Below are 56,450 nucleotides of genomic sequence, written 5' to 3'. Positions count from 1 at the left end.
GGCGGCGTCCTCGACGCCCGGGGCCTCGCGGTCGAGCTGCTCGTCGGTCAGCTCGGCGTCCGAGGCGGTGCGGGGGTCCTCCCCGCGGCCCGGCTTCTCGCTCACTGCGCCTCGCTCGCGTCGTGGTTGGTGGCCGCTGCTGTCGGGCCGTCTGGTGTGGTGCTCGCCGGCCGGCGGCCGCGTCCGGGGAGCCGGTGCGCGGTCGTGCCGGGTCGTGCTGCCCGCCGGGACGGGCCGGCGGCACGGGCAGGGGTGACAGGACTTGAACCTGCAGCCTGCGGTTTTGGAGACCGCTGCTCTGCCAATTGAGCTACACCCCTAGTGCCCGGGGCCGGTGACCCCGGGCTGCCCCGGGACGGTCGGGCCTCGCCGTCGGCGCGCCGGTCCCGGGAGGATCCGGGGCACGCCGGTGGCGGGGTCGAACGCCCCAGGGTTGCCAGTGTACGGGACCGCGGGACCGGTCCGTGACCGCGCTCCGGAGGACCCCCCGCGCAGGGGTCACCGGGGTGGTGCCGTCCGCGGCGGTCCCGCACGTCGCGCTGCGGAGGACCGGGAACTGACGGGCCCCGGCGGCGTGGCGCCTGACACGATGGACCCATGACCGCCGTCTCCCCGTCGGAGTCCGCCCTCTCCCCCGCCGAGCGCCGCGTCTCCCGGCGCATCGGGTCCATCGCCGAGTCCGCCACGCTCGCGGTGGACGCGAAGGCCAAGGCGCTCAAGGCGGCGGGCAAGCCGGTCATCGGCTTCGGCGCCGGTGAGCCGGACTTCCCGACGCCGGACTACGTCGTCGAGGCGGCGATCGCCGCGGCCCGCCAGCCGGCGATGCACCGCTACACCCCGGCCGGCGGCCTGCCCGCGCTCAAGGAGGCGATCGTCGCCAAGACGGCGCGCGACTCGGGCCTGACCGTCACGCCGGCGCAGGTGCTGGTGACCAACGGCGGCAAGCAGGCCGTGTACGAGGCGTTCGCCACGATGCTCGACCCCGGCGACGAGGTCCTCGTGCCCGCGCCGTACTGGACCACCTACCCGGAGGCGATCCGGCTGGCCGGCGGCGTGCCGGTGCCCGTGGTCGCCGACGAGGACAGCGGCTACCTCGTCTCCGTCGAGCAGCTCGAGGCCGCGCGCACCGAGCGCACCAAGGTGCTGCTGTTCGTCTCGCCGTCCAACCCGACCGGCGCGGTCTACCCGCCCGACCAGGTCGAGGCCATCGGCCGCTGGGCCCTGGAGGCCGGGCTGTGGGTGCTCACCGACGAGATCTACGAGCACCTGACCTACGGCGGGGTCACCGCCCCGTCGATGCCGGTCGTGGTCCCCGGGCTCGCCGACCGCTGCGTCGTCGTCAACGGGGTGGCCAAGACCTACGCGATGACCGGCTGGCGGGTCGGCTGGATCGTCGGCCCCGCCGACGTCGTCAAGGCCGCGACCAACCTGCAGTCGCACGCCACCTCGAACGTCGCCAACGTGTCCCAGGCGGCGGCGGTGGCCGCGCTGACCGGTGACCTGTCGGCGGTGGACGCGATGCGGACGGCGTTCGACCGGCGCCGGAAGACCATCGTGTCGATGCTGCGGGAGATCCCCGGCATCACCTGCCCGGAGCCGCAGGGCGCCTTCTACGTGTACCCGTCGGTGAAGGGCCTGCTCGGCCGGCCGATCAACGGGCGCACCGCGTCGAGCAGCGCGGAGTTCGCCGAGATCGTGCTGGAGGAGGCCGAGGTCGCCGTCGTCCCCGGGGAGGCCTTCGGCACGCCGGGCTACGTGCGGATGTCCTACGCGCTCGGCGACGACGACCTGGCCGAGGGCGTCGGCCGGCTGCAGCGCCTGCTCGGCTGACTCAGTCCGGCAGGTCGTCCTCGTCGAGGGCACCGGCCGCCACCAGCACCTCGGTGGCGGCCGGGAGGTCGGCCAGCGCCTGCGCCAGGTCGGCGGGCGTGGCGATCGTCCACGCGTTGAGCTGGACGTAGCAGCGCAGCGCCGCGTCGAACTCCGCGGCGCCGGCGGCCTCGCGGGCGGCCAGCAGCGCGGCGCCGCCCTTGGCGTAGACGACGTCGAAGTAGCTGCCGCTGTCGGAGAACTCGTCCATCGCCGCGCCCACGTCGCCCGGGGCGGCCAGGGTCGCGTCGAGCCGCTCCCGGGACACGTCGCCGTCGCTCTCGGCGTAGGTGGCGAAGGCCTCGTCGAGCCACGGGTCGCGGAACTGCGAGTCGCCGACCATCCCGTAGAACCACATGTGCGCGACCTCGTGCTCGAGCACGACCCGGCTGGCGCCGGCGAGCAGGATCGAGCTCGGGTACTCGATGCCGCCGCCCTGGTCCGGCAGCAGCGGCACCGTGAGGGTGTCGTACGGGAAGGGGCCGAACCGGTCGGCGAGGGCGGTCACGTCCTCGCTGGCCCAGTCGGCGAGCTCGCCCGGGCCGGTCCGCGAGTCCGGCAGCACCCCGGTGGTGATCTCGACGCCGCCCGGCGAGGTGAGGGTGGCGGTCCGGAACTCCCCGGCGGCGACGCTGACGTCGCGGGCGACCGGCTCGTGCGAGGTCCAGGTGCGCCGGCCGTCCTCGGGCGCGGAGGGCTCGTCCTGGTCGCCGGTCATCAGGACGACGAGGTCCTCGGGCGCCGAGACGCTGATCGTGGTGTCGGCGACCGGGCTGGTGGCGGTCTCGCCGATGATGCCGACGAACGGGTCGCGCGCCCAGCCCACGCCGGGCTCCCAGGCCAGCAGCGGGAACCCGCTGGCCCACCAGGACACGTCCTCGGCCGTGCCGAGCCGCTCGAAGCCGCTGCCGCCGAGGGAGACGGTGAAGTCCAGCTCCACCTCGGTGGACTCGCCGGCCGGGAGCTCGCCGTCGAGCTGGAGCACGTAGAGCCCGCCCGGCCCCTCGGCGCCGGCGTCCTCGTAGCCGGCCTGGTCGACGTCGTCGCCGCGGACGTCGTCGACGGTGATCCTGTTGCCGAGCTCGGCCGCGCCGGGGCTGTTGGGCACCAGCCGGAACACCATCTCGTCGGTGGCGCGGTCCGGGGTGAAGACGACGTTCTCGGTGCCGGTGACGGTGCGCCCGTCGTCGGAGAGCCGGAACTCCAGGTCGACGACGGGGCGGTCGGGGTCGGGCTCGGCGCGCTCGGCCGGGCAGCTCGGGGCGTCGTCGCCACCGGTGTCCCCCTCCTGGCCCGGGGACGACGGCGCCGCCGTCGGGGTGTCCTCCGCGGCGAGCGTCTCGGTGAAGGAGGTGCCGCAGCCGGCCAGCAGGAGCAGGGCCGCGGCCGCGGCCGGCACTGCCCGCCGGGGGGTCATGCCAGTGCGACGGTGGCGCGGGCGAGGGACAGCACCTTCTCGCCGCCGCTGGTGACCGTGAGGTCCACGCGCACCCGGCCGCCGTCGAGGACGGCGCCCACCTTCCCGCGGACGGTGACCTCGGCGCCGGTGTCGTCGTCGGGCACGACCACCGGGCGGCCGAAGCGGACCTGGTACTCGACGACGGCGCCGGGGTCGCCGGCCCAGTCGGTCACCGCGCGGGCGGCCAGCCCCATCGTGAGCATCCCGTGGGCGATGACGCCGGGCAGGCCGACGCCGGTGGCGACCCGGTCGCTCCAGTGGATCGGGTTGAGGTCACCGGAGGCGCCGGCGTAGCGGACGAGGTCCGCGCGGGTGACCCGGTGCGTCTGCTCGGGCAGTTCGGTGCCGACGGCGACGTCGGCGGCCCGCAGCCGGGCGCTCACGCCGTCCCCCGCGCCACGAGCATCGAGGTGGCGGTGCAGACGGCCTCGCCGTCCTCGGTGGCGACGTCGACGCGGGTGGTGAGCAGGTCGTTGCCGGCCACGCTGCGCACGGCCTCGATGGTCGTGGTGCTCACCAGCCGGTCCCCGGCGCGGATCGGCCGGTGGTGGGTGAAGCGCTGCTCGCCGTGCACCACCCGGCTGTAGTCGAGGGCCACGTCGGGGTCGGCGAGCACGACGTCGGCGGCGCCCAGGGTGACCACGATGGCGAAGGTGGGCGGCGCGACGACGTCGGGGTGCCCGAGCGCGCGGGCGGCGTCGGGGTCGGTGTGCACCGGGTCGGCCGCGCCGACGGCGGCGGCGAACTCGGCGATCTTGGCGCGACCGACCTCGTAGACGGCGGAGGGCGGGTAGCCGCGCCCGACCAGTCCTGCGTCCAGCGCCACTCCCGCCCTCCCTCGCTCCTCGCGGACCGGCGTCAGCGGGTCTCGCGGTGGACCGTGTGCTTCTTGTCCCGCGGGCAGTACTTCTTCAGCTCGAGCCGGTCGGGGTCGTTCCGCCGGTTCTTGCGGGTGATGTAGTTGCGGCTCTTGCACTCCTGGCAGGCCAGGGTGATCTTCGGACGGACGTCGGTGGCTGCCACGGGGCACTCCTCGCCTTGTGCGGACCGGCCCGGAGGCCGGGGACCGTGGCGGCGGGTGCCGACACGGCGACGGACCCCGGGGTACGGGGTCCGTCTGGGGTAGCGGTGACCGGATTTGAACCGGTGACACAGCGATTATGAGCCGCTTGCTCTGCCAGGCTGAGCTACACCGCCGGGAAGACCGCGCGGCCCGGTCTCGCGACAGGACCGGTGGGTCGGAGCCCCTTTACGGAATCGAACCGTAGACCTTCTCCTTACCATGGAGACGCTCTGCCGACTGAGCTAAAGGGGCGTGCTCACTGAGCCGGAGGGAACTCTACCCCACCGTCTCCGGCGGTCTCGCACCCCCTCCGGGGTGTGCCAGACGACTGTAACAGTCAGGCGCGGACGAACAGCCGGCGGTGCTGGGCGCCGGGCGCGGCGGACCGGACACCGGTGCGCGCGAGCAGCCACTTCTCCAGCATCTCGTCGGCCAGCGGCCGGCTGACCAGGAAGCCCTGGAGCTTGTCGCAGCCCATCTCGGTGAGCAGCTTGCGGGTCAGCTCGTCCTCGACGCCCTCGGCCACCACGCGCAGGCCAAGGTTGTGCGCGAGCTCGATGATCGAGCGGGCGATGAACGACTCGCCCTGGCTGGTGGACATCCCCAGCACGAAGGACTTGTCGATCTTCACCTCGTCGATCGGGAGCTGCCGCAGCTGCGACAGGGACGAGTAGCCGGTCCCGAAGTCGTCCATCGACAGCCGCAGGCCCAGGGCGTGCAGGTCGGTGAGGACGGTGCCCGAGCGGACCGAGTCGTCGACGACGCTGCCCTCGGTCAGCTCGAGGATGAGCAGCTCCCCCGGGACGCCGTGGCGGCGCAGCGCGCGCTGCACCCGCTCGACCAGGTCCGGCTCGGCCAGGCAGCGCGCGGAGAGGTTCACCGCGACCGACAGCGCGATGTCCTGGTCCAGCCACCGCCGGCAGCGGGCCAGCGCGAGGTCCAGCACGTGGTCGGTGAGCGGGCCGATGCGGCCGATCTGCTCGGCGAGGTGGATGAAGTCGTCCGGCGGGATCGCGCCGAACCGCGGGTGCGCCCAGCGCACGAGGGTCTCCACCGAGACGATGTCGGAGGTCCGGGCGTCGATGATCGGCTGGAAGACGACGCTGATCTGCCCGTCGGCCATGGCCTGCTCGAGCTCGGTGCCCAGCTGCAGGCGGCGCAGGCTCTGCTGGTCCAGCACCTGGTGGTAGCTGGCGACGCCGCCGCTCTCGGAGGCGGCCGCCAGCAGCGCGACGTCGGCCCGCTGCATGAGCGTGCCGGAGTCCGTGCCGTGGACCGGCGCGGCCGCCACGCCGATGGTCAGCGTGACCTCCAGGTCCAGGCCGGCGACCCGCGCCCGGGTGGAGGTGGCCTCGCGCAGCCGCCGGGCGGCCCGCTCGGTCGCCGGCAGGGACAGCCCCGGCAGGAGGACGGCGAACTGCTCGCCCTCCATCCGCGCGACGAGCGCGGCCGGCGGGGCGTGCTCGCGCAGCAGGCCGGCGGTGACCAGCAGCAGCTCGTCGGCCGCGGCGTGGCCGAGGGTGTCGACGATCTCGGTGTGGTTGTCCAGCGCGGCGAGCACCAGCCCGGCCCGCGCACCGACCGGGTCGGCGCCGAGCATCTGGTCGATCTCGGCGGCCAGCCGCTGCCGGTTGGGCAGCCCGGTCAGCCGGTCGTGGTCGGCGTCGTAGCGGATCTGGGTGAGCAGCTGCTGCTGGCGGATCGCCGCGTTGACGTGGGTCAGCATCGAGTCCAGCGCGGAGCGGTCGCTGCCGGAGAAGGAGACGACGTCGCTGCGCCGGTCGCACACCTCGAGGTAGCCGGGCTCGCCGGCCGCGGTCGCCACGGGGGCGCCGAGGACCTCCTGGGCGCCGCGGCGGGTCAGGGCGGCGGACTCGGCCGGCGTCGCGCGGCCGGCGGTCACCAGGACCGGCTCGGTGGACCCGGGCGTCAGCACCCGCTGGCGCAGGACGTCCTCGGGGTCGGCCGGCCCGTCGTACCAGGTGACGCCGCCGTCGCCGGCCACGACCAGCCGCGGCGGCTCGTCGAGGTAGGGCGGCAGCCACAGCGCGACCTTGTCCGCGTTGAGCAGCTCCTTGACCGCGACCGCGATCTCGAGCGGCCCGTCCTCGTCGGGCGACACGGACTCGATCCGCCGGGCGAAGTCGTAGATCTGCTCCAGCCCCTGCCCCGCCCGGGAGACCTGGGCGAACCGCCGGAACAGCAGGATGACGGCCACCGCCGCGGGGGCGATGAGGAAGGCCGCCCAGCCGGTCCGGGCGTTGAGGAGGGCGGCCACCAGCCCGACGGAGACGGCGAAGGGAGCGACGACCCCGATCGGGAGCAACAGCTCCTTCCACAGCCGCCACGTGGGGTTGCCACCGCTGAGTCGGATGGCCGCCACGACGAGGGGAGCGCCCACGAGGTCGGCGACCAGGACGGCGACCAGGAGGCTCACCCAGCTGAGCGGGTCCTCCAGCGCCCCGAACGGCAGCACCTGCAGCACGGTGACGGCCGCAGCCACCTCGATGACGGCGACCGCGAGGTTGTAGACCATCTTCGCCCAGGCGTAGCGCTGGTAGGCCATGCTCGCGCCGAGCCCGACCACCCGGGCCACCGCTGCCCAGACGCCGCCGAACTCGACGAGCGCGATCGTCAGGGCGAGCTCGCTCACCGACCACGCCACCGTCTGGCGCCGGAACTCCACGTGCAGGGAGACCATGTCGGTGGCGAAGAAGGCCGCCACGACGACGAGGAAGGGCGCCAGCCGGAACTCGGCCGGCGCGGCGGGGAAGACCAGCAGGCCGGCGACCGTCGCGAGGACGACGCCGGCGGCGGCGATCACACCCAGGGGCAGCAGCGCGCCGACACGACGGGGCGTGGCACGCGCGCGACTCGCCAAGGTCATCCGGATCTGTGAGGAGGGAAGAGGCGGCGCCGAGGCTAACAGCGCAGGCCGCCCCCCAGAACCGATCCGACCCCAAGGAGGGAGGGCGGACGCCCCACCCGTGACCCCGTCCCGATCGGGACGGGGTCAGCCGCGGATCAGGCCCACTTGGCTCCGCGAGCCCACTTCGCACCCCGGGCCCACTTGGCGCCCCGCGCCCACTTGGCCCCGCGAGCCCACTTCGCACCACGCTCGTTCATGACGCCTCCTCAGGCATGGAAAAGACAGCTGGCAGTTGCGGCTGTCACCCAGGCGCGGGGGCAGAGCGTCGTTCGAGTACGGACCGCGCCCGGAACCATCGTTGCCCTCACTCGGGCGAGGCAAGCACGGAGCATCACGAACGGGTGACGGGCCGTAGTGTCACTACGGACAGTGGTTGTTGATCAGCAACTCGTCACCGGCACGGGTGACAGGTGGTGCCCGTGTGATCGACCGGGTCCGTGGACGGCGGTCCGCCGGAGCCGCGCCGCACCTACGCTGCCGCCGTGCGGGGAGGCGGGAGGCCGGTCGGCGGCGAGGAGGAGCGCGGCTCCGCGATGCCGTTCGTCCTCGTCTGCTGGCTGGTGGCCGCCTTCATGGCGCTGGGTGCGGTCGCCGCGTCCGACGCCTTCCTCGAGCACCAGGACGTGCAGGCGGTGTGCGACGGCGCGGCACTGGCCGCCGCCAACCGGACCGACGAGGGGCGGGTCTACGCCACGGGCGTGGGCACGGCGCTGCCCCTGACCGGCGAGACGGCGCGGGCCGCCGTCGCCGACCACCTGGCCGACGGCGGGACCGCCCTGGACGCCTGGTCGGCGGAGACCGACGGCACCGAGGTCACGGTCCGCTGCACGCGGTCGGTGCAGATCGCCTTCGGCTGGCTGTTCCTGGGCGGACGGCCGCTGGAGGTCACCGCGGTGGCCGGCGCGCAGGCGCCGACGCTGCCCTGAGCCGGGGACGCGGGCCCGGAACGCGGGAGCGGCCCCCGACCTGCCGGTCGGGGGCCGCTCTGCGAGGGGTGGCGGGTGAAGGATTCGAACCTTCGTAGGCTAAGCCGACGGATTTACAGTCCGCTCCCATTGGCCACTCGGGCAACCCGCCGTGGACCCACGGGGAGAGCGTACAAGACGGGCCGGCGACGGCCCGACGAGGTCCCGTCGCGGGTCCTCCGCGCGGGGTGAGGAGCAGACATGGCCGACTCGTCCTTCGACGTCGTGAGCAAGGTCGACCACCAGGAGATCGACAACGCCATCAACCAGGCGGGCAAGGAGCTCGCCCAGCGCTTCGACTTCCGCGGGACCAACGCGAGCATCGCCTGGGCCGGGGAGAACGGCGTCCTCCTCCAGGCCGACACCGAGGAGCGGGTCAACGCCGCCCTCGACGTGTTCAAGGACAAGCTCGTCAAGCGCGGCATCTCGCTCAAGGCCCTCGACGCCGACGAGCCGCAGTCCTCGGGCAAGGCCTACAAGCTGTCGGCGCGGATCAAGCAGGGCATCGAGTCCGACGTCGCGAAGAAGATCGCGAAGATCATCCGCGACGAGGGCCCCAAGGGCGTCCAGGCCCAGATCCAGGGCGACCAGCTCCGCGTCAGCGGCAAGAAGCGGGACGACCTGCAGGAGGTGCAGCGCCTGCTGCGCGCGCAGGACCTCGACGTCGCCCTCCAGTTCGACAACTACCGCTGACCGGCCGACCCGCGGACCGCGACCGCCCCGATCGGGCGGTCGCGGTCCGCGGGCGCACGAACACCCCGGAGGGGCCGGTTACCGTGGACGCGATGGTCCTCCACGGGAGCCGGCGGACCGGTGGGGAGCCCGGGGACGGTGCAGTGCGCCGCGACGGCTCCGCCGCCGCCGGCCACGACGCACACGACGCGGGCTCCCTGCCGCCCGCGGGCTCACGGCACGACGCGCTCGTCTACGACACGGCCGACGACGTCGCCGCCGCGGCCGCGCCGTGGTTGCTCGAGGGCCTGGAGGCCGGGGACGCGGCCGTGATCGCGACCGGGCCGGGGACCGCCGGTCCGCTGTGGGAGGCCGTCGGCCGGGACCCGCGGGTGGTCGTCGTCGAGCGGCACCGGCTCTACCGGTCCCGCACCCCCACGGCGATCACGGCCTTCCGCCGGTTCGCCGAGCAGCACGCCGCGTCCGGCCGGCTGGTCCGGTGCGTGGGCGAGGTCGACTTCGGCGCCACCCCTGCCGACTGGCGGGAGTGGCAGGCCTACGAGTCGGTCATCAACGACGCGTTCGCCCCGCTCCCGCTGTGGGGGCTGTGCGTGTTCAGCTCCGCCCTCCCCGACCCGCTGCTGACCTCCGCGCTGCACACCCACCCCGGGGTCGTCACCCCCGACGGCCGGGCGGCCAACCCCGACTACGTCGACCCGGCCGCCTACCTGCGGGCCCTGCCGGTGCCCGACGAGCCGCTGGAGGCCACGGCCCCGGCGCTGGCCGACGACGACATCACCGACTACGCCGGGCTGCGGCACGCCGTCCGCGCCCACCTGGACTCCGTCGACGGGCCGGCCGACGTGCTCGAGGACTTCCTCATGGCGGTCGACGAGATGACCTCCAACGCGGTCCGGCACGGCTCCCCGCCCGCCGGGCTGCGGCTGTGGACGGCGCCCGGGCGGCTGGTGGCCACGGTCCGCGACTCCGGCCGCGGCCTGGACGACCCGTTCGCCGGCTACGGGCCCGCGCACGGGGAGGACCTGTCCCACGGCGGGATGGGCCTGTGGCTGGCCCGCCAGCTGTGCGACCACGTGGCGATCCGCCGCGACGACGCCGGCACCAGCGTCCGCCTGTCGACGTCCTGGACCTGACGCCGGGTCAGCCGCGGCCGGACTCCCCCGCCATCCGCTCCAGCCGGGCGATCCGCTGGGCCATCGGCGGGTGGGTGGAGAACAGCGCCGCCAGGCCCGCGGCGCGGACAGGTGCCGCGATCATGAGGTGGCTCTGCGCGACCAGCCGGTCGTCGGCGGGCAGCGGCCGGGCCGAGGCGCCGGCGGAGATGCGGCGCAGGGCGCTGGCCAGGGCCAGCGGGTCACCGCTGAGGCGGGCGCCGTCGGCGTCGGCCTCGTACTCGCGGCCGCGGGTGACCGCCAGCCGCACCAGCCCGGCGGCCAGCGGGCCGAGCAGCACCAGCAGCAGGGTCCCGAGGACGCCGCCGTCGCGGTCGTCGTCGGAGCGGCCGCCGAACAGCGTGGCGAACGTGGCCAGGTGCGCCAGGTAGGTGACGACGCTGGCCAGGGCTCCGGCGACGCAGCCGACCAGCACGTCGCGGTTGCGGACGTGCGAGAGCTCGTGGGCGAGCACCGCCCGCAGTTCCCGGCGGTCGAGCAGCTCGAGGATGCCCTGGGTGCAGCAGACGGCGGCCCGCCGCGGCGTGCGCCCGGTGGCGAAGGCGTTGGGCTGGTCGGTGGGGCTCACGTAGAGGCGCGGCATCGGCTGGCGGGCCTGGGTGGCCAGCTCCCGCACCATCGCGTACAGGCCCGGCGCCTGCGTCTCGGTGACCGGGAAGGCCCGCATCGCGCGCAGGGCCAGCCGGTCGGAGGACCACCAGGCCCAGCCGTTCACCCCGAGCGCGACGACGAGCGCCACGAGCAGACCGCCCCGCCCGCCCACCAGCGCCCCGGCGGCGAGGGCGAGACCGGCCACCAGGCCCAGGAGGAGCGCGGTCCGCACCCCGTTGTCCCATCGCCGCACGCCCCGGTGAACGGAACGGCCGCGACCGCCGTTCCCGGCCCCGGGTTGCGACCCCCGTCACGGACGGGAGTGGAGCGGAACACCCGTCCGTCGGGGAGGGTTGGTGTCGAGAGCGCCGCCCGCGACGGCGGGTCCCGTGAGCCGCTTCACAGGACCGGCGCGCGAACCCGGCCCGTAACCTGAGCCGTCGGAGGTAACCCTGATGACCGTCACCGGATCGCCCCTCACGCCCGGCAGCTCGGCCCCCGGCGGGCTCGTCAAGAGCGTCGTCGAACTCGACCGCGTCGTCATCCGGCTGGCCGGGGACTCCGGCGACGGCATGCAGCTGACGGGCAACCGGTTCACCAGCGAGACGGCGTCCTTCGGCAACGACCTGTCGACGCTGCCCAACTTCCCCGCCGAGATCCGCGCGCCGACGGGGACCCTGCCCGGCGTCAGCTCCTTCCAGCTGCACTTCGCCGACCACGACATCATGACGCCGGGCGACGCCCCGGACGTGCTGGTCGCCATGAACCCCGCGGCGCTCAAGGCCAACCTCTCCGACCTGCCCGGCGGCGGGCTGGTGATCGCCGACAGCGACGAGTTCACCCCGCGCAACCTGGCGAAGGTCGGCTACGCGACCAACCCCCTCGAGGACGGCTCGCTCGACGGCTGGCAGGTCGTCGCCGTGCCGCTGACCTCGATGACCCTCGAGGCGCTCAAGGACTCCGGGCTCGGCAAGAAGGAGGCCGAGCGGAGCAAGAACATGTTCACCCTCGGCCTGCTGAGCTGGATGTACCACCGGCCCACCGAGGGCACCGTGCGCTTCCTCGAGCGGCAGTTCCGCCGCAAGCCGGAGATCGCCGCGGCGAACATCGCGGCCTTCCGCGCCGGCTACAACTACGGCGAGACGACCGAGGCCTTCGCCGTCTCCTACGAGATCAAGCCGGCCCCCATGGCGCCGGGCCGCTACCGCAACATCTCCGGCAACCAGGCGCTGGCCCTCGGGCTGGTCGCCGCCGGCCAGCGGTCGGGCCTGCCGGTGTTCCTCGGCGCCTACCCGATCACCCCGGCGTCGGACATCCTCCACGAGCTGTCCCGGCACAAGGCGTTCGGCGTGCGCACCTTCCAGGCCGAGGACGAGATCGCCGGCATCGGCGCGGCGCTGGGCGCCTCGTTCGGTGGCGCGCTGGGCATCACGACGACGTCGGGCCCCGGCGTCTCGCTGAAGTCCGAGACCATCGGCCTGGCCGTCATGACCGAGCTGCCGCTGGTGATCGTGGACGTGCAGCGCGGCGGGCCCTCGACCGGCCTGCCCACCAAGACCGAGCAGTCGGACCTGCTGCAGGCGATGTTCGGCCGCAACGGCGAGGCGCCGCTGCCGGTGATCGCGCCGCGCTCCCCGGCCGACTGCTTCGACGCCGCGCTCGAGGCGTCGCGGATCGCGCTGAAGTACCGGACGCCGGTCATGCTGCTGTCCGACGGCTACCTGGCCAACGGCGCCGAGCCGTGGGCGATCCCGGCGGCCGACGAGCTGCCCGACCTGCGGGTGGAGTTCGCCACCGAGCCCAACGGCGCCACCGCCGACGGGACGCCGGAGTTCCTGCCCTACCTGCGCGACCCCGAGACCCTGGCCCGGCCGTGGGCGATCCCGGGCACCGCGGGCATGCAGCACCGCATCGGCGGGCTGGAGAAGGCCGACAGGACCGGCAACATCTCCTACGACCCGGCCAACCACGACCTCATGACCCGACTGCGGCAGGCCAAGGTCGACGGCATCGCCGCCGACATCCCGCCCACCGACGTCGACGACCCCGACGGCGACGCGCGGGTCGCCGTCATCGGCTGGGGCTCCACCTACGGACCGATCGGCGCCGCCTGCCGGCGGATCCGGCGCTCGGGCCGCAAGGTCGCCCAGATCCACCTGCGGCACGTCAGCCCGATGCCGGCCGACCTCGGCGAGGTGCTGAGCCGGTACGACCGGGTCGTCTGCCCCGAGATGAACATGGGGCAGCTCGCACTGCTGCTCCGCGCGAAGTACCTCGTCGACGTCCAGAGCCACACCCAGGTGCGCGGGCTGCCCTTCCGGGCCGCCGAGCTGGCCGGGGTCGTCCAGGACGTCATCGACTCCACCACTCCGACGGCCAGCACCGGAGGCCAGCAGTGACCACCTCCCCGCACGTCCACGACCTCGGCATGCCGGGCACCCCGATCGACGCGCGCATCCAGCAGGCGATCGCCGACTCCGTGACCACCCAGGGCGAGAAGCAGACCGCCCTCAAGGCCAAGGACATGAAGACCGACCAGGAGGTGCGCTGGTGCCCGGGGTGCGGTGACTACGTCATCCTCAACGCGGTCCAGAGCTTCCTGCCCTCGCTCGGCATCGCCCGCGAGGACATGGTCATCGTCTCGGGCATCGGCTGCTCGTCGCGGTTCCCGTACTACATGAACACCTACGGGATGCACTCGATCCACGGCCGCGCCCCGGCCATCGCCACCGGCCTGGCCGCCTCGCGGCCGGACCTGTCGGTGTGGGTCGTGACCGGTGACGGCGACGCGCTGTCGATCGGCGGCAACCACCTGATCCACGCGCTGCGCCGCAACGTGAACATGACGATCCTGCTGTTCAACAACCGGATCTACGGGCTGACCAAGGGTCAGTACTCCCCCACGTCCGAGGTCGGCAAGGTCACCAAGTCCACCCCGATGGGCTCGCTGGACCACCCGTTCAACCCGGTCTCGCTGGCCATCGGCGCCGACGCCACGTTCGTCGGGCGGGCGATGGACTCCGACCGCAAGGGCCTCACCGAGGTGCTGCGGCAGGCGGCCGAGCACGAGGGCACCGCGCTGGTGGAGATCTACCAGAACTGCAACATCTTCAACGACGGCGCCTTCGACCTGCTCAAGGACCCGGCCACCGGCCCGATGTGGACGATCCCGCTGGTCCACGGCGAGCCGCTGGTGTTCGGCCCGGACGGCGCCTCGTGCGTGGTCCGCGACGAGTTCGGGGGCCTGCGGATCGCCGAGACCAACCAGGTCGACGCGAGCGAGATCGTCGTCCACGACGCGACCCGCCAGGACCCCTCCTACGCGTTCGCGCTGTCGCGGCTGTCCAGCCAGGACCTGCGGTACACGCCGATGGGCGTCTTCCGGTCGGTGCGCAAGCCCACCTACGACCGGATGATGCTCGACCAGCTCGAGGAGGCCCGCACCGGTGGCGGCGGCGACCTCGACGCGCTGCTGGCCGGCAACGACACCTGGACCGTGTCCGCGTAGTCGTCAGCTCCCGACCGGCCCGTCCTCCTCGCGGAGGGCGGGCCGGTCGTGTCCTCCGACGACCTCGGCCAGCGCGGGGAGCGCCCGGGTGAGCCCGGCGCGGGACGGGGCGGCGAAGCCCAGGACCAGGCCGGCGGCCGGGCCGTGCGGCCCCGGTCCGGTCAGGTGCCGGGCCAGCCCGTCGACGGCGAGCCCGCGGACGGCCGCGGCGGCGACCACCGCCTCCTCGGCCGCACGATCCGGGAGCGGGACGAACACGTGCGCGCCCGCCGGGTCCCCGGTGACGGCCACGCCTCCGGCGGCCAGCTCCCGCAGCACGAGGGCCCGCCGCTCGGACAGCTCCCGGCGCAGCCGCCGCAGGTGCCGGGCCAGGTCGCCCGAGGACGCCAGCGCCGCGAGCACCCGCTGGCCGGCGCGGGCGGGCCGGGTGCCGGTCGCCGTCCGGGCGGCCACGAGCTCCGCCCGCAGGGCCGGCGGCGCCACCAGCCAGCCGGTGCCCAGGGTCGGGCTGACGATCTTGCTGCTGGTGCCGAGGTGCACCACGACGTCGGGGGCCAGGGCGGCCAGCAGCGGCAGCGGGGCGACGTCGTAGCGCAGCTCGCCGTCGTAGTCGTCCTCCAGCACCCACCAGCCCTCGGCCCGCGCGCGGGCGACCAGCGCCACGCGGCGGCCCGCCGACATCCGCCGGCCCAGGGGCCACTGGTGGGCCGGCGTGCAGTAGACCGCGGCCAGCCCGTCCGGGACGGCGTCGACGACCAGGCCGTCGCCGTCGACCGGGCAGGGCACCACCTCGACGCCGGCCGCGCGCAGCGCCCCGGCCGCCCGCTGGTAGCCGGGGTCCTCCACGCCGACCCGGCTGCCCGGCGGCAGCAGCCGGGCGACCTCGGTGACGGCGGCGGAGGTCCCCCCGGTGGCGAGCACGTCGGCGGGGTCCACCGGCAGGCCGCGGTGCCGCAGCAGGTGCCCGGTGACCGCGGCCTGGAAGGCGGGATCGGCCGCGGGCTCGGGCGCGGCGTCGGGGGGCTCGTCCCCGGCGGCCCGCCAGGCCCGGCGCCAGGCGGCGCGGTCGAGCACCTCCAGGCACGGCGACCCGGCCCGGAGGTCGACCGCCGCGGGGGGCGTGTGGGCCGGGCCGGGCCGGGGCGGCGGCGCCGGCCGTCCGGCGGGGGCGGCGCCGACGACGAAGGTCCCCGCGCCCTGCCGCCCGGCGGCCCAGCCCTCGGCGACGAGCTGGTCGTAGGCGGCGGCGGTCACGGTGCGGCTGACCCGCAGCGCCGCGGCCAGCTCGCGGGTGGACGGCAGCCGGTCGCCGGGGCGCAGCACGCCGCCGGCGGCCGCGGTGCGCAGGGCGTCGGCGAGCTGCACCGCGAGCGGGCGGCCGGCGCTGCGGTCGAGGACGACCGGGGGCATGTCCACGGGTGACCTCCGCTCCGATTGGCCTGGTCGACCGGCAGCCTACTGGCCCTTCCGGCAGGCCACTCCGCCACGCAGGCTGGAGCCGTGACCACTTCGACGCCCCTGTCCCCGACCCCGCGCAGCACCCTCCGGCGGCTGTCCGACCGCGCCCGTACCGACCGCGCCGACCTCTACGCCGTCCTCGACGCCGGCCTGGTCGGGCACCTCGGCGTCGTCCTCGGCGACGCCCCGGTCGTGCTGCCGACCGGCTACGGGCGCGACGGCGACACGCTGTACCTGCACGGGTCCACGGGAGCGGCGACGCTGCGGGCGGCCGCGGCGGGGGCGCCGGCCTGCTTCACGGTCACCCACCTCGACGGGATCGTGTACGCACGCTCGGCCATGCACCACTCGATGAACTACCGCTGCGCCGTCGTGCACGGGACCGCCCGGCCGGTCACCGACCCCGAGGAGCGGCTGCGCGCCTTCGCGGTGCTGACCGAGCACCTGGCGCCCGGGTCGTGGACGGCCACCCGGCAGCCGTCCCGGAAGGAGGCCGCGGCGACGGCGGTGCTCGCGCTGGACCTGACCGAGGCCAGCGTCAAGGTCCGCACCGGGCCGCCGGTCGACGACGAGGAGGACCTGGGCCTGCCGGTGTGGGCCGGCGTGCTGCCGCTGCGCACCGTCGTCGGGGAGCCCGAGCCCTGCCCGCTGCTGCCCGACGGGACCCCGGTACCCGAGCGCGTCCTCCGCCGGCGGGTCTGACGCCGTGACACCGTCGGCCCGCCGGCCGACACCGCGGCCAGGTGCCCGGGAGGACCTCGGTGCCCCCACGCCCCGCACGCTCGGCGCGGGCCCCTGCACCGGGGCCGATCGCGGCGCTGAGCCGTTCCCGCTACGCGGGTGTCACACGCAGGAGGACGTCCTCGCCGCCGCCGTTGTCGGTGGTGACGTACAGCGCGCCGTCGACGCCGAGCCGGGGCGTCCGGATGCGGCCGAAGCGGTCCTCGAGTCCCGGCATCCGGAACTGCTCGGTCAGCCGTCCCTGGTCGTCGATCCGCAGCGCGAGCACGCCGGTGTCCTTCTGCACCCCCACGAGCAGCAGCCCGTCGTAGCCGCCCCACTGGATCCCGCTGAGGAAGTCGGCGCCGCTGGTGGCGATCGTCGGGTCCCCGGACGACCAGACCGCCGGGACGGCGCCGGGCAGCCCGGGATCGGTCATCGGGACGCTCTCGTCGTAGGAGCCGTCGGCGCCGTCGGGGTCCCAGCCGTAGTTGCCGCCGGGCACCGACCGGTTCACCTCGTCGTCGCGGTCGGGCCCCTGCTCGACGGTGTAGACCTCCCCGGTCCCCGGCTGGACGGCGATGCCCTGCACGTTGCGGTGCCCGTAGCTCAGCAGCAACCGGGTGACCGGGTCCGGGTCGTCGGCGAACGGGTTGCCCGGCGCGGGCCCGCCGGTGGCGGGGTCGACCCGCAGCACCTTGCCGGCGAGCGTCGAGCGGTCCTGGGGGTTGCTGCCGACGGCGTTGTCGCCGGTGCCCACGAGCAGCGCGCCGTCGGGCGCGAAGCGGACGCGGCAGCCGCCGTGCCGTCCGGTGCGCTCGTTGACCGGGATGTCGTCGACCAGCGGGTCGGCGACGCGGGTGGCGCGGGTCCAGCCGGCGTCGACGGTCCAGGCGATCACCTGGATCTCCGCGCCGCCGTCCGCCTGCACGCCCTGGCAGGTGTAGAGCCGGCGGTTGCCGGCGAAGGCCGGGTCGAGGGTCAGTCCCATGAGGCCGGTCTCGCCGTCGGCGAAGAGGTCGGAGAAGTCGGCCTCGAGCGCCCGGGCGGTGCCGTCGGGCAGCACCGCGGTGAGGCCGCCGCCGCGCTCGTCGACCAGCAGGGTGCCGTCGGGCGCCTGGGCGACGTCCCACGGGTGGTCGAGCCCGTCGAGGACGGTCTCGACCCGCAGCTCGGGCAGGCCGCCCGGCGCGGTCACCCCGCCGTCGGGGGCCGCGGTGGCCGCCTCGTCCTCCTGCGCACCGGGCAGGTCGCCGGTCGCGTCGGCCCCGTCGGCTCCCCCGGCCCCCGAGCAGCCGGTCAGCACCAGGACGGCGGCCAGGACCGTGGCCCTCGCGCAGCGGCCCGCCGCGAGCGTGCGGGCGGTGGGGGGCACGGGGGTCCTCCGTCAGCTGGTCCGGGTGACCACGTAGTCGCACAGCGCCGACAGCGCGTCCCGCACCTCACCGGCCGGGACGGCGGACAGCGAGGACCGGGCGCGGTCGGCGTAGTCCCGCAGCACCGCGCCGGCGCGGTCGAGCGCCGCGGACCCCCGCAGCAGCGCCAGCGCCTCGGCGTGCTCGGCGTCGTCGGACAGCGGGCGGGAGACCAGCTCGCGCAGCCGCGCGTCGGCGGGGTCGTCCCCGGCCAGCGCGATCAGCGCGGGCAGCGTGGCGACGCCCTCCCGCAGGTCGGTGCCGGGCGCCTTCCCCGACGCGCCGTCCTGGCTGACGATGTCGAGCAGGTCGTCGGAGATCTGGAACGCGACGCCGACCTCCTCGCCGAAGCGGGTCAGCGCCCCCACCAGGTCGGCGTCGACCCCGGCGAAGCGGGCGCCGAAGCGGGCCGAGGTGGCGACCAGGGAGCCGGTCTTGTCGGCCAGCACCTCGAGGTAGTGCTGCACGCGGTCCTCGCCGGGGCGGGCGCCCACGGTCTCCCGGATCTGGCCGGTGACCAGCCGCTCGAACGTGCGCGCCTGGATGCGGACCGCCTCGGGGCCGAGGTCGGCGAGCAGGTCCGAGGCGCGGGCGAACAAGAAGTCGCCGGTGAGGATCGCGACGCTGTTGGTCCACCGGCTGTTGGCGCTGGGCGCCCCGCGGCGGACGGCTGCCTCGTCCATGACGTCGTCGTGGTACAGCGTGGCCAGGTGGGTGAGCTCGCAGACGACGGCGGCCCGCACGACGTCCGGCGCGTGCGCGTCGCCCAGGTGGGCGGCCAGCAGCGCGAGCATCGGGCGGAAGCGCTTGCCGCCCGCGGCCATGAGGTGGCCCGCGGCCTCGGAGACGAACGGGTGCTCGCTGGCCACCGCGGTGGCCAGCGCCGCCTCCACGTTGGCCAGCCCCTCCGCCAGCGAGTCGCCGAGGGCCCCGCCCGGGAGCCAGGGGCCCATGGTCGAGGCGGGGGTCGAGATGCGGTGCCAGACCTCGGCCGGGGCGATCCCGTCGACGGCGGCACGGGGTCCGGTCATCAACCGACGAAGATAGCCGCCCGATCGGCGAGACCGAGCACCGCCCCGGGGACGATCCCCAGGACCAGGGTGGCCGCGGCGGTCACCGCGAGGACGACGGTGGTGGGCAGCCCGGGGACGCCGACCGTGGGACCGTCGGCGGCCGGCTCGGAGAAGTACATGAGCACGATCACCCGCAGGTAGAAGAACGCCGCCACCGCGCTCGCCAGCAGCGCGACCAGCGCCAGCGGCCAGGCGCCGTCCTCGATCGCTGCGCGGAAGACGGCGAACTTGCCGGTGAAGCCGCTGGTGAGCGGGATGCCGGCGAGCGCGAGCAGGAACAGGCTCATGACCGCGGCGGTGACCGGCGAGCGCTGCGCGAGGCCCGCCCACTGCGACAGGTGCGTGGCCTCGCCGTCGCCGCTGCGCACCAGGGTGAGGACGGCGAACGCGCCGAGCGTGGTCAGGCCGTAGACCAGCAGGTAGAACATCACGGCCGACAGGCCCGTCCCCGGGTAGCCGAGGACGCCGGTGAGCAGGAACCCGGCGTGCGCGACCGACGAGTAGGCCAGCATCCGCTTGAGGTCGGTCTGGGTGAGCCCGAGGACCGCGCCGACGACCATCGAGACGATCGCCACGGCGTAGACCAGCGGCCGCCAGGTCCACTCCTCGGTGCCGAACGCGACGTAGAGCAGCCGCAGGATCGCGCCGAAGGCGGCGACCTTGGTGCAGGCGGCCATGAACGCGGTGACCGGGGTGGGCGCGCCCTGGTACACGTCCGGCGTCCAGGTGTGGAACGGCGCCACGCTGGCCTTGAACAGCAGCCCGACGATCAGCAGCGCCAGGCCGAGGACGGCGAGCGTGCCGCCCCCGCCGGCCGCGACCGCCTCGCGGACCGCGGAGAGCCGGACGCTGCCGGTGGCGCCGTAGACCAGCGCCAGGCCGTAGAGGAAGAACGCCGAGGCGAAGGCGCCCAGCAGGAAGTACTTGACCGCCGCCTCCTGCGACAGCAGCCGGCGCCGGCGGGCGAGGCCGCTGATCAGGTACAGCGGCAGGCTGAGCACCTCGAGCGCGACGAACATCAGCAGCAGGTCGTTCGCCGTGACGAACAGCATCATGCCGCCGATGGCGAAGGTGGCCAGCGGGTAGACCTCGGTCTGCACGCGCTGCACGGTGAGCAGCTCGCGGTCGCGGACGCTGCCCGCGGGCACCGCGGCGGAGACGACGAACGCGGAGCGGGCCGGGTCGAGGTTGCGCTCGGCGAACAGCAGGAGCGACAGCGCGCCGAGCCCGGCGATGGTGGCCTGCAGGAACAGCCCGGCGCCGTCGACGGCGAGCGCTCCCCCGGCGGTCACCTCGCGGGTGCCCGCGAGCAGCAGGGTGCTGACCAGCCCGCCGAGGGTGCCGACCAGCGCGACGGCGACCTGCACCGGGTGGCGGGTGTCGCGCGGGCCGAACGCCTCGACGAGCACGCCGACGCACGCGGCGCCGAGGACGAACAGCAGCGGCGCGAGCGCGGCGAAGGAGAGGTCGGGGGCCTCGATGGTCATCAGTCGGTCCCCTCGGTCGGAGCGTCGACGCCGGCCGGGTCGGCGCCGACGTCGCTCATGGTGGCGGCGACGGCGGGCTCGATCAGCCGGATCAGCGGCTGCGGGTAGACGCCCAGCACGATGACCAGGGCCACGAGCGGGGCGACGACGGCCGTCTCGCGGCGGGTCAGGTCGCGCAGCCGCGCCGTCGCCCGGGCCGGGGCGGTCAGGGTCGCCGTCGCGCCGTGCGCGCCGCCCGCGGGGGCCGGGGCCGGCTCGTCGTCGGCCGGGAAGAGCACGCCGCGCGGCGGGCCGTGCATGGTCCGTTGGTAGAGCAGCAGGACGTAGAGCGCGGCCAGGATGATCCCGACGGTGGCCAGGACCGTGAACACCGGCCGGGTCGGGAACGAGCCGATCAGCACGAGGAACTCGCTGACGAAGCTGTTGGTGCCCGGCAGCGCGAGCGACGCGAGCCCCGCGACCAGGAACACCCCGGCCAGCTTCGGCGCCCGCGTGGCCACGCCGCCGTAGTCGCCGACCAGCCGGGAGCCGCCGCGGGCGATGAGCATCCCGACGACGAGGAACAGCAGGCCGGTCGCGATGCCGTGGTTGACCATGTACAGCACCGCGCCGGTGCCGGCCTCGGTGGTGAAGGCGAAGACGCCGAGGGCGATGAAGCCGAAGTGCGCGATCGAGGTGTAGGACACCAGCCGCTTCATGTCGCTCTGCCCCATCGCCAGCAGCGCGGCGTAGAGGACGCCGGCGACGGCGAGGACGAGCACCAGCGGGGCGAACTCCCGGGAGGCGTCGGGGAACAGCGGCAGGCAGTAGCGCAGGAACCCGAACGTGCCGACCTTGTCGAGGACGCCGACGAGCAGCACCGCGCCGCCGATCGGGGCCTCGGCACCGGCGTCGGGGAGCCAGGTGTGCAGCGGCACCAGCGGCGCCTTGATCGCGAAGGCGACGAAGAAGCCGAGGAACAGCAGGCGCTGGGCGGCCGGGTCGATGTCGAGCTGCCGCAGCGACTCGAAGGCGAACGTCCCGTCGCCCGCCGCCTCGCTGACGACGTACAGGCCGATGACCGCGGCGAGCATGACCAGTCCGCCGACCAGGCTGTACAGGAAGAACTTGACCGCCGCGTACTGCCGGCGCGGGCCGCCGAAGCTGCCCACGAGGAAGTACATCGGGACGAGCATCGCCTCGAAGAAGACGTAGAAGAGGAAGACGTCGGTGGCGGCGAAGACGCCGACCATGCACGCCTCGAGCAGCAGCAGCCAGGCGAAGAACGTCCGCATCGAGCGGCGGCCGGTGGGCTCGTCGCGCCAGGAGGCGAGCACGACCACCGGCACCAGCACACCGACCAGCAGCAGCATGACCAGGGCGATGCCGTCGACGCCGAGGGCGAAGTCGACGCCGAAGCCCTCGATCCACGGCACCGACGTCGTCAGCTGGAACCGGTCGCCGTCGGGGTCGAACGCGACCGTGGCCAGCACCGCGAGCACCAGCACGACCAGGCTGACGCCGAGGGCGAGCTGCCGGGCCAGCGCCGTGTTCGCGCGGGGCAGCGCCGCGACGACGGCGGCGCCCACCGCGGGCACCACCAGCATCGCGACCAGGAGCAGGGAGTCGCTCACTCTGTCGTCGTCCTCTCCTGAGAGCCCGGCTCGCTCACCCGGCCGTCACCGCCAGCAGCGCCCCGGCCACCAGGACCGCGCCGCCGAGCATCCCGAGCGCGTAGGACCGGACGAACCCGGTCTGCGCCCGGCCCAGCCGCGACGACGAGCCGCCGAGCGTGGCGGCCAGGCCGTTGACCGCGCCGTCGACGCCGCGGTTGTCCACCCACACCAGCGCCCGGGTGAGCCACTGGCCCGGCCGCATGAACAGCGACTCGTTGACCGTGTCGGCGTAGAGGCTCCTCCGCGCCGCGCGCACCACCGGCGAGACGCGGGCCGGGGCGACCTCGGGGACCTCGCGGCGGCCGACGAACAGCCACGCCGCCAGGACGCCGACCAGCATCACCGCGGTCACCACGATCCCGACGACGGCCGGGGCGACCACGTGCGCGGCCTCCTCGGGCTCGCCGAACACCGGGGCGAGCCACTCGTCGAGCGGGAACACCTGCACCAGCAGGAACCCGGCGGCCACCGAGCCGGCGGCGAGCACCACCATCGGCGCGGTCATCACCGTCGGCGCCTCGTGCGGGTGCTGGCCCTCGGTCCACCGCGGCCGGCCGAGGAACGTCATCAGCACCAGCCGGGTCATGTAGAAGGCGGTCAGCCCGGCGCCGACGACGGCGACCGCGCCGAGCAGCCAGCCCCACCCGTCGCCGCGGTCCAGCGCCGCCTCGATGATCGCGTCCTTGGTCCAGTAGCCGGACAGGAACGGGAACCCGATCAGCGCGAGGTAGCCCAGGCCGAAGGTGACGAAGGTGACCGGCAGCTTCCGCGCCAGCCCACCGAAGCGGCGCATGTCCACCTGGTCGCCCATCGCGTGCATGACCGACCCGGCACCCAGGAACAGCCCGGCCTTGAAGAAGCCGTGGGTGAGCAGGTGGGCGATCGCCGCGGCGTAGCCGACCGGGCCCAGGCCCACGGCCAGGAACATGTAGCCGATCTGGCTGACCGTGGAGTACGCGAGCACCTTCTTGATGTCGTCGTACGCGCAGCCCACGACCGCGCCGTAGAGCAGCGTGACCGCGCCGACGGCGAGGACGACGGCGCGGGCGGTCGGCGTCAGGTCGTAGATCGGCGCGGAGCGGGCGATGAGGTAGACGCCGGCGGTGACCATCGTCGCGGCGTGGATGAGTGCCGAGACCGGCGTCGGGCCCTCCATGGCGTCGGGCAGCCACGCCTGCAGCGGGAACTGGCCGGACTTGCCGCACGCGCCGAGCAGCAGGAGCAGGCCGAGCGCCGTCACCGTGCCGCCGGCCAGGGCGCCGACCCCGCCGAAGACGCCCTCGTAGGAGACCGTCCCGAGCTGGGCGAACATCACGAAGATCGCGAGAGCCAGGCCGACGTCGCCGACCCGGTTCATCACGAAGGCCTTCTTCGCGGCGGTGGCCGCGGCGGGGCGCTCGTGCCAGAAGGCGATGAGCAGGTAGGAGGCCAGGCCGACGCCCTCCCACCCGACGTAGAGGGCCACGTAGTTGTCGCCGAGGACCAGCAGCAGCATCGCCGCGACGAACAGGTTCAGGTAGGCGAAGAACCGGCGCCGCCGCGGGTCGTGCGCCATGTAGCCGACCGAGTAGACGTGGATGAGCCCGCCCACGCCGGTGATCAGCAGCATGAAGGTCGCCGACAGCGGGTCGACCAGCAACCCGGCCTGCACGTCGAGCGAGCCCACCGACAGGAAGGTGAACAGGTCGACGTCGACCGCCCGCTCCTCCAGCCCGGCCAGCTGCACGGTGGCCAGCAGCGCGACCACGAACGCGGCCAGGACGGTCGCCGTCCCCAGCAGGTGGCCCCAGCGGTCGGTGCGGCGCCCGCCCAGGAGGAGGACCGCCGCCCCGAGCAGCGGCAGTGCGATGACCAGCCACGAGGCCGACAGCAGGCCCTCTGCGGCGACGGCGGATTCCATGGGGTGCCGGCTCCCGTCAGTACTTGAGCAGGTTGGCGTCGTCGACCGACGCCGACCGGCGGGTCCGGTAGATCGACATGATGATCGCGAGGCCGACGACGACCTCCGCGGCGGCGACGACCATGACGAAGAACGCCATGATCTGGCCGTCGACGGTGCCGGAGGCCCGGGCGAAGGTGACCAGCGTCAGGTTGACCGAGTTGAGCATCAGCTCGACGCACATGAACACGACGATCGCGTTGCGCCGCACCAGCACGCCGACGGCGCCGACGGTGAACAGGATCGCCGCGAGCACCAGGTAGTGCGTGAGGCTCACCGCCGGTCCTCCGGTGCCGGGTCGAGCGTGCCGAGGGCGGCGTCCGGGCTGCCGAGCTGCGCCCGGCCGGTGGGACGGGGCATCTGGTCGACCTCCTGGGGCTCGATGCCGGTGGCCAGGCTGTCCTCGGCGACCCCGCCGTCGGGCAGCAGCGCCCCGGCGGCGACGGAGTTGGCGCGGGCGTACACGCCGGGGCCGGGCAGTGTCTGCGGCCGGTCGGTGAGGAACCGGGCGCGGGAGAGCTCCTTCTGCGTCCGCCGGGTGCCGGGCTCGCGCTCGATGTGCGCGAGCACCATCGCGCCGACCGCGGCGGTGATCAGCAGCGCGCTGGTGACCTCGAAGGCCAGCAGGTAGCGGGTGAACAGCAGCTCGGCGATCGAGTCGATGTTGCCGGTGCCGCCCTGCGCGTCGGACAGGCCCGCGACCGGGGTGTCCTGCGTGGCGCGGGCGATGCCGGCGCCGACCAGCCCGGCGAACCCGACGCCGAGCACCGTGGCCGCCACCCGCTGCCCGCGCAGCGTCTCGACCACGGAGTCCGAGGAGTCCCGGCCGACCATCATGAGCACGAACAGGAACAGGATCATGATCGCGCCGGTGTAGACGATGATCTGCACGGCGCCGAGGAACGGCGCGGACTGGACGACGTAGAAGACGCCGAGGGCGAGCATCGTGTTGACCAGCCACAGCGCCGAGTGGACGGCGTTGCGGCTGAACACCATCCCCAGCGCCCCGGCCAGCGCGACCGGGCCCAGGATCCAGAAGACGACGGCCTCGCCGGTGCCGATGACGACCTCGGTCATGCCCGCTCCACCGTCACCGGCTCGGCCGGCGAGCCCTGCTGCGGGTCGCGCACGTAGTAGGCCTTCTCGTCGTCACCGAGGCGCATCGGGTGCGGCGGGGCCTCCATGCCGGGCAGCAGCGGGGCCATGAGCTGCTCCTTGGTGTAGATCAGGTCCTGCCGGTTGTCGTCGGCCAGCTCGAAGTCGTTGCTCATCGTCAGCGAGCGGGTGGGGCAGGCCTCGATGCACAGCCCGCAGAAGATGCAGCGCAGGTAGTTGATCTGGTAGACGCGGCCGTACCGCTCCCCGGGGCTGTAGCGCGCGTCCTCGGTGTTGTCCCCACCCTCGACGTAGATCGCGTCGGCCGGGCACGCCCAGGCGCACAGCTCGCAGCCGACGCACTTCTCCAGCCCGTCGGGGTGCCGGTTGAGCACGTGCCGGCCGTGGTAGCGCGGCTTGGTCACCTTGGGGACGTCGGGGTACTCCTCGGTGGTCACCTTCTTGAACATCTGGGCGAAGGTGACGCCGAAGCCCTGGCCGGGCGCCGGCAGCAGGCTGCGGTGTGGCGCGGGCGTGCCGCCGCCGGCCCGCTCGACCTCACCGCCCCGGGCCGCCTGGGCCAGTCCCTTCGACTCGCCGCCGGTCGCCGGGTCCTGGTCAGCCATCGGTCTCCTCCTGTGCGCTGGTGGCCGTGCTGCCCGTGGTGCTGCCCGTGGTGCTGCCGGCGGCTCGGCGGCCGCTGCTGACCACGCCGCCCTCGGGACGCGCGCCCACCGGCTCGGCGCGGCGCAGCCGTGGCGACGGCGGCACGACGAGGTCCATGGGCGGCACCGGGAAGCCGCCCTCGGCGCGGGCCGGGCCGGTGCGCTGCGCCGGCCGGTGCCGCGGCCCGGCCGGGGGCAGCACCTCGGGGTCGGGGTCGGGGTCGGTGGCGTGGACGCCGCCGGCCGCGGCGTCCTCGGCCATGAGCCGGGTGTCGCGGTTGCTGGCCCGGCTGGCGACCGACAGCCCGAGCAGCACCAGCAGCGCGATCGGCACGCCGACGAACACCGCCACCTGGCCGGTGGACAGGTCCGCCTCGCGGGAGACGGTGCGCATGGTGGCGACGGCGAGGATCCAGGCCAGCGCCGTCGGCACCAGGACCTTCCAGCCGAAGCGCATGAACTGGTCGTAGCGCAGCCGGGGCAGCGTCCCGCGCAGCCAGATGAACACGAACAGCGCGGCGGCGACCTTGAGGAAGAACCACAGCAGCGGCCACCAGCCGGAGTTGGCGCCGTCCCAGATCGAGATCGGCCACGGGGCCCGCCAGCCGCCGAGGAACAGCGTCGCGGCCAGCGCCGAGACGGTGACCATGTTGATGTACTCGGCGAGGAAGAACAGCGCGAACTTCAGCGACGAGTACTCGGTGTGGAAGCCGCCGACCAGCTCGCTCTCCGCCTCGGGCAGGTCGAACGGCGCCCGGTTGGTCTCGCCGACGACGGCGATCACGTAGATGACGAAGCTGACCGGCAGCAGGACGGCGAACCAGCTCGGCCCGGTGAACTCCAGCCCGAAGAACGACAGCCGGTTGCCGTCGGCCTGGGCGGCGACGATCTCCGAGGTCGACATCGACCCGGCGTAGAGGAACACCGCGACGATCGACAGGCCCATCGCGATCTCGTAGCTGACCATCTGGGCGGCGCTGCGCAGCCCGCCGAGCAGCGGGTAGGTCGAGCCCGAGGCCCAGCCGGCCAGCACGATGCCGTAGACGCCCATCGCCGAGCAGGCCAGGACGACGAGGACGCCGATGGGGGCGTCGGTGAGCTGCAGCGGGGTCTGCTGGCCGAAGATGCTGACCACCGGGCCCAGCGGGATGACCGAGAAGGCCAGGAACGCGGGGATGGTCGCGATGACCGGGGCCAGGAAGTAGACCGGCTTGTCCGCCATCGCGGGCCGGATGTCCTCCTTGAACGCCAGCTTCAGCCCGTCGGCGAGGCTCTGCAGGTAGCCGCGCGGGCCGACCCGGTTGGGGCCGATGCGCTGCTGCATGCGGGCGACGACCTTGCGCTCGAACACGATCGCGAACAGCGTCATCAGGACCAGCACGACGAAGACGCCGACGATCTTGACGAGCACGATCCACCAGACGTCGTGCCCGAAGTCCTCGAGCGTCGGCTGGTCGGCAGCGGCGAGCAGGGTCACGCGGCACCTCCCGCGCTCGATCCGGGAGCGCTCAGCCGGACGACGCCGCCGGGCGCCGTGCCGAGGCCGGTGCGCAGCTCGCTGCCGGGTGAGCGCATCGGCAGCCACACCACGTCGTCGGGCATCTCGGTGACGCAGACGGGCAGGGTGACCGAGCCGGTGGCGCCGGTGACGGTGAGCGGGGCGCCGTCGGCCACACCGAGCCCGGCGGCCCGCGCGGCGCTGATCCGCACCACCGGCGGGCGGGCGGTGCCGGTGAGCTCGGGCTCGTCGCGCTGCAGCGTCCCGACGTCGAGCAGCTGCCGCCAGGAGGCCAGCAGCGCCTCCCCCTCGCCCGGCTCCGGCGCCACGGCCGGCGGCACGTCGAGGCCGCCCTCGGCGCGGGCGCTCGTGTCGCCGAGGTGGGCGAGCTCGGCGCGGGCCGCGTCGGGGGTGGGCAGCCGCAGGTCGGCGTCGAGGTGCTCGGCCAGGCCGTGCAGCACCCGGCCGTCGGGGAGCTGGCCGGTGCCGTGCAGCGTGGCGTCGAAGGACCGCACCCGGCCCTCCCAGTCCAGGTAGCTGCCGGCCTTCTCCGGCGCGGCGGCCACCGGCAGGACGACGTCGGCGTGCTCGGTGACGGCGGTCGGCCGCTGCTCGAGGCTGACGACGAACGACGCCGCGGCCAGCGCCGCCGCCGCGAGCGCGGGGTCGGGCAGGTCGGCGGGGTCCACGCCGCCGACCACGAGGCCGGCCAGCCGGCCGTCGCGGACCGCGGTGAGGATGCCGGTGGTGTCCCGGCCCGGGAACGCCGGCAGGTCGGCGGGGTCCACGCCCCACAGCGCGGCCACCTCGGCGCGGGCGACGGGGTCCTCGACCGGCCGGCCGCCGGGCAGCAGCGCGGGCAGCGCGCCGGCCTCGACGGCGCCGCGCTCCCCGGCCCGCCGCGGCACCCAGGCCAGGCGGGCGCCGGTGGCGCGGGCGAGGGCGGCCAGCGCGGTGAACGCGCCGGGCACCTCGGCCAGCCGCTCGCCGGCCAGCACGACCGCGCCGGGCTGCCGCAGCGCCTCGACGGCCGGGCCGCCCCAGCTGCCCTCGGCCAGCGCCGCGAGCGCGCGGGCCTCCTCGCCGGGCCGGGTGACCAGCACGGTGGCCTGCAGCTTCTGCGCCGCGCGGGTGGCGAACGGCGCCAGGTCGTAGACGGCCAGCCCGCCCTTGCGCACCGCCCGGCGCAGGCGGAGGAGGACGATCGGCGACTCCTCCTCCGGCTCGAAGCCGGCCAGCAGCACGGCCGGGGCGGCGGTGAGGTCGTCGTAGGTGACCGCCCCGCGCCCGGGGCCGGTGCCGGCCACGTGCGCGGCGAGGAACGCCTGCTCCTCGGCGGAGTGCGCGCGGGCGCGGGCGTCGACGTCGTGGGTGCCCAGGGCCACGCGGGCGAACTTCGCCCAGGCGTAGGCGTCCTCGACGGTCAGCCGGCCGCCCGGCAGCACCCCGACGCCGCCCGCGGCCCGCGCCGCGCGCAGGCCCTCGGCGGCCGCGGCCCACGCGTCCGGCCAGGAGGCGGGCTCCAGGACGCCGCCGCGGCGGACCAGCGGGGTGGTGAGCCGGTCGTTGGTGGCGGCGTAGCGGAAGGCGAAGCGGCCCTTGTCGCAGGTCCACTCCTCGTTGACCGCCGGGTCCTCCCCCGCCAGCCGGCGCATGACCTTGCCGCGCCGGTAGTCGGTCCGCATGGAGCAGCCCGACGCGCAGTGCTCGCACACCGAGGGCTCGCTGCGCAGGTCGAACGGCCGCGACCGGAACCGGTACTGCGCGCTGGTGAGCGCGCCGACCGGGCAGATCTGGGTGGTGTTGCCGGAGAAGTAGGAGGAGAACGGCTCGTCCTCGTAGACGGCGACCTGCTCCAGCGCGCCCCGCTCGAACAGCTCGATGAACGGGTCGCCGGCCACCTGCTGGGAGAACCGGGTGCAGCGGGCGCACAGCACGCAGCGCTCGCGGTCGAGCAGGATCTCGCTGCTGATCGGCAGCGGCTTGGGATAGGTCCGCTTGACGTCGACGAAGCGGGTCTCGGCGCGGCCGTTGCTCATGGCCTGGTTCTGCAGCGGGCACTCGCCGCCCTTGTCGCAGACCGGGCAGTCCAGCGGGTGGTTGATCAGCAGCAGCTCCATCGTGCCCTGCTGCGCCTTGTCGGCGACCGGGCTGGTCAGCTGCGTCTTCACCGCCATGCCGTCGGTGACCGGCATGGTGCAGGAGGCCACCGGCTTGCGCTGGCCCTCCACCTCGACGAGGCACTGCCGGCAGGCGCCGACGGGGTCGAGCAGCGGGTGGTCGCAGAACCGCGGGATCTGGATGCCGACCATCTCCGCGGCGCGGATGATCAGCGTCCCCTTGGGCACCGCGACGTCGAAGCCGTCGATGGTGCAGCGGACGGCGTCCGGCGGGGTGTGCGGGCCGGGGACGCCCGGCGGCACCGCCGGCGCGGGCTCGGGGGCGGTGGGGGTGAGCGTCACGAGGCGACTCCGACGGGCTCGAGCCGCAGCGAGCGGCCCAGGCGGGCCTGCTCCTCCGGCGGCAGCAGGGCGACGTAGTCGTCGCGGAAGTACTTGAGCGAGCTGGTGATGCAGCTGGTCGCGCCGTCCCCGAGGGCGCAGAACGAGCGGCCGAGGATGTTGTCGCAGGTGTCGGTGAGCAGGTCGAGGTCGGCCGCCGTCCCGCGGCCGTCGACCAGCCGCCGCAGCACCTGCACCAGCCAGTAGGTCCCCTCGCGGCAGGGCGTGCACTTGCCGCAGGACTCGTGCGCGTAGAACTCGGTGAACCGCAGCGTGGCCTCGACGATCGAGTCGGTCTCGTCGAACACCATGAGCGCCGTCGTGCCGAGCATCGAGCCCGCGGCGGCGACCGAGTCGAAGTCGAGCGGCACGTCGAGGTGCTCGGCGGTGAAGTACGGCGTCGAGGAGCCGCCCGGCGTCCAGAACTTGAGCTCGTGCCCGGCCCGCACGCCGCCGGCCATCTCCAGCAGCTCGCGCATCGTGGTGCCCATCGGCGCCTCGTACTGGCCGGGGCGGGTCACCCGGCCCGACAGCGAGTAGATCTTCGGCCCGGGCGACTTCTCCGGCCCGAACCGCTTGAACCAGTCGGCGCCGCCGCGGACGACGAACGGCACGGTGGCCAGCGTCTCGACGTTGTTGATGACCGTCGGGGCGCCGTAGAGCCCGGCGACCGCGGGGAACGGCGGCTTGAGCCGCGGCTGGCCGCGGTAGCCCTCGAGCGAGTCGAGCAGTGCCGTCTCCTCGCCGCAGATGTAGGCCCCGGCGCCGGCGTGCACGACCAGCTCCAGGTCGTAGCCCGAGCCCAGGACGTCGCTGCCGAGGTAGCCGGCCGCGTAGGCCTCCTCGACGGCGGACACCAGCCGGCGGTGGGCGTGCACCGCCTCGCCGCGGACGTAGATGACGGCGAACCGGCAGCGGATCGCGTACGCCGAGATGATCACGCCCTCCACCAGGGAGTGCGGGTCGGTCATCATCAGCGGCAGGTCCTTGCAGGTGCCGGGCTCGCCCTCGTCGGCGTTGACCACGAGGTACTTGGGCATCGCGGCCGGCCCGGTGGGCGTCTCCCCCGGCTTGGGCTGCGGGATGAAGCTCCACTTCATGCCGGTGGGGAAGCCTGCGCCGCCGCGGCCGCGCAGGCCGGAGTCCTTGACCAGGGAGACCAGCTCGTCGGGCTGCATCGACAGCGCGGTGCGCAGCGCGGCGTAGCCGTCGAGGGACTCGTAGGTGGACAGCCGCCAGGGCTGCTCGGCGCCCCAGCGCGAGGTGAGGACGGGGGTGAGGGGCATCGGGTCAGGCCTCCCGCTGGGTCGCGGGCCCCTGGCCGGAGGTGCCCGGCTCGGTGCCCGCGGGGGTGTCGGGGGTGGGACGGTCGCCGCCGGGGGTGCGCCGGCCGTACTCGGTGCCGCGGTCGGGGTGCGCCTGCGCGGCGCCGGCCCGCTCGGCCGGGTTGTCGGCGGCGGCGACGCGGGCGTCGGCGGCCTCCTCCTCCGGCGTCTGCCCGGTGTCGCCGGACGGCGCGACCGTGTCCGCGGGCTCGCCGGCGTCGGCGGGCTCCGGCTCGGGGCCGCTCATCGGCGGGGCGGACTCGCCGCGCTCGGCGGCCAGCCGGACGCCGGCCAGCGTCGGCCCCCACTCGCCCGGCGCGTCGACGGCGGCGCGCGCGGCTCCGGCGTCGGCGTGCTGGGAGAAGCCGGCCAGCTGCCGGGAGACCCCGCGGAAGTCGGTGAGCGGGGCGCCGCGCGTCGGGTGCGGCTTCTCCCCGCGGCGCAGCGCGGCGACCAGCGCCCGGGCGCTCTCGACGTCCTGCTGGTCGTAGAACTCGTAGTCGACGGTGACCACGGGCGCGTAGTCGCAGGCGGCCAGGCACTCGGCGTGCTCGAGGGTGACCGAGCCGTCGGCCGCCGTCTCGTCGTGGTGGACGCCGAGGTCGGCGGACAGCGCGTCCATGATCCGCTGCCCGCCGAGGACGGCGCACAGCGTGTTGGTGCAGACGCTGACCAGGTGCCGGCCGGTCGGGCGGCGCTTGTACATCGTGTAGAAGGTCGCGACCGCGCCGACCTCGGCCTTGGTCAGCCCCAGCACCTCGGCGCACAGCGCGACGCCCTCCGGCGTCACGTAGCCCTGGTAGCTCTGGACCAGGTGCAGCATCGGCAGCAGCGCCGAGCGCGGCTGCGGGTAGCGGGTCGTGATCTCCCGCGCCTCGAGCCAGGCCTGCTCGGTCAGCGGCGGCAGGTCCGCCGGCGTCGGCTCGACGGGGCTGTCGACGAGCCCCGTCGTCGCCGCGCCCTCCCGGGACCCGGGGAGCGCGCTCACGGCTTCTCCTCGCCGGCGCTCGTCGACGCCGCTCGCGGCGCTGCTGTGCTCCTGGGGGACCTCGCGAGCTCGCTCACCTGTCCACCCCTCCCATCACGGGGTCGATGGAGGCGATGGCGGCGATGACGTCGGCGATCATCCCGCCCTCGCTCATGGCCGCGGTCGCCTGGAGGTTCACGAAGCTGGGGTCGCGCACGTGGACACGCCACGGCCGGGTGCTGCCGTCGCTGACCACGTGGTAGCCGAGTTCCCCGCGCGGTGACTCGATCGGCACGTACACCTGGCCGGCCGGCACCCGGAAGCCCTCGGTGACCAGCTTGAAGTGATGGATCAGGGCCTCCATCGAGGTGCCCATGATGTGGCGGACGTGCTCGAGGGAGTTGCCCATGCCGTCGGCGCCCAGCGACAGCTGCGCGGGCCAGGCGATCTTCCGGTCCTCGACCATCACCGGGCCGGGTTCGAGCCGGTCGAGCGCCTGGCGGACGATCTTCAGCGACTCGAACATCTCGGCCATCCGGACCAGGTAGCGGCCCCAGGCGTCGCTGGTGTCGGCGGTGGGGACCTCGAAGTCGTAGTCCTGGTAGCCGAGGTAGGGCTCCGTCCGGCGCAGGTCCCAGGGCAGCCCGGTGGCGCGCAGCACGGGCCCGGTGACGCCGAGCGCCAGGCAGCCGGTGACGTCGAGGTAGCCGACGTCCTTGAGCCGCCGCTGCCAGATCGGCTGGCCGGTGAGCAGCTTGTGGTAGCCGGCCAGGCGCTCCGGCATGACCTCGAGCCACTCGCGGATCGACTCCTCCACGCCGGCCGGCAGGTCCTGGGCGACGCCGCCGGGCCGGATGTAGGCGTGGTTCATCCGCAGCCCGGTGATCTCCTCGAGCAGGTCGAGGCACAGCTCCCGCTCGCGGAAGCCGTTGGTCATGCCGGTGAGCGCGCCCAGCTCCATGCCGCCGGTGGCCAGGCCCACGAGGTGCGAGGCGATCCGGTTGATCTCCATCACCAGCACGCGGATGGTCTGCGCGCGCTGCGGCACCTCGATGCCGAGCAGCTTCTCGACGGCCATGCAGTAGCCGGCCTCGTTGAACAGCGGGGACAGGTAGTCCATCCGCGTCACGAAGGTCGTGCCCTGCACCCAGTTGCGGTACTCGGTGTTCTTCTCGATGCCGGTGTGCAGGTAGCCGATGACCACCCGCGCCTTGGTCACCGTCTCGCCCTCGAGGTCGAGGACCAGCCGCAGGACACCGTGCGTCGAGGGGTGCTGCGGCCCCATGTTGACGACGAGCCGCTCCTCGCCGGAGAGGTCCGCGCCGAAGGCCTGGTCCCAGTCGCCGCCGGTGACGGTGTAGACCCGCCCCTCGGTGGTCTCCCGCGAGCCGGCGTACGGGTCGTAGGTGGTGCTCATCGGTAGCTCCGCCGGGTGTCGGGCGGCGGGATCGTCGCGCCGTGGTACTCCACCGGCACGCCGCCGAGCGGGTAGTCCTTGCGCTGCGGGTGCCCGTCCCAGTCGTCGGGCATGAGGATCCGGGTCAGCGCCGGGTGGCCGTCGAAGACGACGCCGAACATGTCGTACGTCTCCCGCTCGTGCCAGTCCGCCGTCGGGTAGACCGAGGACACCGACGGCACGTGCGGGTCCTCGGCGGTGACGGCGACCTCGAGCCGGATCCGCCGCCGGTAGGTCATCGAGGTCAGGTGGTAGACGACGTGCAGCCGCGGCCGGCCGGCGTCCACCGCGGGGCCGCCGCTGTCGAGGTAGTCGACGCCGGAGACGCTGCTGCACAGCTCGAAGCGCAGGGCGTCGTCGTCGCGCAGCGCCCGGACCAGGGTGAGCAGGTGCTCGCGGGCGACGAAGTAGGTGATCTCCCCGCGGTCGACGAGGACGCGCTGCACGGCAGCGGCGTAGGTGGCCGCGCCGACGGCGTCGATCAGCGCGTCGGTCACCTCGTCGAACCAGCCGCCGTAGGGGCGGTCGGTGGAGTGCAGCGCGACCGCGCCGCCGGGCTCGACGCGGACCAGGCCGCCGAACCCGGAGGTGTCGCCGCTGCCGCTGACGCCGAACGCGCCCTTGCGGAAGCCGCCGCCCGCGGCCGCGGCGCCCTGCGAGGCGTCGGCGCCGCTGCGGTCGCCGGGGCCGGTCACCGGGACCCGCCGCGCGGTCCGGGCAGGAGGACGGCGTCGCCCCCGCGCTGCTCGATGGCGAACTGGCCCGTGCGCCCGAGGGCCGCGGCCTGCTCGTAGGCCGCCCGCTTGGCCTTGTCGGCGCGGACGCTGGAGGGCATCTCGACCAGCAGGTCGGGGGCGCGGCCCTCGGCCCGCTCCTCCTCGAGCCGGCGGGCCCGCTTCGGACCGAGCGGCTCGTTCTGGATCTTGTGGTGCAGCTTGAGGATCGCGTCCATGAGCATCTCCGGGCGCGGCGGGCAGCCGGGCAGGTACATGTCGACCGGCACCACGTGGTCGACGCCCTGCACCACCGCGTAGTTGTTGAACATGCCGCCGGAGCTGGCGCAGACGCCCATGGCGAGCACCCACCGCGGCTCGGGCATCTGGTCGTAGATCTGCCGCAGGACCGGCGCCATCTTCTGGCTCACCCGGCCGGCGACGATCATGAGGTCGGCCTGGCGCGGGGAGGCGCGGAAGACCTCCATGCCGAAGCGGGCCAGGTCGTACCGGCCGGCGCCGGTGGCCATCATCTCGATGGCGCAGCACGCCAGGCCGAAGGTGGCCGGCCACAGCGAGGACTTGCGCGTCCAGTTGACCAGCTTCTCCACCGTGGTCAGCAGGAAGCCGCTCGGCAGCTTCTCCTCGAGACCCACGTCAGCTCCCCTCCGTCAGTCCCACTCGAGGCCGCCGCGGCGCCAGACGTAGGCGTAGGCGAGGAAGACGGTGGCGATGAAGACCACCATCTCGACCAGGCCGAAGACACCCAGCGCGTCGTTGGCGACGGCCCACGGGTAGAGGAAGACGATCTCGATGTCGAAGACGATGAAGAGCATCGCCGTCAGGTAGTACTTCACCGGGAAGCGGCCGCCGTGCAGCGGCTGGTCGACCGGCTCGATGCCGCACTCGTACGCCTCGAGCTTCGCCCGGTTGTAGCGGCGCGGACCGACGAACGGCGCGACCGTCACCGAGAACAGCGCGAAGGCCGCGGCGAGCGCGAACAGCCCCACGATCGGGACGTAGGACGACAGCACCGGCGCCTCCCTCGGCGGCTCGTGGGCTTGTGAAGAAATTCACAAACTCGCGCCACGAGCCTATGCCGCCGGGGGCGGCAAGTGAAGCGCGGGGGGTGAGTGAGTTCACATCCCCGGGTCACGGTCCGGTCACGGACCGCTTCCGGCGCTCCTCAGACGGACGGCGCCAGGCGGGTGAGGACGGCGACCACGCGGTCGAAGCGGTCGCCGTCGCGGCCGTCGGAGAGGTTGCCCATCAGCCGCAGCGCGGCGTTCACCATCGCCGGCCGCTCGAGCCCGTGCGCGGTGGCGAAGCGGACCAGGCCGGGCCGGTCGAGCAGGGCCAGGAAGGCCATCCCGAGCCGGTGGTGGCGGCCGTAGGCCTCGCGCAGCCGCTCGGGGTAGCGGCGCAGCATCGCCTCGCGGGCCGGCCCCTCCGGTGTCGCGAGCGCCGCGGCCGCCGTCTCCCCGGCCATGCGGCCGGTCTCCAGCGCGTAGCTGATGCCCTCGCCGTTGAACGGGTTGACCACGCCGGCGGTGTCGCCGGCCAGCAGCAGGCCGCGGGTGTAGGCCGGCCCGCGGTTGAGCGCCATCGGCAGGCCGGCGCCGCGCAGCGGGGTGACCGCGTGCTCCTCGCCCAGCTGCCACTCCGGCGGCAGGGTGGCCAGCCAGCGGCGCAGCACGGTGCGGGCGTCGGTCTCGCCGCCGCGGCGGGTGTCGAGCAGGCCGAAGCCGACGTTGGCGGTGCCGTCGCCCATGCCGAAGGACCAGCCGTAGCCGGGCATCGAGTCGGCGGTGGGGCCCTCGGCGGAGAGGTCGAAGGAGATGTCGAGGTAGGGGTCCTCGCCGCGCGGCGTCTCGACGTACCGGCGGACGGCGACGCCGAGCGGGCGGTCCTCGCGGCGGGTCAGGCCGATCGCCTTGGCCAGCCGGCCGGACAGGCCCTCCGCGGAGACGACCAGCGGCGCCCGCCAGGTCACCGCCTCCCTGTCCGGGCCGGCCTGCGCGTGCACGCCCACGACCCGGCCGGCGTCGTCCAGCAACGGGCCGGTGACGGTGACCTCCTGCTCGAGCCGGGCGCCGGCGGCCACCGCGTGCTCGGCGAGCATCGGGTCGAGGTCCTTCCGCGGCCGGATGAGCCCGTAGCCGGGCCAGGAGGACAGCTGCGGCCAGTCGACCTCGACGACCCGGCCGCCGCCGAAGACCCGCAGGCCCCGGTGCCGCACCCAGCCGGCCTCCGGGGAGACGTCGATCCCCATCTCGTCGAGCGCCTTCACCGCGCGCGGGGTCAGGCCGTCGCCGCAGACCTTCTCCCGCGGAAAGCGCGCCTTCTCCAGCACGACGACGTCGAGCCCGGCGGTGGCCAGCGTCCAGGCCGCGGCCGACCCGGCCGGCCCCGCACCGACCACCACGACGTCGGCGCTGCCCCCGGCGGTCGGACTCGTCACGCGCGGCCCCCTCGGTGCTCGGTCTGCGGTCGTCCCGAGCCTAGGCGGGCCCCCCGCCGGAGCCGCCGGCGAGCGCGGCGCGCACCTCGTCGTCGGACGTCTCGCCGAAGTCGTCGTAGTAGCGGCCCACCGCGCCGAACGGGTGCGGGGTGACCGGGCAGACGACCTCGTCGGCCAGCACGGACAGGTCGGCGCACACGTCGGGCGCCCCGACGGGCACCGCGACGACGACCGCGGCGGGGCCGGCCGCGCGGACCGCGGCGAGGGCGGCGCGCATGGTGGAGCCGGTGGCCAGCCCGTCGTCGACGAGGACGGCGGTGCGGCCGGCGAGCGCGGGCGGCGGCCGGTCGCCGCGGTAGGCGAGCTGGCGCCGGCGCAGCTCGGCGAGCTCGGAGCGGCGCACCTCGTCCGCGGCGGCCGGTCCGACGGGGTTGCGGGCGAGGACGGACTCGCTGCGGACGCTCTCGACGGTCTCCCCCACCGCGGCCAGCGCGCCCATGGCCAGCTCCGGCCGCTCGGGCAGGCCGAGCTTGCGGACGGCGACCACGTCGAGCTCCGCGCCGAGCGCCGCCGCGACCTCGGCCGCGACCAGGACGCCGCCGCGGGGCAGGCCGAGGACGAGCGCGTCGGGGCCGAGCGGCACGGCGGGGGGACGGGCGGGGTCGGTCAGGCGCGCGGCGAGCTGCCGGCCGGCGTCGCGCCGGTCGCGGTACGGGCGGCCGTCCACCGCGCGGCCCGGGTCAGACGGGCTGGGGTCCCGACGGCGGCGGGGCGCTCGGGTCGGTGGGGCTCGGCTGCGGCAGCGGGGCCGGCGACGGCGGGGAGATCGGGTCGACCGGGGACGGCGACGGACCGGGCGGCTCGGGCATCGGTGTCGGTGTCGTCATGCGGCGACGCTATCCCCGTGGGCGTGCCGCGGGAGCCCTCGCCGGCGGCCCGTCAGGGGCGGACGGCGCGGTGCAGCGCGACGACGCCGCCGGTGAGGTTGCGCCAGGCGACGTCGGTCCACCCGGCGGCCTGGATGCGGGCGGCGAGCGCCGGCTGATCGGGCCAGGCGCGGATCGACTCGGCCAGGTAGACGTAGGCGTCGGGGTTGCTGCTCACCGCGCGGGCGATCCGCGGCAGCGCCCGCATGAGGTACTCGGTGTAGACGGTGCGGAACGGCTTCCAGGTGGGGCTGGAGAACTCGCAGACGACGAGCCGCCCGCCCGGCCGGACGACCCGGGCGAACTCGCGCAGCGCGACGTCGGGGTCGGCCACGTTGCGCAGGCCGAAGGAGACGACCAGCCCGTCGACGCTCGCGTCGGCGAACGGCAGCGCCATCGCGTCGCCGGCCACCTTGGGCACCGGCCGTCCCGCGCCGGCCAGCAGCATCCCCTGGGAGAAGTCGCAGGCGACGGCGCGCACGCCCCCGGCGGCGAGCTCCACCGTGGAGACGGCGGTGCCGGCGGCGACGTCGAGGACGAGGTCCCCCGGCCGGGCGCCCAGCGCCTCGCGGGTGGCCCGCCGCCAGGCGGCGTCGCGACCGCCGGAGAGCACGGTGTTGGTGAGGTCGTAGCGGCGGGCGACGCCGTCGAACATGGCCGCGACCTCGTGCGGCTGCTTGTCCAGCCCGGCCCTCGACCCGGCGGTGTGTGCGCTGTCTCGCCGGTCTGCCACGGCGGACGACGCTACCGGCTGCCTACGCTGGGGGACGTGACGGCAGCGGCGGTGACCACCCCGGACGCCGCCGCGCCCGCCGTGACCACGGTCGCGCTGCCCGACTCCCCCGACCTGCTGGCGCTGCTGCCGCGCGAGGGCGCGCTGTCCTGGGTGCGCCGCGGCGAGGGCCTGGTCGGCTGGGGCGAGGCGGACCGCCTCGAGGTCTCCGGTGCCGGCGCGCTGGCCGAGGCCGCCGCCTGGTGGGCCGACCGCAGCGCCGCCCTCGCCGTCGACGACGAGGTGGGCGTGCCCGGCTCCGGGCCGGTCGTGTTCGCGAGCGTCGCGTTCGACCCCGCGCGGGAGACGTCGGTGTTCGTCGTCCCCGAGGTCGTCGTCGGCCGCCGCGACGGCGTCGCCTGGGTGACCACGACCGGCGACGCCGACCCGGGCGACGTGCTGGCGGCGGCCCGCGAGCCGCTGACCCCCGCGCCGGGGCGGCTGCGCTACGCCGACGGCGCGCTCGACCCCGCCTCGTGGTGCGGCGCGGTGTCCGCCGCGATCGGCCGCATCGGCGCCGGTGACCTCGCCAAGGTGGTGCTCGCGCGCGACCTGCTGGTCACCGCCGACGTGCCGCTGGACCCCCGCCGCCTGCTCGACCGGCTGGCCGCCCGCTTCCCCGACTGCTGGACCTTCGCCGTCGACGGGCTGCTCGGCGCCACCCCCGAGCTGCTGCTGCGCCGCACCGGCCGGCAGCTGTCGGCGCGGGTGCTGGCCGGCACCGCCCCGCGCGGCGCGGGCGCCGAGGACGAGCGGCTCGCGGCCGGCCTGCTGGCCAGCGCCAAGGACCGCGCCGAGCACGCCCTCGCCGTCGACTCGCTCGTGCGGGCGCTCGACCCGTTCTGCACCGCGCTGTCGGTGCCGGAGCAGCCCTCGCTGCTCACGCTGCCCAACGTGCGGCACCTGGCCACCGACGTCGTCGGCACCCAGCGCCGCTCGGGCGCCCGCGGCCGCGCCGGGCTGCTGGAGCTGGTCGACGCCGCGCACCCCACCGCCGCCGTCTGCGGCACCCCGCCCGAGGCCGCCGCCGGGGTCATCGCCGAGCTGGAGGGCATGGACCGCGGCCGCTACGCCGGGCCGGTGGGCTGGCTCGACGCCCGCGGGGACGGCGAGTTCGGGCTGGCCCTCCGCTGCGCGCAACTGGTCGACGACGACCCGTGCTCGGCCCGGCTGTTCGCCGGCTGCGGCATCGTCGCCGGCTCCGACCCGGCGGCCGAGCTCGCCGAGACCCAGTCGAAGTTCGCCGCCTTCCAGGCCGCGCTCGAGGGCTGAGCCGGCCCGCTCCCGGCCGGCCGCCGTCCTGCCCCGGGAACGACGAGGGCCCCGGCCGCGGCGCGCGGTCGGGGCCCTCGTCGGGTGAGGCGGAGGTCAGCCCACGTAGTTCACGTGCACGTGGTCCATGTGGTTGGCGGTCGCGCCGCCGCGGTCCTCCATCGCCTTCCAGGCGCCGTCGGGCGAGGTCAGGATGCGCTGCTGCCAGATGACGTACTCGACGCCGAGCTCGTCCCAGTGGTCGACGTGGTACTGGGCGATCGCGTCGCCGAGGGCGGCGTCGGACATGACCATGTAGTCCAGCGCCTTGCCGGAGGGGTGACCGTCCGGGTCGACCGCGCTGGCCCGCGTGCCGCCGAGGGTGATGTCCGCGGCGCCCGGGACGTTGCTGACGACGGCGTTCGCCGCCGCCTGCACGGCCTCGTGGATCGCGCCGGCGGTGTTCGTGATCTCGGCGACGACCGAGGCCTGCGCGACCTGCGGGGCGGCCTCGGCGATCGGCGGGGTGGCGGCGGGCGCCGCCTCGCCGGCGGCGGCGACCGGGGCCGGGGCGGCCTCGGCGGCGGGAGCCGCAGCGGCCTCGGCCGGGGCGGCGGTCGAGCCGCTGAGCGCCAGCACCTGACCGGGGTAGATCCGGTTCGGGTTGCCGCCGATGACGTCGACGTTGCGCTCGTAGAGCTCCCGCCAGCTCTGGCCGTGGGCGGCGGCGATCTTCGCCACCGTGTCCCGCCAGCGGACGGTGTACTCCTCGGTGCTGACCTCGGCCTGCTCGGCCGGGGCGGCCTGCTCGGCGGCCGGCTGCTCGGCCGGAGCGGCCGGGGCCTCGGCGGCCGGGGCGGCCTGCTCGGCGGGAGCGGCCGGCGCCTCGGCGGCGGCCGCGGTGGTGCCGTCGGTCAGGTACTTGCCGCAGGTCGGCCAGGCGCCGACGCCCTGGCCGGCCAGGACGGCCTCGGCGATCTGGACCTGCTCGGCCGGGGTGGCGAGGTCGGCGCGCGGGGCGAGGTCGGTGCCCCCGAAGGCGGCCCAGGTGGACTGGCTGAACTGCAGCCCGCCGTAGTAGCCGTTGCCGGTGTTGATGCTCCAGTTGCCACTGGACTCGCACTGGGCGACGCCGGTCCAGTCGTGGGTGGTGGAGGCGGAGGCCGGCGAGCTCAGGACGCCCAGACCGACGGCGGCGGCGCCGGCGGCGACAGGGGCCTTGGCGATGACCTTCTTGGTGCGGACGTAGCGGGGTGCGCGGTGCTTGGGCATGGTGATGATCTCCCGATCACCGCCGGCGAGGTGAGCTGTCGGGTTCGGGCGATCGGTGCCCGGCCGCGGTCCGCGGCTTCACCCCGAGGCGCGCTCCGACAGGCCCCCGTAGGCCGTCGCGCGCCGGAAGAGTGGGTCCCCCACCCCTGCCCTGGGAGTTGACGTGGGCGACCGGTGGGCAGGGTTTGGCGGACCGGCGCCGCGCTCTGTGTTCGCTGAGCGCAGCCAAAACGTTACGTGTCGTCATGTCGACTGTCGTCGTGACGGCGGTCACACGGCGGTTCGGCCGGGGCGTGTGGGGTACGGCGTGACGTCGGCGTGACCACCGCGCGGGTAACGGAACCCGCTGCTCGCCGCGCACGATCGGGCCCTGCCGGGGTCGCGCCGTCCCCGCCGCGTCCGCGCCGGGTCCCGTGACGAAGGCCACCGGGAACGCGTGCCGGACCGGCCCGTCACGAGGGCCTGGGACGAGCTCCCGGGCCGTGCCCGGGCCCTCTCCGGCGCTCCTCGGACCGGTCAGGCCAGCGCGCGGCCCGCGGCCTCCCGCAGGGCGACGGCGAGGTCGGCCTCCGCGCGCTGGTCGGTGCGGGCGACGACCACCCGCGGCCCGCCGCGCGCCAGCGCGGCGGCGAGCTCCTCCGGCGTGGTCACCGCCACCGCCTCCCACCCCAGGGACGCCGCGACGGCGACCAGGTCCCGCCCGTGCGGCGTGCCGAACACCCGCCGGTAGTCGTGGGCGTACGCCGGCCGCCCGGGCTCCAGCTGGGCGAAGATCCCGCCCCCGTCGTTGTCGGGCACCACCACGGTGAGGTCCGGGCGCGGCTCGCCCTCGCCGGTGAGCAGCCCCTGCAGGTCGTGCAGGAACGTCAGGTCGCCCATGAGCGCCACCGCCGGCCCGCCGTGGACCAGCGCGGCGCCGACGGCGGTGGACACCGTGCCGTCGATGCCGGCGACGCCGCGGTTGGCGAGCACGGCGACGTCGCCGCGCGGGACGGCGAGCCGGTCGACGTCGCGCACCGGCGTGGAGGAGCCGAGCACCAGCAGCGCCCCCGGCGGCAGCGCGGCGACGACGTCGCGGGCCAGCCGGGCGGCGGTCAGCCCGGGCGCGGCGTCCAGGGCGGCGTCGACGGCGGCGCCCACCCGGTCCGCGGCCGCGCGCCAGGCGGCGGACCAGCCGGGGTCGCAGGGCGGCCCGGCCGGCGGGGCGGCGCGGGTGACCAGCGCGGCGGAGCGGCCGGCGTCGGGCCAGCGCGGCCCGGCGACCACGGTCTCCACGCGCACCCGCGGGTCGGCCAGCAGCGCGGACACCGGCCGGGACAGCGTCGGCCGGCCGACGACGACCACCCGGTCGGGCCGGTGCGCGTCCAGCCAGCCGGGCACGCCGAGCAGCAGCGCCCCGCCGCGCACCGCGCCGTCGGTCCACGCCCCGCCACTCGGCTCGGCGACCACCGGCCAGCCGGCCGCGGCGGCGCCGGCCGCCCACGCCCGGCCGGCGGCGTCGGGCCCGTCCCCGGCGACGACGAGCGTGCGCGGGCCGTCGGCGATCGGTGCGGCCGCGGCGGGCGCGGACGCGCCGGCGGTCCACGGCGCGCCACCGTCCCGGCCGGCCCACGGGCCCGCCAGCGGGCCGGGCTCCTCCTCGGGCAGCAGCGGGTCGCGGAAGGGCAGGTCCAACTGCACCGGCCCGGGGTCGCCGGACAGGACGCCGGTGGCCGCGAGCAGTGCCCGGGACACCACCGAGCGCCAGTAGCGGTTCTGCGCGGCCTCGCGGCCGGCCTCGGGCACGCCGACGTCGGCCGCCCAGCGCACCGCGCCGCCGTACAGGCCCGGCTGCTCGATCGTCTGGTTGGCGCCGGTGCCGCGCAGCTCCGGCGGCCGGTCGGCGGTCAGCGCCAGCAGCGGCACCCCGCTGACGTCGGCCTCGAGGACGGCGGCGTGCAGGTGCGCGGTCGCCGTCCCGGAGGTGGTGAGCACCGGCACCGGCCGGCCGGACGCGCGGGCCAGGCCCAGGGCGAGGAAGGACGCCGTGCGCTCGTCGATGCGCACGTGCAGCCGCAGGACGCCGGCCCGCTCGGCGGCGGCCAGCGCCAGGGCGACCGGCGCCGAGCGGGAGCCGGGCGCGACGACGGCCTCGCGGACGCCGCCGCGGACCAGCTCGTCGACCAGCACGCGGGCCAGCGCGGTGGAGGGGTTCACGCGGCCAGCACCGCGCCCAGCCGCTCCGTCCAGCGGGCGGTGACGTCGCCCGGCGCGGTCACGGCGTCCAGCCGGCCGGGGTCGGGCCGGGTCACCGGCAGTGCGCCGTCCACCGGCAGCAGCGGGGCGTCGGTGACGTCGCCGTCCAGGAGGGCGACCGTGGCCAGGCCGCAGGCGAAGGGCAGCTCGGGCAGCGCGGCGGCCAGCGCGACCCCCGCGGCGATGCCCACCGAGGACTCCAGCGCGGAGGAGACCACGCACGGCAGCCCGTGCGCCTCGGCCACGCGCAGCGCGGCCCGCACGCCGCCGAGCGGCTGCACCTTGAGGACGACGACGTCGCCGGCCTCCCGCAGGTCGACGCCCAGCGGGTCGTCGGCGCGGCGCACGCCCTCGTCGACGGCGACCCGGACGTCGACCCGGCGGCGCAGCGCGGCGAGCTCGGCCAGCGTCGCGCAGGGCTGCTCGACGTACTCCAGACCCACCCGGTCCAGCTCCCGGATGCGGGCGACGGCGGTGTCGACGTCCCAGGCGGCGTTGGCGTCGACCCGCAGCGCACCGGACGGGCCGAGCGCGTCGCGGACGGCCTCCACGCGGGCGAGGTCGTCGCCGGCGGTCTGGCCCGGCTCGGCCACCTTCACCTTCGCCGTCCGGCAGCCCGACGCGGTCACGATCGCGTGCGCCCGCTCGGGGCCCACCGCGGGGACGGTCGCGTTGACCGGCACCGCGTCGCGCACCGGCGCGGGCCAGCCCTGCAGCGCGGCCTCGGCGGCGGCCGACCACCAGCGGCGGCTCTCCCGCACGCCGTAGTCCCAGAACGGGGAGAACTCGCCCCAGCCGGCCGGGCCGTGCACGAGCACGCCGTCGCGGACGTCGATGCCGCGGAAGCGGGTGCGCATCGGCACCGACCACACCGCCAGCCGGTCGATCCCCTCGGGGAGGCCGGCGGGGGTGATCACGCCCGCAAGCCTATGTCGCGCGCGACGTACCCTCGGGACCCGTGATCCGGCAGCTGACCGTCCTCCCCGCGCCGGACTCCCCCGACGCCGTCCTCGGCACCGTGCTGCCCGCCGTCCGCGCCTGCCTGGAGGGCGCCGCGCCGCTCGCCGTCCTCCCGGCCGGGCCGCCCGCGGCGGCCGCGCGGGAGGTCCTCGCGCCGGACGAGCCGCTCGAGGACGGCGCCGACCTCGTCGTCGTCACCTCCGGGTCGACCGGCGGCCCGCGCGGCGTGCTGCTGCCGGCCGCGGCGCTGCGGGCCTCGGCGACGGCGACCCTCGACCGGCTCGGCGGCCCGGGCGCCTGGCTGCTCGCGCTGCCGGTGTCGGCGATCGCCGGGCTGCAGGTGCTGGTGCGGTCGGTGCTCGGCGGCACGGCGCCCACCGTGCCCGCGCCCGGGGAGGACCTGGCCGCGGCGGTGGCGCGGATGTCCGCCGGCCGGCGGTACACCGCGCTGGTGCCCACCCAGCTGCGCCGGTACCTGGAGCGCGAGCCGGCGGCGCTGCGCGCGTTCGACGCGGTGCTCGTCGGTGGCGCGGCCACCGACCCGGGGCTGCTGGCGCGCGCCCGCGAGGCCGGCGTCGCGGTGGTGACCACCTACGGCACGACCGAGACCGCGGGCGGGTGCGTCTACGACGGCGTCCCGCTCGACGGCGTCCGGGTGCGCGCGGACGACGAGGGGATCGCGATCGCCGGACCGGTGCTGGCGCTCGGCTACCGCCGCGACCCGGAGAGCACCGCGGCTGCGTTCGCCGGCGGGGAGTTCCGCACCCGCGACGCCGGCAGCGTCGGCCCCGACGGGCGGCTGACGGTGGCCGGGCGGCTCGACGACGTCGTCGTCACCGGCGGGGTGAACGTGGCCCCGCAGGCGGTCGAGGGGGCGCTGCGCGAGCACCCCGCCGTCGCCGACGCCGTGGTCTTCGGCCGGCCCGACGACGAGTGGGGGCAGCGGGTGGTGGCCGCCGTCGTCCCGGCGCCGGGCGCCGCACCCGACCTCGCGGCCCTGCGGCCGTGGGTGGCCGAGCGGCTGGGCGGCCCGTCCGCGCCGCGCGAGCTGCACCTGATCGGGTCGGTGCCGACGCTGCACACCGGCAAGCCCGACCGCCGCGGCGTGGCGGCCGCCCTGGGTGGAGGGGTCCGTTGATGGCGACCCCCGCGCAGTGGGTGGCCGGCGCCCGGCCCCGCACCCTGCCGGCCGCGCTCGCCCCGGTGCTCGTGGGCACCGGCGCCGCGGCCGCGCTCGACGGCTTCCGGCTCGTGCCCGCGCTGCTGGCGCTGCTCGTGGCCCTGGCGCTGCAGGTGGCGGTCAACTACGCCAACGACTACTCCGACGGCAGGCGCGGCACCGACGCCGTCCGGGTCGGGCCGATGCGGCTGGTCGGCTCGGGCGCGGCCTCGCCCCGCGCGGTGCTGACGGCGGCGCTGCTGTCCTTCGCCGTCGCGGGGGTCGCGGGGCTGGTGCTGGCGGCGCTGTCGAGCTGGTGGCTGGTCGCGGTCGGCGCGGTGTGCATCGCCGCGGCCTGGACCTACACCGGCGGCCCCCTGCCCTACGGCTACCGGGCGCTCGGCGAGGTGTTCGTCTTCGTGTTCTTCGGCCTGGTCGCCGTCGCCGGGACGACGTTCGTGCAGACCGGGCGGGTCGAGGGGCTGGCGCTGGCCGCCGCGGTGCCGATCGGGCTGCTGTCGGTGGCGCTGCTGGTGGTCAACAACCTGCGCGACGTCGAGGGCGACGCGCGGGTGGGCAAGCGCACGCTCGCGGTGCTGCTCGGCGACCGCGCGACCCGGCGGTTCTACGTCGGCCTGCTCGCGGTCGCGTTCGCCGTCGTCGTGGCGATCGGGGTGGGCCGGCCGTGGGCGCTGCTCGCGCTGGCCGCCGCGCCGCTGGCCGTGCCGCCGTCGCGGGTGGTGCTCTCCGGCGGCCGCGGGCCGGCCCTGATCGCCGCGCTGCAGGCCACCGGCCTGCTCACCCTGGCCACCGGCGTGCTGCTCGGCGCCGGGCTCGCCCTGTCGGGCTGAGGCGGGCTCAGGCGGCGGCGTCGCCCGACAGCCGGGCGCGCAGCTGCTCCTTGCGGGTGCGGCGGGCGACGCTGCGGGCGGCCAGGCCCTCGGTCAGCTTGTCGCGGACCGGGCGCAGCAGCACCAGCGCCACCGGCATCGACAGCAGCAGGCCGAACAGCAGCGCCGGGAAGCCGGGCAGACCGACCAGCCAGATGAGCGCGACGAGCGCGACGGCGATGACCAGCCGGCCGAGCGTGTAGAGCAGCAGCCACGGCGCGATCCGCGGCGGGGTCGCGGGACCGCCGGTGGGCGCGCCCGGGGTGGTGCTCTCGGCCATGCTGCTGTCCTCCTGCGTGCTGTCGGGCGTCATCCCGTCCGGCCCTCCCACTTCGTGGAGAGCACGACGGTCGTGCGGGTGCGGGCGACGCCCTCGATCCTGTTCAACGCGTTGATGGCGGCCTCGAGTGCCGGGATGTCGGTCACCCGGACCTTGAGCACGTAGCCCTCGCTGCCGGCGACCCGCCAGCAGTCCTCGACCTCGGGCATCGCCCGCAGCGCCGCCTCCACGCCGGTGTCGTCGACGGCGTCGCTCTCGATGACGCCGATCAGCGCGGTGACGTCGAGCCCGAGGGCGGCCGGGTCGACGACGGCGCGGTAGCCGAGGACCACGCCGGAGGCCTCCAGCTTGCCCACGCGCTCGTGCACGGCCGGCGCGGAGAGCCCGACCTGCCGGGCCAGCTCGGCGATGCTGGCGCGGCCGTTGGCGCGCAGCAGGTCGATCAGCTGCCGGTCGACGGCGTCGATGGGGGGCTCCGTCCAGGTCGTGTGCGGACGCGGTCGCGGCCCGCTCCCCGAGTATCCCCGCGCTCGTACATTGGGTGGCAGGGACGTTCCTGGAGAGGGGAGGCCGGGTGCCGGTCGTGCTGCTGCTGGTGGCGGTGCTCGTGGTGGTGCTCGTGGTCCGGGCGACGGCGGTCGCCGGGAGCGAGCTGCGCCGGGAGCGGCCTGCCCGTCGTCCGCGGCCCTCCCGCGCGTCGCGCCCGGTCGCCCCCGACGACGACCCGGAGTTCCTCCGCGAGCTCGGCCGCCGCGTCCGCCGCGACGACGGCTCCCCCGCCTAGCCGGACCGCAGGCCGAGGACCGCCCCGGCCGGCCGTCGCCCTGCCGCCGGGTCCCGCCCCTGAGCCTGCGAGGGGGGCAGCGGGGTCCTTCAGGCCGCGCGGCCGCCGAACAGACGGCGCCAGCCGCGCGGGCCCGGCGGCTCCGGGTCCCCGTCCGGCGCGGTCCCGGGCACGGCGGGGACGACGTCGATGCGCGCGGTGGCCTCGGGGCCCTCGGTCGCGTCGGTCCCGGCCGCCGCGCCGGCGTCGTCGGCCCGGTCCAGCGAGCCCGGCCAGCCGAGCCCGCCGCCGGTGGTGGTGTCCCCCGGCCAGCCCAGGTCGCCCTCGGTCCCCTGGGCGGTGGCGCCGGGCGCGTGCCGGGTCGCCGGGGTGCCGGTGGCCAGCGCGGCCGCCACGATCGGGTCGGTGCCGGCGCCGTCGGCGGCTGCGTGTCTACCCACGGCGTCCCCCCGCGCGTGCAGTCATGCGCCCATCGCAACACGCCGGGCCGGGAACCCGCGCCCGGACCCCCTCACGGGAGTGAGGGGTGGGGCGGGTGGGGCGGACGGGACGCAGGTCAGTCGACACCGCCGTAGCTGTGCAACCCGGACGACACCATGTTCACGTACAGCAGGTTGAAGACCATGACGCCCAGGCCGACCACGTTGACCCACGCCGCGGGGCGGCCCCGCCAGCCCGCCGTCGTCCGGGCGTGCAGGTAGGCGGCGTAGACCACCCAGGCGATGAAGGCCCACGTCTCCTTGGGGTCCCAGCCCCAGAACCGGCCCCAGGCGCTCTCGGCCCAGATGGCGCCGGCGATGACCGCGAAGGTCCAGATCGGGAAGCCGAAGATCGCCGTGCGGTGCGCGACCCGGTCCAGCGTGGCGGCCGGGGGGATGCGCGCCACCAGGCGCGACGACGACGGGTCGCCGCCGCGGGCCTCGAACCGGCCGCGGACCAGGTAGAGCACGCTGGCGATGCCGCTGACGAAGAAGACACCGAAGCCGAGGATCGCCGTCGTCACGTGCACGGCCAGCCAGCTCGACCGCAGCGCCGCCACGAGCGGGGCGCTCTCGACGTAGAGGAACAGCCCGATGGCGACCAGGCTGACCACGACCGGGGCGAGGACGAACAGGCCCAGGTGCCGCAGGGCCGGTGAGCGGACGGCGAGGACGAGGAAGGCCACGACGGCGACCAGCACGACCGCGACGGCGAACTCGTACATGTTGCCCCAGGGCAGCCGGTCGACGGCCAGGCCGCGGGCGACGAGCACGCCGGCGTGGGTGAGCGCCCCCAGGGCGGTGAGCAGCATCGCCACCAGGCCCCAGCGGCGCACCGCCGGCGGGTCGTCCGTGCCGGCCGGGGCCGCCTCGGGGGCCACCGGCTCGTCGACCGGGGCGCCGGCGCCGACCAGCGCGCGGGCGCGGGCGGGCCGGCGGCCGAAGGCCAGCTGGGCGGCGAAGGCGACGACGGCGAGCGAGTACAGGCCGACGCTGACGGAGAACAGGGTGTCCGACAGTCCGGACAGCTGGTCGGCGGTCACGCGGGTGTGCCTCCGGTCTCGGGTGCGCCCCCGGACGGGGCACGGGTCGCGGCGCGGGCGGCGAGGGCCGCCCGCAGGTCGTCGGTCAACGCCGTGAAGCGCGGTGCGCTGTCGCCGCTGCCTCGAGTCAGTCCACCGACCTCGAGCACGGTACCGCCGTCGGCGGAGGGCCCGGTGGCGCGGGCGAAGACCCGCTCCCGGCGCAGCAGCAGCATCCCGAGCAGGCCGGCCAGCACCGCGATCGCCGCGGCGAGCACCCACACCTGACCCGGGTCGTGCGAGAACTGCAGGGCGGCGAACTCCTTGTAACCGGTGAAGGTCACCGTCGTCCCGTCGGGCAGGGTCAGCGACTCCCCGACCGACAGGTTGCCCCGGCCGACCTCGGTGAGCCGGCCGCGCTCGATCTGCGAGGCGTCGAGCGAGTAGACCGACTGCGGCAGGCCGGAGTCCAGGCCGAGGTAGCCCTCGTAGGCCACGACCGCCACCTGCGGCGCCAGCGGGCGCGGGTCGATCGAGGTGAGGACCCCGCCCTGCGTCAGGCCGGTCGGCGCGAAGAAGCCCTCCAGCGCGAACTGGTCCTCGGTGCCCGCGCCGAGGTCGGGCAGCTTGAGCGCGCCCTGGCTGCCCATCATCCGCTGGTCGCTGGGGAGGAACGGCGCCGAGACGTCGTCGATGCTGAACCCGTCGGGCCGGGTCACGGTGAACGTCGGGCTGAACCCGTGGCCGGTGACGTAGACCCGGTCGCCGTCGACCCGCAGGGGGTCGTTGACGCCGATCGTCGTCGGCCGGCCCTCCTCGCCGGGGGCGCCGTAGGTGATGTCGGCGGTGAACGAGGAGGCGGTGAGGTCCTGCTCGTAGGTGGCGCGGAAGTCGTCGAGCCCGACGCAGATCGGCGTCAGGTCGCTGCCCTCCACCAGCGCGCCGGAGGAGTGGGTGTCGTACTGCTGGAACGAGTTGCAGAACCGCTGGCCCTCGGTGACCAGGATGCTGCCCTCGTAGCCCCACAGCTTGCCGCCGGCCAGCGCCAGCAGCAGGCCGACCAGCGCCAGGTGGAAGACCAGGTTGCCGGTCTCCTTGAGCAGGCCCTTCTCGGCCGACAGCTCGGCCACGCCGTCCCGCTCGCGGCGCACCACGCGGTAGCGGCGGACCCGCAGCTCCTCCTCGACGACGTCGAGGGCGCCGGCGGCCGGCAGCGCGGTGGGCAGCGCGGCGGCGTCGGGGAGCCGGGTCAGCCGCCGGGGCGCGGGCGGCGGCGGGGTGCGCAGCGCGCGGGCGTGCTCGAGCGCGCGCGGCAGCACGCAGCCGATGAGCGAGACGAACAGCAGCAGGTACACCGCGGCGAACCACGGCGAGCCGAACACGTCGAACAGGTAGAGCCGGTCGAGCAGCGGCGCGAGCGTCGGGTGGTCGGCGAAGTACTGCGTGACGTTGCTCTGCGACAGCGACCGCTGCGGCAGCAGCGAGCCGGGGATGGCGGCCAGCGCCAGCAGGAACAGCAGCACGATCGCCGTGCGCATGGCGGTGAGCCGGCGCCACTGGCGCAGCAGGAACCCGCCGGCGCGGCGGAGCCCGGAGGGCGGGGCCGGCGGCGGGGGCGCGGCGGCCGGGCGGGGCGGGGCGGTGGTCGTCACAGTGGCGCGGACTCCCCCAGCCCGGTGACGGCCAGCCAGGACCGCAGCCAGCCCATCATCTCGGTCCACGCGCCGGTGACCAGGAGCAGGCCGACCAGCACCAGCACCGCGCCGCCGAAGCGGGTGACCCCGCGGGCGTGCCGGCGCAGGAACGTCGTCGCCCCGACCGCCCACCGGGCGCCGAGCGCGACCAGCACGAACGGCACGCCCAGGCCCAGGCAGTAGGCGACCGACAGCAGCGCGCCGCGGCCGGCGGTGGCCTCGGTGTAGGCCAGCGAGTAGACCGCCGACAGCGTCGGGCCCAGGCACGGCGTCCAGCCCAGCCCGAAGACGACGCCGAGCAGCGGGGCGCCGGCCAGCCCGGCCGCGGGGCGCACCGACAGCCGGGCGGTGCGCTGCAGGAACGGCAGCCAGCCGAGGAAGCCCAGGCCGACCACGACGACGACCGCGCCCATCACCCGGGTGATGACGTCGTCGTACTGGACCAGCAGCCGGCCCAGCCCGCCGAACGCCGCGCCGGCGGCGACGAACACGACGGTGAAGCCGAGGACGAACAGCAGCGCGCCGAGCACCATCCGCCCGCGCGGGGTGCGCTCGTCGGCGCGGACGGCGGTGGCGGTGGCCCCCGGGCCGGCGGGGACGGGCGCGGGCGCGGGGCGGGCGCCGGTGCCGACGAGCCCGGTGACGTAGGACAGGTAGCCCGGCACCAGCGGCAGCACGCAGGGCGAGGCGAAGCTGACCAGCCCGGCCAGCGCGGCGACGACGGCGGCCACCAGCAGCGGGCCGTCGGTCACGAGCTCACGCACGCCGTCCACTCAGCTCTCCTCCCCGAGCAGCCGGTCGAGGACGGCGCGCAGGTCCTCCTGCGACACCTCGCCCGTGTACACGGCGGCGACCCGGCCGTCCCGGTCCAGCACGATCGTGGACGGGATCGCGTTCGCCGGGTAGTCCCGGAAGGCCAGCGCGACCTCGCCGGCGGGGTCGTACAGCGAGGGGAACTCGATGCCCTGGCTGTCGACGAACGCCTGCGCGAACTGCTCGTCGGCCTCCTTGACGTTGAGGCCCAGGAAGGCCACGCCCCGGTCGCGGACGTCGGCGTAGACCTCCTGGAACGCCGGCGTCTCCACCCGGCAGGGCGCGCACCAGGAGCCCCAGAAGTTGAGGACGGCGACCTGCCCGGCCAGCTCGTCGGAGGTCCAGTCACCACCGCCGACCAGGGTGCCGCCGAACGCGGGCGCGGAGTCCCGCTCCCCCTCGGGGATCACCTCGCCGGCCGGGGTGGCCGCGACGAAGCGGAACTCGCCGCCGTTGCTGACGTCGACGGCGTCGGAGCCCGTGGAGCAGCCGGCCAGCAGGGCGGCCGACGCCAGCAGGGCGGTCAGGGCGCGCCTCCCGGGGACCCCGCGGGAGCGTGGGGCGCCGGCGGAGCGCTGTCGTGGGGCGGTCATGCCCCGGGCACCGCGTCGGGGTCGGTGGCCCCGGCCGGCTCGGCGTAGGTGATGCCGGCGACCCGGTCGCCCTCGTAGGTCACCGACGTGACGCTGGCCAGCCCGCACTGCCGCCGGCGCGGGTCGTGCACGTACCGCTTCCCCTCCAGGTGCAGCCGCAGCGTCCAGATGGGCAGCTGGTGGCTGACGCAGACGGCGGCGGCGCCCCGGGCGGCGTCGCGGGCGGCCTCGACGGCCAGCAGCATCCGCGCGGCGATCTCGACGTAGGGCTCGCCCCACGAGGGCCGCACCGGGTTGCGCAGCTTCCACCAGTCCCGCGGCCGGCGCACCAGTCCCTGGCCGCCGGCCACCGGCATCCCCTCGAAGGCGTTGCCGGCCTCGATGAGCCGCTCGTCGACGGCGACCGGCAGGCCCAGCGTCTCGGCGACCGGCGCGGCGGTCTGCCGCGCCCGCTCCAGCGGGCTGGAGACCAGGTGCGTGACGCCGCGACCGACGAGCCACTCGGCGGCGCGGCGGGCCATCGCCTCGCCGGCCTCCGACAGCCGGTAGCCGGGCAGCCGGCCGTAGAGCACCTTCCCGGGGTTGTGGACCTCCCCGTGCCGGAGCAGGTGGACGACGGTCGTCTCCATCAGGGTTGCAGCTCCTGGGCGTCCTTCGCGTCCTCGTCGGACGGGGCGTCGGCGGGGTCGGCGGCCGCGGCGGCGCGGGCGGCGGCGGGCAGCGCGTCGAGCACCCGCTCCACGGCCTCGTCGTCGAGCGCGGCGCTGACGAACCAGGCCTCGAACGCCGACGGCGGCAGGTACACGCCCCGGGCGAGCATCTCGTGGAAGAACGCGCGGTGGGCGGCGGTGTCCTGGGTGCGGGCGTCGTCGTAGTCGCGCACCCGGCGCTCGTCGGGGACGAAGAAGACCGAGAACATCGACCCGGCCTGCTGCACCCGGTGCGGGACACCGGCGGCGAACAGGGCCGCGCTGGCCGCGCCGCGCAGGGTGACCGCGACCCGGTCGCAGCGGGCGTAGACGTCGTCGGTGCAGTGCCGCAGCGTGGTGAGCCCGGCGGCGACGGCGACCGGGTTCCCCGACAGCGTGCCCGCCTGGTACACCGGCCCGGTCGGGGCCAGCTGCTCCATCAGGTCGGCGCGCCCGCCGAAGGCCGCGGCCGGCAGCCCGCCGCCCATGACCTTGCCGAAGGTGAACAGGTCGGCGTCGACGGGGTCGAGGCCGTACCAGCCCGAGCGGGACACCCGGAAGCCGGTCATGACCTCGTCGAGCAGCAGCAGCGCGCCGTGCTCGGCGGTGATCCGGCGCAGCTGCGCGTTGAAGCCGTCCAGCGGCGGGACGACGCCCATGTTGCCCGGCGCCGCCTCGGAGACCACGACGGCGATGTCGGACCCGCGCTCGGCGAAGACGGCCTCGACGGCGGCGACGTCGTTGTAGGGCAGCACGATCGTGTCGGCGGCCGCGCCGGTGGTGACGCCGGGGGTGTCGGGCAGGCCGAGGGTGGCGACGCCGGACCCGGCCGAGGCCAGCAGCGCGTCGACGTGGCCGTGGTAGTTGCCGGCGAACTTGACCACCAGCGGCCGGCCGGTGGCGCCGCGGGCCAGGCGCAGCGCGGACAGCACCGCCTCCGTGCCGGAGTTGACCAGCCGCACCCGCTCGACCGGGCGCACGCGGGCGATGATCTCCTCGGCGAGCTCGAGCTCGCCCTCGGTGGGCGCGCCGAAGGACAGCCCGCGGCGGGCGGCGGCGGTCACCGCCTCGACGACGGCCGGGTGCGCGTGGCCGAGGATCATCGGCCCCCACGACGCGACGAGGTCGACGTAGCGGCGGCCGTCGGCGTCGGTCAGCCAGGGGCCCTGGGCCTGCGCGATGAACCGCGGGGTGCCGCCGACGGCGCGGAAGGCGCGCACCGGCGAGTTCACCCCGCCCGGGGTCACGCGCTGCCCGCGGGCGAACAGGTCGGCGGAGACCGGTGCGTCGTAGTCGTACCGGGTCGTGTCCAGCGAGGTCACGGCCCCAGTGTCCCCCCGCCCCCCGGACGCCCGTCGGGGGTGTCGGGGCCGGCGCCGTGTGACGTCGGGCTCCCCGGCGGGGCGCCGCCCGGGACCGCGGCCAGCAGCGCGCCGGCGAGCGCCGCGGGGTCGCGGGTGGGCACGAGCACGGTCCGCCCGTCGGTCAGCCGCAGCGGCAGCCCGGTGCGACCGCGCGGCACCGACCACCCGCCGCCCAGGACGGGGGCGCCGGCGTCCACGCCGGCCGTCCCCTCGCGCACGGCCCGCAGGTGGGCGGCGTCGACGTCGGTCAGCGGCACCCGCTCGCGGCCCACCGACAGCGCGCCGTCGGGACCGCCGCCGTCGACCCGCACCGTCCACACCCGCCGGGCCGCCGTGCAGCCGAAGGCGACGGTGCCGAGCACCGCGACGACGGCAAGCACCCACAGCAGCGGCGGCACGTCCGGGCCGGGCAGCGCCAGGTCCAGGACGGCGAGGAGCCCGAGGACCCCGGCGACCAGCCAGAACGGCCGCCAGGAGCCCCCGGGCTCGACGTAGCCCATCAGCGGAGCAGGCGCGCGGCCTCGACCGCCCAGTAGGTGAGCACCTGGCCGGCGCCGGCCCGCCGGATGGCGGTGATCGTCTCGAGGATCGCCCGCTCGCGGTCGATCCAGCCGTTGGCCGCGGCCGCCTCGACCATCGCGTACTCGCCGGACACCTGGTAGGCGCTGACCGGGACGTCGACGGCGTCGGCGACCCGGGCCACGACGTCCAGGTAGGGCAGCGCCGGCTTGACCATGACGGCGTCGGCGCCCTCGGCGAGGTCCTGCGCCACCTCGCGCAGCGCCTCGTCGGCGTTGGGCGGGTCCATCTGGTAGGTCGAGCGGTCGCCGAACTGCGGCGCGCCCTCGGCCGCCTCGCGGAACGGCCCGTAGAAGCCCGAGGCGTACTTGGCGGCGTAGGCGAGGATCGGCGTCTCGGTGAACGCGGCGCCGTCCAGGGCCCGGCGGATCGCCGCGACCTGCCCGTCCATCATCCCGCTGGGGGCGATGACGTGGGCGCCGGCCTGCGCCTGCGCGATCGCCACGGCGGCGTACCGGTCCAGCGTCGGGTCGTTGTCCACGACGCCGGCCGGGGTGACCAGGCCGCAGTGCCCGTGCGAGGTGTACTCGCACAGGCACAGGTCGGCCAGGAGCACCAGCTCGTCGCCGAGGTCGGCGCGCAGCTGGCGCAGCGCCACGTTGACGATCCCGTCGGCGGCGTCGGCCTGCGAGCCGGCCTCGTCCTTCTCGGCGGGGATGCCGAAGAGGATCAGCCCGCCGATGCCGGCGTCGGCCGCCTCGTGCGCGGCCTTCCGCAGCGAGTCCAGCGTGTGCTGCACGACGCCGGGCATCGCGCCGATCGGCTGCGGCCGGTCGATGCCCTCCTTGACGAACACCGGCAGCACCAGGTCGGCCGGGGCCACCCGGGTCTGCGCGGTGAGCCGCCGCAGCGCGGGCGTCGACCGCAGCCGGCGCCCGCGCGCGAAGCCCGGGTTCGACCCGCCCTGCGGGGAGGTCACTCGCCCTCACCCTCCCGCCGCGCCTCGGCGTACTCGGCCAGCGCGTCGACCAGCGGGAGCACCGCGGCGGTCTCGGGCTGGACGTCGACCCGCAGGCCGAACTCCTGCGCGGTGGCCGCGGTGGCGGGGCCGATGACGGCGACGACGGTCTTCGCGTGCGGCTTGCCGGCGATGCCGACCAGGTTGCGCACGGTGCTCGAGGAGGTGAAGCACACCGCGTCGAAGCCGCCGCCCTTGATCGCCTCGCGGACCGCGGCGGCCGGCGGGGCGGCGCGCACGGTGCGGTAGGCGGTCACGTCGTCGATCTCCCAGCCGCGCTCCTGCAGGCCCGCGGCGAGGGTCTCGGTGGCGATGTCGGCGCGGGGCAGCAGCACCCGGTTGATCGGGTCCAGCACGTCGTCGTACTCGGGGAAGTCGGCCAGCAGGCCCTCGCTGGACTGCTGCCCGGTGGGCACCAGCTCCGGCACGATGCCGAACGCGCGGACCGCCTCGGCGGTCTGCTCGCCGACGCAGGCGACCTTCACGCCGGCGAAGGCGCGGGCGTCGAGGCCCAGCTCGGCGAACTTCTCCCGGACCGCGCGCACCGCGTTGGCCGAGGTGAACACGATCCAGCCGTAGCGGCCGGTGACCAGGCCCTTGATGGCGCGGTCCATCTGCGCGGGGCTGCGCGGCGGCTCGACGGCGATGGTCGGCACCTCGACCGGCACCGCGCCGTAGGCCCGCAGCCGGTCGCTCATCTCGCCGGCCTGGTCCTTGGTGCGCGGCACCAGCACCCGCCAGCCGAACAGCGGGCGGCTCTCCCACCAGGAGAGCTTGCCGCGCTTGTCGACGGCGGCGCCGACGGTGGCCACGACCGGCCCGCTGACGCCGCCGAGGTCGGCGGTCTTCTCGGCGACGGCCGACAGCTTCGCGGTCACGCTCTTCTGGCCGGTGCCCGAGCCGCCGGTGGTGACGACGACCGGCGTGCTGCCGGACAGGCCGCCCTCGACCAGCCGCGCGGCGGCGTCGGGCAGCTGCTCGGCGCCGCCCTGCAGCACCACCGGGGCGCCGAGGGCGTGCGCGGCCCCGGCCAGCGCGGGCAGGTCGACGTCG

At 75.6% G+C, this 56,450-nt stretch carries 53 protein-coding genes, 4 tRNA genes and 1 riboswitch (2 of these 58 cut by a window edge); of the genes, 11 read left to right on the top strand and 46 right to left on the bottom strand.

Going from position 1 to position 56,450, the window contains the following annotated elements:
* Together secE and ACI8AK_RS00585 are read right to left on the bottom strand one after the other, a co-directional pair.
* Positions 1-105: the 5' end (the start) of a preprotein translocase subunit SecE gene (secE, locus tag ACI8AK_RS00590; RefSeq protein ID WP_456954851.1), read on the bottom strand. Its footprint begins 441 nt before the window's first position; only the first 105 of its 546 coding nucleotides appear in the window; its start codon is at positions 103-105; its stop codon lies off the left edge, out of view.
* 142 nt (positions 106-247) lie between these two features.
* Positions 248-320 (bottom strand) — tRNA-Trp (locus ACI8AK_RS00585).
* Positions 321-597: 277 nt separating this feature from the next.
* On the opposite strand from ACI8AK_RS00585, the gene ACI8AK_RS00580 reads away from it, so the two are divergent.
* On the top strand, positions 598-1,830 hold the full coding sequence (locus tag ACI8AK_RS00580; RefSeq protein ID WP_387987798.1) for a pyridoxal phosphate-dependent aminotransferase: 1,233 nt from the start codon (positions 598-600) through the stop codon (positions 1,828-1,830).
* 1 nt (position 1,831) lies between these two features.
* Here the strand turns inward: ACI8AK_RS00580 and ACI8AK_RS00575 are convergent, their stop codons facing one another.
* The 7 genes from ACI8AK_RS00575 to ACI8AK_RS00545 form a co-directional block, all read right to left on the bottom strand.
* The gene (locus ACI8AK_RS00575) at positions 1,832-3,286 is read right to left on the bottom strand and encodes a M1 family aminopeptidase (protein ID WP_456901405.1); all 1,455 of its coding nucleotides are present in this window, start codon (positions 3,284-3,286) and stop codon (positions 1,832-1,834) included.
* Positions 3,283-3,711 carry a MaoC family dehydratase gene (locus ACI8AK_RS00570; RefSeq protein WP_387987802.1) on the bottom strand — a complete coding sequence of 143 codons (429 nt, stop codon included), beginning with the start codon at positions 3,709-3,711 and terminating at the stop codon, positions 3,283-3,285. The genes ACI8AK_RS00575 and ACI8AK_RS00570 overlap by 4 nt, the downstream gene beginning before the upstream one ends.
* Positions 3,708-4,154, bottom strand: coding sequence for an FAS1-like dehydratase domain-containing protein (locus ACI8AK_RS00565; protein ID WP_456901406.1), 447 nt, complete (start codon positions 4,152-4,154; stop codon positions 3,708-3,710). Before ACI8AK_RS00565 ends, ACI8AK_RS00570 begins: the two co-directional genes overlap by 4 nt.
* A 32-nt stretch (positions 4,155-4,186) precedes the next feature.
* Positions 4,187-4,351, bottom strand: a complete 165-nt coding sequence (gene rpmG / locus ACI8AK_RS00560; protein WP_387987806.1) for a 50S ribosomal protein L33 — start codon at positions 4,349-4,351, stop codon at positions 4,187-4,189.
* 100 nt (positions 4,352-4,451) lie between these two features.
* Positions 4,452-4,525, bottom strand: a tRNA-Met gene (locus ACI8AK_RS00555).
* A 45-nt stretch (positions 4,526-4,570) separates the two neighbouring features.
* Positions 4,571-4,643: transfer RNA gene (locus ACI8AK_RS00550), tRNA-Thr, on the bottom strand.
* A gap of 85 nt (positions 4,644-4,728) precedes the next feature.
* Positions 4,729-7,278 carry a putative bifunctional diguanylate cyclase/phosphodiesterase gene (locus tag ACI8AK_RS00545; protein WP_456954850.1) on the bottom strand — a complete coding sequence of 850 codons (2,550 nt, stop codon included), beginning with the start codon at positions 7,276-7,278 and terminating at the stop codon, positions 4,729-4,731.
* Between the two features lie 524 nt (positions 7,279-7,802).
* Between ACI8AK_RS00545 and ACI8AK_RS00540 the strand changes: the two genes are divergently transcribed.
* Positions 7,803-8,246, top strand: coding sequence for a pilus assembly protein TadG-related protein (locus tag ACI8AK_RS00540; RefSeq protein WP_456954849.1), 444 nt, complete (start codon positions 7,803-7,805; stop codon positions 8,244-8,246).
* A 69-nt stretch (positions 8,247-8,315) separates the two neighbouring features.
* Here ACI8AK_RS00540 and ACI8AK_RS00535 read toward each other — a convergent pair.
* Positions 8,316-8,397 (bottom strand) — tRNA-Tyr (locus ACI8AK_RS00535).
* An 89-nt stretch (positions 8,398-8,486) separates the two neighbouring features.
* On the opposite strand from ACI8AK_RS00535, the gene ACI8AK_RS00530 reads away from it, so the two are divergent.
* The gene (locus ACI8AK_RS00530) at positions 8,487-8,978 is read left to right on the top strand and encodes a YajQ family cyclic di-GMP-binding protein (protein WP_387987812.1); all 492 of its coding nucleotides are present in this window, start codon (positions 8,487-8,489) and stop codon (positions 8,976-8,978) included.
* Positions 8,979-9,070: 92 nt separating this feature from the next.
* Complete coding sequence (locus tag ACI8AK_RS00525) at positions 9,071-10,111, top strand: anti-sigma factor RsbA family regulatory protein (protein ID WP_387987814.1); 1,041 nt, start codon at positions 9,071-9,073, stop codon at positions 10,109-10,111.
* A 7-nt stretch (positions 10,112-10,118) separates the two neighbouring features.
* On the opposite strand, the gene htpX is transcribed toward ACI8AK_RS00525, so the two are convergent.
* Positions 10,119-10,994: a zinc metalloprotease HtpX gene (htpX, locus tag ACI8AK_RS00520; RefSeq protein WP_456954848.1), complete on the bottom strand. Its 876-nt coding sequence runs from the start codon at positions 10,992-10,994 to the stop codon at positions 10,119-10,121.
* Between the two features lie 202 nt (positions 10,995-11,196).
* On the opposite strand from htpX, the gene ACI8AK_RS00515 reads away from it, so the two are divergent.
* Together ACI8AK_RS00515 and ACI8AK_RS00510 are read left to right on the top strand one after the other, a co-directional pair.
* Positions 11,197-13,140: a 2-oxoacid:acceptor oxidoreductase subunit alpha gene (locus ACI8AK_RS00515; protein WP_387987818.1), complete on the top strand. Its 1,944-nt coding sequence runs from the start codon at positions 11,197-11,199 to the stop codon at positions 13,138-13,140.
* Positions 13,137-14,249: a 2-oxoacid:ferredoxin oxidoreductase subunit beta gene (locus ACI8AK_RS00510; RefSeq protein WP_456954847.1), complete on the top strand. Its 1,113-nt coding sequence runs from the start codon at positions 13,137-13,139 to the stop codon at positions 14,247-14,249. The genes ACI8AK_RS00515 and ACI8AK_RS00510 overlap by 4 nt, the downstream gene beginning before the upstream one ends.
* 3 nt (positions 14,250-14,252) lie before the next feature.
* Here the strand turns inward: ACI8AK_RS00510 and pdxR are convergent, their stop codons facing one another.
* Positions 14,253-15,659 (bottom strand): MocR-like pyridoxine biosynthesis transcription factor PdxR, encoded by a 1,407-nt coding sequence (gene pdxR, locus ACI8AK_RS00505; protein WP_456954950.1) that lies wholly within the window; start codon positions 15,657-15,659, stop codon positions 14,253-14,255.
* A gap of 90 nt (positions 15,660-15,749) precedes the next feature.
* Here pdxR and ACI8AK_RS00500 point away from each other — a divergent pair, with 90 nt between their 5' ends.
* Positions 15,750-16,409 (top strand): pyridoxamine 5'-phosphate oxidase family protein, encoded by a 660-nt coding sequence (locus ACI8AK_RS00500; RefSeq protein ID WP_456954846.1) that lies wholly within the window; start codon positions 15,750-15,752, stop codon positions 16,407-16,409.
* A gap of 130 nt (positions 16,410-16,539) precedes the next feature.
* Here ACI8AK_RS00500 and ACI8AK_RS00495 read toward each other — a convergent pair whose 3' ends face one another.
* The 19 genes from ACI8AK_RS00495 to ACI8AK_RS00405 all read right to left on the bottom strand — a co-directional run bounded on the left by ACI8AK_RS00495 (position 16,540) and on the right by ACI8AK_RS00405 (position 38,336).
* Positions 16,540-17,802 (bottom strand): PQQ-dependent sugar dehydrogenase, encoded by a 1,263-nt coding sequence (locus tag ACI8AK_RS00495; protein WP_387987823.1) that lies wholly within the window; start codon positions 17,800-17,802, stop codon positions 16,540-16,542.
* A 12-nt stretch (positions 17,803-17,814) separates the two neighbouring features.
* Positions 17,815-18,873: a polyprenyl synthetase family protein gene (locus ACI8AK_RS00490; RefSeq protein ID WP_387987824.1), complete on the bottom strand. Its 1,059-nt coding sequence runs from the start codon at positions 18,871-18,873 to the stop codon at positions 17,815-17,817.
* Positions 18,873-20,402, bottom strand: a complete 1,530-nt coding sequence (gene nuoN / locus ACI8AK_RS00485) for an NADH-quinone oxidoreductase subunit NuoN (RefSeq protein ID WP_387987825.1) — start codon at positions 20,400-20,402, stop codon at positions 18,873-18,875. The genes ACI8AK_RS00490 and nuoN overlap by 1 nt, the downstream gene beginning before the upstream one ends.
* On the bottom strand, positions 20,402-22,015 hold the full coding sequence (locus tag ACI8AK_RS00480) for an NADH-quinone oxidoreductase subunit M (protein WP_456901414.1): 1,614 nt from the start codon (positions 22,013-22,015) through the stop codon (positions 20,402-20,404). Before ACI8AK_RS00480 ends, nuoN begins: the two co-directional genes overlap by 1 nt.
* 34 nt (positions 22,016-22,049) lie before the next feature.
* A complete protein-coding gene (nuoL, locus tag ACI8AK_RS00475; protein ID WP_456954845.1) occupies positions 22,050-23,957 on the bottom strand; it encodes an NADH-quinone oxidoreductase subunit L in 1,908 nt (635 codons plus the stop codon).
* A gap of 16 nt (positions 23,958-23,973) precedes the next feature.
* Positions 23,974-24,273 carry an NADH-quinone oxidoreductase subunit NuoK gene (gene nuoK / locus ACI8AK_RS00470; RefSeq protein ID WP_387987828.1) on the bottom strand — a complete coding sequence of 100 codons (300 nt, stop codon included), beginning with the start codon at positions 24,271-24,273 and terminating at the stop codon, positions 23,974-23,976.
* Positions 24,270-25,073 (bottom strand): NADH-quinone oxidoreductase subunit J, encoded by an 804-nt coding sequence (locus ACI8AK_RS00465; protein WP_456901415.1) that lies wholly within the window; start codon positions 25,071-25,073, stop codon positions 24,270-24,272. Before ACI8AK_RS00465 ends, nuoK begins: the two co-directional genes overlap by 4 nt.
* On the bottom strand, positions 25,070-25,717 hold the full coding sequence (gene nuoI / locus ACI8AK_RS00460) for an NADH-quinone oxidoreductase subunit NuoI (RefSeq protein ID WP_387987830.1): 648 nt from the start codon (positions 25,715-25,717) through the stop codon (positions 25,070-25,072). The genes ACI8AK_RS00465 and nuoI overlap by 4 nt, the downstream gene beginning before the upstream one ends.
* Positions 25,710-27,233 carry an NADH-quinone oxidoreductase subunit NuoH gene (nuoH, locus tag ACI8AK_RS00455; protein WP_456954843.1) on the bottom strand — a complete coding sequence of 508 codons (1,524 nt, stop codon included), beginning with the start codon at positions 27,231-27,233 and terminating at the stop codon, positions 25,710-25,712. Before nuoH ends, nuoI begins: the two co-directional genes overlap by 8 nt.
* The gene (locus tag ACI8AK_RS00450) at positions 27,230-29,716 is read right to left on the bottom strand and encodes an NADH-quinone oxidoreductase subunit G (RefSeq protein WP_456954842.1); all 2,487 of its coding nucleotides are present in this window, start codon (positions 29,714-29,716) and stop codon (positions 27,230-27,232) included. The genes nuoH and ACI8AK_RS00450 overlap by 4 nt, the downstream gene beginning before the upstream one ends.
* Entirely contained in the window at positions 29,713-31,041 is a 1,329-nt protein-coding gene (gene nuoF, locus ACI8AK_RS00445; RefSeq protein ID WP_387987833.1) for an NADH-quinone oxidoreductase subunit NuoF, read from the bottom strand. The genes ACI8AK_RS00450 and nuoF overlap by 4 nt, the downstream gene beginning before the upstream one ends.
* A 4-nt stretch (positions 31,042-31,045) precedes the next feature.
* Positions 31,046-32,068, bottom strand: a complete 1,023-nt coding sequence (gene nuoE / locus ACI8AK_RS00440; RefSeq protein WP_387987834.1) for an NADH-quinone oxidoreductase subunit NuoE — start codon at positions 32,066-32,068, stop codon at positions 31,046-31,048.
* 73 nt (positions 32,069-32,141) lie between these two features.
* On the bottom strand, positions 32,142-33,464 hold the full coding sequence (locus tag ACI8AK_RS00435; protein WP_387987835.1) for an NADH-quinone oxidoreductase subunit D: 1,323 nt from the start codon (positions 33,462-33,464) through the stop codon (positions 32,142-32,144).
* Positions 33,461-34,198 (bottom strand): NADH-quinone oxidoreductase subunit C, encoded by a 738-nt coding sequence (locus tag ACI8AK_RS00430; protein WP_387987836.1) that lies wholly within the window; start codon positions 34,196-34,198, stop codon positions 33,461-33,463. The genes ACI8AK_RS00435 and ACI8AK_RS00430 overlap by 4 nt, the downstream gene beginning before the upstream one ends.
* Entirely contained in the window at positions 34,195-34,872 is a 678-nt protein-coding gene (locus ACI8AK_RS00425) for a NuoB/complex I 20 kDa subunit family protein (protein WP_456901420.1), read from the bottom strand. The genes ACI8AK_RS00430 and ACI8AK_RS00425 overlap by 4 nt, the downstream gene beginning before the upstream one ends.
* Positions 34,873-34,887: 15 nt before the next feature.
* Entirely contained in the window at positions 34,888-35,250 is a 363-nt protein-coding gene (locus ACI8AK_RS00420) for an NADH-quinone oxidoreductase subunit A (RefSeq protein WP_456901421.1), read from the bottom strand.
* Positions 35,251-35,402: 152 nt separating this feature from the next.
* Positions 35,403-36,677 carry a geranylgeranyl reductase family protein gene (locus ACI8AK_RS00415; protein ID WP_456954841.1) on the bottom strand — a complete coding sequence of 425 codons (1,275 nt, stop codon included), beginning with the start codon at positions 36,675-36,677 and terminating at the stop codon, positions 35,403-35,405.
* A 40-nt stretch (positions 36,678-36,717) separates the two neighbouring features.
* Complete coding sequence (locus tag ACI8AK_RS00410) at positions 36,718-37,404, bottom strand: phosphoribosyltransferase (RefSeq protein ID WP_387987838.1); 687 nt, start codon at positions 37,402-37,404, stop codon at positions 36,718-36,720.
* A gap of 212 nt (positions 37,405-37,616) precedes the next feature.
* Positions 37,617-38,336: a demethylmenaquinone methyltransferase gene (locus ACI8AK_RS00405; RefSeq protein WP_456954840.1), complete on the bottom strand. Its 720-nt coding sequence runs from the start codon at positions 38,334-38,336 to the stop codon at positions 37,617-37,619.
* A gap of 36 nt (positions 38,337-38,372) precedes the next feature.
* On the opposite strand from ACI8AK_RS00405, the gene ACI8AK_RS00400 reads away from it, so the two are divergent.
* Entirely contained in the window at positions 38,373-39,647 is a 1,275-nt protein-coding gene (locus ACI8AK_RS00400) for an isochorismate synthase (protein ID WP_456954839.1), read from the top strand.
* A gap of 96 nt (positions 39,648-39,743) precedes the next feature.
* Here ACI8AK_RS00400 and ACI8AK_RS00395 read toward each other — a convergent pair whose 3' ends face one another.
* The 3 genes from ACI8AK_RS00395 to ACI8AK_RS00385 form a co-directional block, all read right to left on the bottom strand.
* The gene (locus tag ACI8AK_RS00395; protein WP_456954837.1) at positions 39,744-40,898 is read right to left on the bottom strand and encodes a transglycosylase family protein; all 1,155 of its coding nucleotides are present in this window, start codon (positions 40,896-40,898) and stop codon (positions 39,744-39,746) included.
* Positions 40,899-40,902: 4 nt separating this feature from the next.
* Positions 40,903-41,072, bottom strand: a riboswitch (cyclic di-AMP (ydaO/yuaA leader).
* Positions 41,073-41,414: 342 nt separating this feature from the next.
* Positions 41,415-43,094, bottom strand: coding sequence for a 2-succinyl-5-enolpyruvyl-6-hydroxy-3-cyclohexene-1-carboxylic-acid synthase (menD, locus tag ACI8AK_RS00390; protein ID WP_456954836.1), 1,680 nt, complete (start codon positions 43,092-43,094; stop codon positions 41,415-41,417).
* Positions 43,091-44,050: an o-succinylbenzoate synthase gene (locus ACI8AK_RS00385; protein WP_387988408.1), complete on the bottom strand. Its 960-nt coding sequence runs from the start codon at positions 44,048-44,050 to the stop codon at positions 43,091-43,093. Before ACI8AK_RS00385 ends, menD begins: the two co-directional genes overlap by 4 nt.
* A 41-nt stretch (positions 44,051-44,091) precedes the next feature.
* On the opposite strand from ACI8AK_RS00385, the gene menE reads away from it, so the two are divergent.
* Entirely contained in the window at positions 44,092-45,231 is a 1,140-nt protein-coding gene (menE, locus tag ACI8AK_RS00380; protein ID WP_456901428.1) for an o-succinylbenzoate--CoA ligase, read from the top strand.
* A complete protein-coding gene (locus tag ACI8AK_RS00375; protein WP_456954835.1) occupies positions 45,231-46,103 on the top strand; it encodes a 1,4-dihydroxy-2-naphthoate polyprenyltransferase in 873 nt (290 codons plus the stop codon). Before menE ends, ACI8AK_RS00375 begins: the two co-directional genes overlap by 1 nt.
* 7 nt (positions 46,104-46,110) lie before the next feature.
* Here ACI8AK_RS00375 and ACI8AK_RS00370 read toward each other — a convergent pair whose 3' ends face one another.
* Both ACI8AK_RS00370 and ACI8AK_RS00365 read right to left on the bottom strand, forming a co-directional pair.
* On the bottom strand, positions 46,111-46,422 hold the full coding sequence (locus ACI8AK_RS00370; protein WP_456949101.1) for a DUF4229 domain-containing protein: 312 nt from the start codon (positions 46,420-46,422) through the stop codon (positions 46,111-46,113).
* A 29-nt stretch (positions 46,423-46,451) separates the two neighbouring features.
* Positions 46,452-46,889 (bottom strand): Lrp/AsnC family transcriptional regulator, encoded by a 438-nt coding sequence (locus tag ACI8AK_RS00365; RefSeq protein WP_387988414.1) that lies wholly within the window; start codon positions 46,887-46,889, stop codon positions 46,452-46,454.
* Between the two features lie 107 nt (positions 46,890-46,996).
* On the opposite strand from ACI8AK_RS00365, the gene ACI8AK_RS00360 reads away from it, so the two are divergent.
* The gene (locus tag ACI8AK_RS00360) at positions 46,997-47,206 is read left to right on the top strand and encodes a hypothetical protein (RefSeq protein ID WP_387988404.1); all 210 of its coding nucleotides are present in this window, start codon (positions 46,997-46,999) and stop codon (positions 47,204-47,206) included.
* A gap of 89 nt (positions 47,207-47,295) precedes the next feature.
* Here ACI8AK_RS00360 and ACI8AK_RS00355 read toward each other — a convergent pair whose 3' ends face one another.
* The 10 genes from ACI8AK_RS00355 to ACI8AK_RS00310 all read right to left on the bottom strand — a co-directional run.
* Positions 47,296-47,646 carry a hypothetical protein gene (locus ACI8AK_RS00355; RefSeq protein ID WP_387988403.1) on the bottom strand — a complete coding sequence of 117 codons (351 nt, stop codon included), beginning with the start codon at positions 47,644-47,646 and terminating at the stop codon, positions 47,296-47,298.
* Between the two features lie 116 nt (positions 47,647-47,762).
* Positions 47,763-48,728 carry a c-type cytochrome biogenesis protein CcsB gene (gene ccsB / locus ACI8AK_RS00350; RefSeq protein WP_456954834.1) on the bottom strand — a complete coding sequence of 322 codons (966 nt, stop codon included), beginning with the start codon at positions 48,726-48,728 and terminating at the stop codon, positions 47,763-47,765.
* On the bottom strand, positions 48,725-50,359 hold the full coding sequence (resB, locus tag ACI8AK_RS00345) for a cytochrome c biogenesis protein ResB (RefSeq protein WP_387988401.1): 1,635 nt from the start codon (positions 50,357-50,359) through the stop codon (positions 48,725-48,727). Before resB ends, ccsB begins: the two co-directional genes overlap by 4 nt.
* Positions 50,356-51,174: a cytochrome c biogenesis CcdA family protein gene (locus ACI8AK_RS00340; protein ID WP_387988400.1), complete on the bottom strand. Its 819-nt coding sequence runs from the start codon at positions 51,172-51,174 to the stop codon at positions 50,356-50,358. The genes resB and ACI8AK_RS00340 overlap by 4 nt, the downstream gene beginning before the upstream one ends.
* Entirely contained in the window at positions 51,175-51,807 is a 633-nt protein-coding gene (locus ACI8AK_RS00335) for a TlpA family protein disulfide reductase (RefSeq protein WP_387988399.1), read from the bottom strand.
* Positions 51,804-52,436: a histidine phosphatase family protein gene (locus ACI8AK_RS00330; RefSeq protein ID WP_456954833.1), complete on the bottom strand. Its 633-nt coding sequence runs from the start codon at positions 52,434-52,436 to the stop codon at positions 51,804-51,806. The genes ACI8AK_RS00335 and ACI8AK_RS00330 overlap by 4 nt, the downstream gene beginning before the upstream one ends.
* The gene (gene hemL, locus ACI8AK_RS00325) at positions 52,436-53,818 is read right to left on the bottom strand and encodes a glutamate-1-semialdehyde 2,1-aminomutase (protein WP_456901432.1); all 1,383 of its coding nucleotides are present in this window, start codon (positions 53,816-53,818) and stop codon (positions 52,436-52,438) included. The genes ACI8AK_RS00330 and hemL overlap by 1 nt, the downstream gene beginning before the upstream one ends.
* Positions 53,815-54,360 carry a hypothetical protein gene (locus tag ACI8AK_RS00320; RefSeq protein WP_387988396.1) on the bottom strand — a complete coding sequence of 182 codons (546 nt, stop codon included), beginning with the start codon at positions 54,358-54,360 and terminating at the stop codon, positions 53,815-53,817. Before ACI8AK_RS00320 ends, hemL begins: the two co-directional genes overlap by 4 nt.
* Positions 54,360-55,358 (bottom strand): porphobilinogen synthase, encoded by a 999-nt coding sequence (gene hemB / locus ACI8AK_RS00315; protein WP_456954832.1) that lies wholly within the window; start codon positions 55,356-55,358, stop codon positions 54,360-54,362. The genes ACI8AK_RS00320 and hemB overlap by 1 nt, the downstream gene beginning before the upstream one ends.
* Positions 55,355-56,450, bottom strand: the 3' portion of a protein-coding gene (locus ACI8AK_RS00310; RefSeq protein WP_456954831.1) for a uroporphyrinogen-III synthase. The gene runs 434 nt beyond the window's last position; the window shows 1,096 of its 1,530 coding nt (coding positions 435-1,530); the start codon falls outside the window, past its right edge — the gene reads right to left on this strand; its stop codon occupies positions 55,355-55,357. The genes hemB and ACI8AK_RS00310 overlap by 4 nt, the downstream gene beginning before the upstream one ends.

Source organism: Geodermatophilus sp. SYSU D00867 (genome assembly GCF_054050315.1).
Note: the sequence above shows the minus strand (reverse complement) of the source record. Positions and strands in the feature narration are given on the sequence as shown.

Coding starts and splice junctions, on each gene's coding strand:
- ACI8AK_RS00530 (WP_387987812.1), top strand. CDS start 8,487: ATGGCCGACTCGTCCTTCGACGTCGTGAGCAAGGTCGACCACCAGGAG.
- ACI8AK_RS00545 (WP_456954850.1), bottom strand. CDS start 7,278: ATGACCTTGGCGAGTCGCGCGCGTGCCACGCCCCGTCGTGTCGGCGCG.
- ACI8AK_RS00580 (WP_387987798.1), top strand. CDS start 598: ATGACCGCCGTCTCCCCGTCGGAGTCCGCCCTCTCCCCCGCCGAGCGC.
- nuoI (WP_387987830.1), bottom strand. CDS start 25,717: ATGGCTGACCAGGACCCGGCGACCGGCGGCGAGTCGAAGGGACTGGCC.
- ACI8AK_RS00490 (WP_387987824.1), bottom strand. CDS start 18,873: ATGACCGGACCCCGTGCCGCCGTCGACGGGATCGCCCCGGCCGAGGTC.
- ACI8AK_RS00370 (WP_456949101.1), bottom strand. CDS start 46,422: ATGGCCGAGAGCACCACCCCGGGCGCGCCCACCGGCGGTCCCGCGACC.
- ACI8AK_RS00330 (WP_456954833.1), bottom strand. CDS start 52,436: ATGGAGACGACCGTCGTCCACCTGCTCCGGCACGGGGAGGTCCACAAC.
- ACI8AK_RS00435 (WP_387987835.1), bottom strand. CDS start 33,464: ATGAGCACCACCTACGACCCGTACGCCGGCTCGCGGGAGACCACCGAG.
- pdxR (WP_456954950.1), bottom strand. CDS start 15,659: ATGCCCCCGGTCGTCCTCGACCGCAGCGCCGGCCGCCCGCTCGCGGTG.
- ACI8AK_RS00575 (WP_456901405.1), bottom strand. CDS start 3,286: ATGACCCCCCGGCGGGCAGTGCCGGCCGCGGCCGCGGCCCTGCTCCTG.
- ACI8AK_RS00515 (WP_387987818.1), top strand. CDS start 11,197: ATGACCGTCACCGGATCGCCCCTCACGCCCGGCAGCTCGGCCCCCGGC.
- ACI8AK_RS00525 (WP_387987814.1), top strand. CDS start 9,071: ATGGTCCTCCACGGGAGCCGGCGGACCGGTGGGGAGCCCGGGGACGGT.
- ACI8AK_RS00465 (WP_456901415.1), bottom strand. CDS start 25,073: ATGACCGAGGTCGTCATCGGCACCGGCGAGGCCGTCGTCTTCTGGATC.
- nuoN (WP_387987825.1), bottom strand. CDS start 20,402: ATGACCATCGAGGCCCCCGACCTCTCCTTCGCCGCGCTCGCGCCGCTG.
- ACI8AK_RS00395 (WP_456954837.1), bottom strand. CDS start 40,898: ATGCCCAAGCACCGCGCACCCCGCTACGTCCGCACCAAGAAGGTCATC.
- nuoF (WP_387987833.1), bottom strand. CDS start 31,041: ATGCCCCTCACCCCCGTCCTCACCTCGCGCTGGGGCGCCGAGCAGCCC.
- ACI8AK_RS00375 (WP_456954835.1), top strand. CDS start 45,231: ATGGCGACCCCCGCGCAGTGGGTGGCCGGCGCCCGGCCCCGCACCCTG.
- nuoL (WP_456954845.1), bottom strand. CDS start 23,957: ATGGAATCCGCCGTCGCCGCAGAGGGCCTGCTGTCGGCCTCGTGGCTG.
- ACI8AK_RS00320 (WP_387988396.1), bottom strand. CDS start 54,360: ATGGGCTACGTCGAGCCCGGGGGCTCCTGGCGGCCGTTCTGGCTGGTC.
- ACI8AK_RS00335 (WP_387988399.1), bottom strand. CDS start 51,807: ATGACCGCCCCACGACAGCGCTCCGCCGGCGCCCCACGCTCCCGCGGG.